Here is a 56699-nt window from a genome sequence, read left to right on the forward strand (position 1 = left end):
GTTGTTGGCATATACAAGCTGTTCCCTCAATTTTCAACTGATATTAAAATTCATGAGATATATACTATTTCCAAATTAGTAGCAAGATTTACTGGTGTTTATATTCAGCCTAATAAAGCAATTGTTGGTGAAAATGCTTTTGCTCATGAATCTGGAATTCATTCTGACGGCATTATTAAAAATGCTGCTACTTATGAATCTATAACTCCTGAACTTGTTGGCCGTAAACGTAAGTTTGTTATAGGTAAACATATGGGTACTCATGGTTTGGATGTCAGATTAAAAGAGTTGGGGGTCAATGTTAACAAAAATCAACTTAAGAAGATTTGCGATAATATTAAAATTCTTGCTGATAAAGGCAAAACTGTTACTGATGTTGATTTGCAGGCAATAGCTGATAATGTTTTGGAAATTAATCATAAAGACAGAATCAAATTAAATGAGGTTACTATTGTATCAGGTAATAAGGTCATGCCTACAGCATCTGTGAAATTAACTGTTGACGGTGAAGAAATTTTAAATGCTGGAGTGGGTATTGGTCCTGTGGATGCTGCAATTAATGCTGTTAACTCTTTGGATATATTTAATGATATTGATTTTATTGAATACCATGTAGATGCAATTACTGGTGGTACCGATGCACTTATTGATGTAATCATTAAACTTCAGAAAGGAGATAAAATTATATCTGCAAGAGGAACTGAACCTGATATTATCAATGCTAGTGTAAAAGCATATATTTCCGGTGTTAACAGGTTGCTTTCTAATTAAGGTGTTTTTATGGATATTAAAATTTTAGGATTTAGGGGAAATATTGATTCTGTTGGTAAAACACTGGATAAAATTAATAATCTTAAGAATAATGATGAAGAGATTATTCAGCTTTTGGATGCTGATGCAGTAGCTGGTTTAAGGCATGTGGAACATGGTGTAAATCAGGCTTTTTTAGCTTTCAGCAGGCATGAAAACCTGGCTAATGATTTAAGTGTTGAGATTTGTTTAAGATGTTCTGCTCAAAGGCAAATTTCTAAAGCTTTTGAAATTCTTGGTCTTAAAGAAGGAAAAATGAATTTATGCGCTATCCTAATAAATTGTTCTAATGAATCTGTTGATAAATTATCTTCAATGTTTGACAGAAATGATGATGTTTTAATAGCTGATGAATCAAAATTAATGAAGATTTATGATATTGATGAAAGTGAGTTAGCAAATATACATATTGATGATATAATAATTGATAAAATAACCAAGCTTATAGTTGATTACTGAAAACTTCTATTATTTTATCAAGATTTTCTTTTTTTAAACTGCTGTAATCTAAATTTTTAACTTCAATTACAATTCCTTTTTCTTTCAGGCGATTATAGTTTGGACATTTTGTAATGAAAGCATGGTGATTTATTGGCAATTCTTTTTTTACTTTCCAGATTACATCCTTAGGTTTATCATGTTGAATAATTACATTAACTCCTCTTTTACTTGTGTGGAATGTATTGTTTATATGTTTTTTTAATATGTTTGTTGCATTTATTGTTTGTTCCAAATTACTTTTTACAAAATCAAGTTCTTTATCTATACCACTACATATTATTTCATTAGTTTTACTTAATTTTTGAGGTAATTTGGTATTTTCAAAAATTTCATTGTTGTTTGTGCTGATAAAGCCGCCGCTTCCAACATTTATTATTTTTGGAGAACCTGTTGAAGCAATTATAATGTCTGATAAATTTCCATTTCCCAATTCCTGTTTTTTATCTCCAATTCCGGCAGAAGCATCTTCAATTGTTGTGATTCCATTATTTTTACAGTATTTTGAAATGCTTTTTGTATCCTGATTTGCACTGTATCCTGCAAAACTGGTAAATATTAATGCAGAGTTTTCAGGAATGTCTATTTCATTTAAATAATCAGTATTTATTAATCCTAAATCTGTTTTGAGGGTTATTATGTCTTTATTTAAATACCCGGCAATCTGCTTAAAACCATTCCATCCTCCCTGATCAGGTATGATAATTGAACCTTCAATAGCTGACAGAGCTATGAAAATACTGTTGTTTCCGCTGCTGGTTATTTTACAGTATTCATGGCCAGTAAGTTCCTTTACCTTTTTTTGGCAGTTTTTTTCAAAACTGCCGTCTTTATCATTTAAATAAGGATTTTCTCCCTGGGCTACTTTAGCCATAATTTCTTTAGTTTCTTTATGAGGTTCTTTAAATTTAAATTTCATATTATCACTATTTAAAATATTGATCCAGAGTAGTTTGTTTGGTGTGAAGCATTTCATTTAATAGAGTTCCCTGTTTTACGTATTTTTTAATTGGTATTTTTAATTTAGTTCCGCAATACAATAATGCCTCTTTTAAGGTTTCAAATTCTTTATAGGGTTTTTTCATAGCTTCCTTTATATTTTCTCTAACATTGAATACACCTAATGGAACATATCCTTCATAAGCTTCTCTTAAAATTATTAATCCTGATTGTTTTTTCTCTTTAAGTAAACTGTCAAGTACTGCCATTTTAGCAGTGTAATAACATCCTCCAACGCGAGAATATTCCTTTTTGCCGCCGTTTGTTTCATAATCTGAGAAAATAAGTTCTTCCTTACCAATTAATTTAATAAATGCTTCATACCATTCATATTGCCATTCTGTTGGAGTTAATATGATTGCATAATAATTGTTCAAGCTTCCGAATTCATAAACTCGGTAGGTGTCAATTTTTTCAAAGTTCCTAACTTCTTTTAAGAATTGGTCTGCTAAGCTAGTATCGCATGCTGTAATTGACCATCTGGTTGGAACTAATTTTCTTTTATATTTTGTTCCGAAAGCACCTACGGAAAATGCTTTCTGCATAGCTGTAAATGGAACATTTTTGTTATGTAAATTTAAAACAGCTTCACTAGCTTTTAAATCAGTATCATAATAGCTTTTTTCCAATTGTTTATCCCAGCGAACTGCATCTATATCAAATTTTTCAATAACCGCACTTGGACCATGAGGCATACTGTCTTCAGTTAATAAAGCTCCTGTCGGACGTTTACCAAATGTAGCTTCGCTATCAATAGCTTTAGAAGCCAGAGATATGTCTTGCAGTTTTTCAACAAATGGATTGTCCAGATCATCAATTTTAATTAGTTGTTTTCCTCTTACAAGACTCATTCTGTAATTAATTATATCTTCCTGGTTTTTATGCTGTCCGATCCATGATTCTGGAGAATCCATAATTGCAGTATCTCCTACCTGATTTGCCATCATAGGTCCGGCATAAACTTTAGGATAAGACCATCTTCCAATAAAAACAGATGGTGGTGTGCTGCCTTCCAAATTTTTTCCAACTTTAACTGATTTCATCTGTATTTGTCTGGTTAATTTTTCAAGGTATGCATTTTTGGTTGTTTTCATATTTGCCATTTTAAATCTAGTAAAAATAAGTATTTGAATTAAAAAAAAAGATTTGAAAGTACATAAATGTTGTTTCATTTAAGTACTGTTTATTTGTTTTTAAGCGAATTCGATTGTGCTAGGTGGTTTATCACTTATGGATAATGCAACATGTGTTACTTCAGAAATTTCAGAAGTTATTCTTTGTGACATTGTTTGAATAACATTCCATGGTAATTCCGGAACATATGCAGTCATAGCATCAATGGAATCAACAATTCTTAAAACAACTAAGTAACCAAAGTCTCTTTGGTCTCCTTTAACTCCAGTAACTTTACTGTCAGTTAATACTGCAAAGTATTGCCATACGTCTTTGTCAATACCTGCTTTTTCTATTTCATCAGTTACTATTTTATTTGCTTTTCTGCAGATATCAAGTTTTTCGTGTGTAAGTTCACCGATAACTCTAACAGCAAGACCAGGGCCTGGGAACGGTTGTCTGTGAACTACTTTTTCAGGTAAATCTAATAATAAACCAATTTCTCTTACTTCATCCTTGTATAAGTCACGGATTGGTTCAACTAAATCAAGAACCATACCGCTAGGGAGTGCTAAGTTATGGTGGGATTTGATTTTACCTTTACTTTCAATCCAATCAGGAGCTATAGTACCTTGTACTAAGTATTTTGCATCTGTTTTTGCAGCTTCTCTTTCAAAAACATCAATAAATACTTTACCTATGATTTTTCTTTTTTCTTCAGGATCTTCCACTCCTTCAAGAGCACTTAAGAATTCTTCAGAAGCATCAACATAATTAAAGTTTAATCTGTCTTTAAATGTATTGGTTACTTCTTCTACTTCCCCTTCTCTTAAAAGACCATGATCTACAAATATTGCTATTAAATTATCTCCAATAGCTTCCTGAACAAGAACAGAACACACTGAACTGTCAACCCCTCCAGATAATGCAATAATAGCTTTTTCATCTCCTATTTGCTCTTTTATCTTTTGGATAGCATCTTTAATAAATTCTTCTGGACCTAACATTGTTTCAACCACAAATGTTTATTCTTCTTCGCTTTCTTCTTCGTAATCTTCAATGATTTGTTTGACTATTGCTTCTAAACCATTTTCGTTTCCAGCTTCAAGTGCTTCAAATATTTCATCATATTTGACATATTTTTCTAATTTTATAGCTTTAGCACCAATTCCTGAGATTCTGAATCCATATTCTTCATCTCCTACTGGAATATTGACATATTGTCTTCTTAAACCTGGTTTGTTTGCAAGTGCTTTTTCTTTTAAGTCTTCTGGATTATCAATCATTATTACACCTTTTTTTTACAAATTTCATAGAAATTTTCGAATATAGTTGATCCTTTAGGAGTATGATATACTTCAGGATGGAATTGTATTCCATAAACATCTTTTTTTGTATGTTTAAAGGATTCAACATCGCATAAGTTTGAATTAGCCAAAATTTCAAAATCATCAGGGATAGTTTTTACTTCGTCTTTGTGGGAGGACCAAACTTCCATTTTTGGAGCTAATCCTGCAAATAAGTTTTCATCATTAACAATATTGATTTCAACTTTAGCATAGCTTTCAGTATTGGATGTGTCTATTTGTCCACCGTAAGTTTTGGCTATTAGTTGGTGTCCTAAACAGATTCCTAAAATAGGTATATCAAAATGTTTAATATATTCTTCACTGTTTCCAGCACCTTCAATTGAAGGTCCACCACCTAAAATCAATCCAATTGGATTTTTAGCTTCAATTTCTTCAATACTTAATGTATTTGGAACTAATTCTGTTGGAATTTTAAGATATTGTAAGCTACGTTGAATTCTATGATTATATTGGCCTTTATTATTAATAACTAATATTGTCATTTTTTACTCCCTAATTTAATGGTATTATTTTAGTTTTTTTTATTTATTATATGTTTGTACTAAATTTTGGGAATAATATTTTAAAAAAAGAAAAATAGGTTTTTACACCTTAATTTTAATACTTTGAGTCATGTTTTTTACAAGGTCTAAATCAGGGCATTCTACAATTATCATTTGGTTGTCATCACTGTAAATACCTGCATAACCTTGCTGAACATTACCATTGGTGGATATCATTTTATCATTATAAAACTCAATATTGCTGCTGTTAGAACTTTCGTCAAGTTTAGTTAAGTTCATTTGTTCTAAATATTTTGTACAAATTTCTTTAAAGTCTATTGTGTATCCAGTTGAATTTTGCACATTTTCTTCAATATATGAACTATTTAAAAAAGATACCATGATACTGTTTTCATTATCAATATATGTTTCAGCAAATTCAGAGCTTGAATTTATTTGTTCAAATTGAGCATTTGATGGAACAGTCATTGTAAATGCTCCAAAATCAGCACTCTGATTGTTATTTTCCTCAGAACTTATTGTTATAGCCACAAGAGATGCAGCTGCAATTACAAAAATAATAATACATATCAGAACTTTATTTTTATTTTCCATATTTCTCACCTCATTTTTATTTTAATTTAAAAAGTATAAATATTTTTTTTAAAAAAAAGAGATGAGGGCTTTTTTTTAACCCTATTTATTTTTTATTGTAGGTATCATCTGTTTCAATAAATCTAAATCATAGCTGCCGATTATGATGATATTATTTGGGTTACTGTTATTTATTGCAATGTATGTATCATTTTCAAATCCAATAATATTATTTTCATCTGTTATCTGGTAGTATGTAATATTGTTGGAAGTTTCTACAATTCTTGAAGAGTTAGTTAAATTTTCAATAGTTGTTTGTTCCAATATATGATTTAATTCATCTTGATTTTCATAAAATGTTTTGTTAACATTTATAACTTGAATATTATCTCCAGCATATACACTTAATGATAGATCAGAACCTATTAATTCAACATCACTGTCTTCAGGTATTTCCATTGTAAATTGCCCAAAGTCATATCTTTCCATTTCTGGAGGAGCTGTAACTTCACTATTCATATAACAATATCCTCCTGCAGATAATAGAATCATAGCTATGAAAAATATGATTAGTTGCCATTTTCTTTCCATTTTTCCCACCATTTGCTTAAACTTTATATATAATATTAAATAAATCACATTGTCATGGAACTTAGAGATTTAATTTATATTATTATTTCAATTTTAATTGCAGTAGTGCTATTAAAAATATTCATGTGGTTATTACCATTGTTTATAGTATTAATTATAGCATTTTTTATATATGTCTTTTTAGCTGAACGTTTTTAATTTATTTTGATTGGTGTATATCTTCATATGCAGAAGTTGCAGCTATTGCACCTTCTCCACATGCTACAACCCATTGTCTTAAACCGCCGCATATATCTCCTGCTGAATAAATATGGTCAATATTTGTTCTTTGGTGTTTATCTGTGAGTATTTCCCCATTTTCATTTAATTTAACATTTAATTTTTTAGCTAACTTATTATGGGGTTCATATCCTATACTAATAAAAACTCCCTGGGTTTTAAATTCATGATATTCATCAGTTTTAACATTCTTTAAAATTACGGAATTTATGAATGTGTTTCCTTTTATTTCCTCAGCTGTTGTATCGTAAATAACATTAATGTTTCTTTCTTTAATTTCTTTTTGTAGATATTGCTGTGCTCTTAGTTTGTCTCTTCTGTGAATGATGGTAACATTACATCCGACATTGTCTAAGAAAATAGCTTCTTGCAGTGCACTATTTCCACCGCCAATCATTATAACATCTTTATCTTTAAAGAATAATCCGTCACAGGTAGCACAATAACTGACTCCTTTACCTAAATATTCTTCTTCTCCAGGAATTTCCAAGTGTTTGTGTGAGCTTCCAGTAGCTAAAATTATTGTTTTTCCGCAGTATTCATCTTTATGGGTTGTAACAAGAAATTTGTCTTCATTTTTTTCTATGTTTTTTACAATTTCATTTTCATGCAATTCAACAAATTTCATACATTGCAGTTTCATTTTTTCAACTAATTCAAAACCGGAAATAGTGTCAAATCCAGGATAATTTTCCATTAGTGGAACTTCACGGCCAATTCCTCCAGCTAATCCTTTATCTAAAATTAATGTTTTGGTTCCCTGTCTGCCTGCATAGATTCCGGCAGTCAGTCCTCCAGGACCTGCTCCAACTATGATTATATCGTAAGTTTTCATGTTAATAACCTCAATATTTTAGTTAATTTAATTATGTTATTTGAGATTATTTAAAATTAATGAAATTATTATTTTATTTAGATAAGTTAAAAAAAAGAAAAAGGAGATTAATTATTCGTTTTTCTTATATCTGTAATAACCGAAGATTAAAACAGCAAAAACAATAATTAATACAATTATAAAAGGTATTGGATTAATTTGTGTTTGTTTTGAAACATCTTTATCAAGAAGTTCATGAACACTTTTTTCAGAGTCACTGGACTTTGTTGCTTCTTGTGAGGAATCTGTTCCTACATTCACATTACTTTCAGTAGAATTACTGACAATTTTATTTGCATTGGAAACAATTTCATTAAATTCATTGGTTATATTTGAAACAATATTGTTAAGAATGTTATCTGTTTGATTAGTATTTGGAATATCTGTTGTTTGAGTGTTGTTGTTATTTGTAGTAGGTTTAGTTGTATTAGTTTCAGGATTGTTTGGAGTTACTGGTGTATCAGGAGTTACTGGATTACTTGGTTCACTTGGCTTTGGAGTTACAGGATCCATATTAATAAATTTATTTGGTATTGGGAATTTACCGGTTTCATCATCAACTATTATAGTTGTATTGGTAGTTCCAAAATAATTGTTATTAATGTTGGAGTCTTTTGCTGTTGATTTTTCAATTACAAAAATTTTATTATTCTCAGGGTAATTATTCACTATATAATTATTATCAAATATTACTCTAGATGGTATAGCTGGTGTTTCTTCATCAATATATATGACTCCAGTTTCACCATAATTATTGGTAATAATAGAATTAGTTACCTCCAAAGGTCCAGAAGTAATCATAGCTGCCCCTTTTGTACCTGCAGTATTATTAGCTATAGTACAATTGTTAACAGTTAACTCACCAGGCCAGTTGTATAATGCTCCTCCCCACTCTCTTGCAGTATTATTTTCAAATATACAATCTTCAACAGTGGTTGTTGAATAGATACCTGTACGTGTAGCGCCTCCATCACGGTAAGCGTAGTTAAATCTAAATAATGAGGTGTAAAGATAAGTATCTCCCCAGTATGTACAAACCGCACCACCATCATGGCCAGCATAATTGTTTATAAATTGACAATTATTTACTTTAAGGTATCCTTTGTTAGTAATTTTCTTTCCGAGTTTGTAAAATTCTTCTCCTGCCACGGAAATAGCTCCACCATTTTGAATAGCTTTATTGTCTTTAAAGATGCAAGTATCTACATATACTTTACCACCGTGTTCACTATTGATTGCTCCACCGTAATCCTGACCATTACCATGTATAAAGGTTATATTAATAAATTTCACAGTTGAAACAGAATTAATTAAAACAATGCTGTTTTTATACTGTCCATCTATTATAATGTCTTCAGCATTTCCTTTTCCTTGGAATGTTAAGTTTTTATCAACTTTTATTCCGTTTTGGTAATAAGTTCCTGGTGTTAAGTAAATAGTAGATGAACTATTTGCATTATTTACTGCTGTTTGTATTGAATCACCTGGGCCAATAGTTATTGAATTATCAGCATCAATGCTATTGGATGTTCCATTCTCTTCAGCAGAAACTGCAGGAATAACAATTACTAAAAGTAAGAATATAAGAAGAACTGATAGCTTCTTTATATTTTCACCCCCATTTATAATATTTAAAAGGGTTTAAATATAAAGTTTTTGTCTTGTTTTGAAATTAAATAATATCGTAAAAATGAGGTAAAATGCATGAATTAGCCGTTTGAAGTAGAAAATTGGGCTTCTTAATTTATAGATGTTAATTAAGATTATTGTTGAATTTTAAATAAAAATAAGTAAAAGAGTTATTAACTCTTTTATAACATTTTCTGAATAGATTGTCTGACTATTTTATTAACAATACTTCCGTCAGCTTTACCTTTAAGTTTTTTCATACTCATTCCCATTAAAGGACCCATAGCTCCCATTTGACGTTCTTTAACCATGGATTCATTTTTATTAACAATGTCTTCAATGATTTTGGTAACATCTTCCTGGCTAAGTAAAGTTAAATTATTGTTTTCAGCTGTTGTTTTGATTTCTTCGTTAGGTGACTGTATTACACAAGTTGTTAATTTGGTAATGCTGTCTTTAGCTATTTTGGAATCAGCTAAAAGTTGGAAAATATCTTTTAAGTGTTGGGTAGTTAAAATATCAATGTCAAGACCTTCTCTTTTAATTTCCCTTAAATCATAAGCAAGAAGGGAAGCTACTGGTGTTGGATCTACTTCAACATCAGTCAATATCTCTTCAAAGACATCAGCTTCTAATCTTTTAACTAGCTGGCTGGCTAAATCTTCACTTAAATTATACTCTTTAATAATTCTTTCTTTTTTAACATCAGGAAGTTCAGGTAAGTTGTTTTTAATTGGTTCGACCAGTTCATCAGTTATTTTAAATAATGGAATATCTGTTTCCAGATACATCCTGTTAGCTGTAGGAAGAGGTCTCATATATTCGGTATTTCCATCGTCTAATGATTTACGTGTTTCTTCAACAACTCCTTCAAATCCGAGATTAGCTCTTCTTTTAACTTCTTCCAGTGCTGAAATAGCTACATCTTCATCATGTGCAACAATGATGAATGCATCCTGAGAACCAACATTCAAATAGTCTTTTACTGAATTTACTTCGTCCTGTGTAATACCGTATGCAGGTAGTTCGTCACTGTGGAATATTCCTGAAACTCCACGTTTTTTAGCATAACTTGCTATTTCAGTACCAAATCTTCTTCCAGGCTGAACTTCTTTTCCGATAAGTCCGTTGAAACCTTTTAATACAACTGCTTTTATGGATTCTGCTGAAGATAATATTTTGGACTTGGTATTTTCAAATAAGCTATCTAAATCATGAATTTCTTCAAGCACTTCAGCATTTCTTTTGTTCAATTCTTCTTTTATTTCAATTAATGCAAGCTGTCTTTGAACTTCATTTTCTACAATTTCGCTCATTAAATCAAGGTTTTGAACACCTTTAATTTCAACACGGGCTCCTTTTTCAATTGAAATATTCAAATCCTGTCTGATGGTTCCGAGACCTCTTTTTACATTGGTACTTCTTAAAACCTGACCGATCATATATGCAACTTCACGGACTTGATCAGGATGGTGCATAGACGGATCTGTTGTAATTTCTGCAAGAGGAATACCTAACCTGTCTAATCTAAATTCAGTGTAATCTTCAGTAGTTTCAATTCTTCTGGCTGCATCTTCTTCAAGACCTAAACTTTCAATAGCTACTCTGCCGTAAGGAGTGTCAAGATAACCGTCAGTTGCAGCAAGTCCTGTTCTTTGGAATCCTCCGGTGTTACTTCCATCAATAACCTGTTTTCTCATTGTATGGAATTCATCTACAATATGCATATTCATCAATGCAGCTATTGTAATACAGATTTCAAGAGCTTCTTTATTTAAGCTGTGAGGCGGTTCATCATCACTTTCAACAAGACAGGTGTGGTGGTCATAAGATTCATATTTGAAGTTTAAACCACGTAAAGACTCCTGAAGAGCAGCCCTGTCAATTTCACCAAGTTCACTTTGTGTTGGCCTTAAGTTTCTCTCAACAATTTCATTGTAATCTTCATCAACTAACTCTGTTTTACAAGGACAAAAGAGTTTATGTTTGGTATTTAATTGCTGATGAATTTCAAGTCCCATTTTAAGTCCTAATTTTTCCCAATCCATTTTCACACGACCTTAATTTAAGAAATATTTAATTGAAGACTTTTCATTAAATTCTCCAGCTATATTTTCATTCATTAGTTTTGCAACTTCTCCAATATCATTAGTTTGACCTAAAACCCAGCTTAATTTAACATAAGCGGTTTCAGGAGTCATGTCTCTTCCAGATATAACCCCTGCATTTAATATTTCTCTTCCGGTGGAATAAACGTTCATATTTACTCTGCCGTATAAACACTGGGAAGTCATGACAACAGGAATATTTTCATCATGTGCTCTAGCTAAAGGAGTTATTAATTTGTCTGGGACATGTCCAAGACCGGTTCCTTCAATAACAAGACCTTTATATCCTTTATCAATATGATATTCAATAAGCTCTTCACAGATTCCAGGAAAACTTTTGATAAGCCCTACTTTTTCTTCAACAGCACTGTTGACTTCCAATTCATTTTCATTTCTTTTAGTGTATCTGTAATTAGGGTTAATGTCAACAGAATGATTTTCAATTTTAGCTATTGGTTCATAGTTAATGCTTCTAAATGTATCTCTGCGGCTGGTGTGCATTTTACGGACTTTAGTACCTTTATGAAGATAAGTGTAGGAATCATTTAAACTTCCATGCATGCAGACACTGACTTCAGCAATATCTGATTTTGCAGCTACTACAGAATCAATGAGGTTCATATTAGCATCACTGGATGGCCTGTCTGAACTTCTCTGAGCTCCTGTTATTACAATTGGAACCGGTGTTTTTAACATGAAACTTAATGCAGCAGCAGTGTAGTGTAATGTGTCAGTACCGTGAGCTATTACAATACCGTCAGAACCGTCAGATATGTCATTAGCTATTGATTCGGCAGCTTCAACCCAATATTTAGGTTGCATATTTTCACTTAAAATATTGTACAGCGCTTTAACATTATAATTGGCATAATCTAATAATTCAGGGTTTGCTTTAATTAAATCAGCTGCTGTAAATTTAGGGTGAACTGCTCCAGTTCTATAATCAATAATTGAAGAAACTGTTCCTCCTGTAGATATTATTGAAATATTTTGTTTTGAAGGGTCGTGAGCTATATTTTCAGCCCCATAACCAATTTTCGGTTTGTCACCTTTTTGAATCAGTTCAGCTTGTGTATTTTCAATAGCTACGCCGACATTGTATCCGCTGTCTAGTTTTAAAACTAAATATCCGTCTTCACTATCTTCAGATCTATCTAATAAGATACCTTCATAGGAGATATCCTCTTTATTTATTTTAATGGTATCTCCTATGGTAATTCCATTACTTTCCAAGTATTTTTTAGCTATTTCTTTATATGTCATGAAACCACATTTAATTTAAGAGTTGTCTTTTACCCATTGCGCTCCAGCTTTTAAAACATCAATATTTACATCAATGACTTTAGGTTTGGATGCAAACATATGTTTAATAGCATTTTCATAGGATTCTGGTGCTAAAGTTTTCTTCAATTCCATTAAAACACCAATTAAAGCAGTATTTGCAGTTCTTGTGTTTCCGAATTTTTCAGCTATTTCAATTGAAGGAACTTTGATTATATTGACGTTTTTATCAACTTCAACATCACCTATACGAGAATCATAGATAATAGTTCCGTTTTCTTTAACATCTTTGGCAAATTTCTCTAAAGACGGTTTGTTTAGAGCAATGAGAATGTCAATATCTTCTACAACTGGAGTTCCTATGGTTTCATCAGAAATTACAATGGAACAGTTTGAGCTTCCTCCCCTTTGTTCTGGTCCGTAACTTGGATACCATGAAACATGTTTGCCTTCACTGCAGGCAGCCTGAGCTATTGTAAGACCTGCACTTAAAACACCTTGCCCTCCAAATCCGGTTACTTTTATGGTTACAGGTTCCATACCAGTACTTTCACAGTAAGCGGAGTCTCCGCTTCTGTCTACATTGAATATTTTATCTAGGGAATCGATTGTGTAATCATTTTCAGGTCTTATAATTGGTTTTCTGTCTTTCAATTCATTTCTGAAGTTTTTGACCGGAAACTCTTTTTCCATCTGATTTTCAAGGAAGTCTTGAACACCTTTTGCATCTTGTTTTAAGTTGGTAGGACATGGGGATAAGATTTCTACAAATGAATATCCTTTTCCTTCTTTTTGAATGGTTAATGCCTGTTTGATAGCATATTTTGCAAGTCTGATTTTTAAAGGAGTAGCTAGTGAAACTCTTTCAATAAATACTGGTGCCTTTAAGCTGTCAATTAATTCACACATATGGGTTGGATATCCCGCATAATCAGGATCTCTTCCGGTTTGACAGGTAACAGTTTTTTCTCCAACTAAAGTTGTTGGTGCCATTTGTCCACCGGTCATTCCATAAACGGTATTGTTTACAAAGAACACTGCTATTTTTTCTCCTCTGTTTGCTGCTTGCAATGTTTCATTTAAACCGATAGATGCTAAATCTCCATCTCCCTGATAACTCATTACAATTGCATTATCTTCTGCTCTTGAGATACCTGTAGCTACTGCAGGTGCTCTTCCATGAGCTGTTTGTACATTTCCACAGTTGAAATAGTAATAAGCAAATACTGAACAGCCTACTGGGGAAATCATAACACATCTTTCTTGTATTCCAAGTTCATCCATACATTCTGCAATTAATTTATGAATAATTCCATGTCCACATCCTGCACAGTAATGTGTGGTAGTCTGGTTTGTTTCACCTTTTCTTGGAAAAGACGGATAAATTGACTCAGGACGTTTACGTATTGATAATTCATAATCTTCTAAGTTTTTTGGTGCTAAACTTTTTTCATCCATTTTTTCACATCCTTAATCAATAATATATTTTCCTGTTTTTCCTTTTTCAGAAGTACCTTTTGGTAAGTCTTCATCGATTCCAGCTATTTCGTAAATCTTTTTAAGAACTTGTTTAAGTTCAATTAAATTTCCACCCATTCTGTTAACAAGGTAAGTGTTTTCTTTTCTTAAAGCAGCTAATTGTATATCTTCTAATAGTTGACCATTACTCATTTCTACAGAAATAAAGTTTACTCCCTTGTCACCAAGTTCTTTAATTTTTTCTTCTGGGAATGGTGATAATGTAATAGGTCTTAAAAGTCCAACTTTCAATCCTTTTTCACGGGAAACATCAACTGCACTTCTAGCTACTCTGCTGCTGATTCCATAAGATACTAAAACAATTTCAGCATCATCAAGTTTGTAATCTTCGTATTCAACTTCATTTTCAGCTATTTTAGCGTATTTTTCTTGAATTTCGAAGTTGAAGTCTTCTAATTGATCAAAATCAAGGAAAATAGAAGTAACTAAATTTTCCATTGTGTCTTTGTTTCCACGTACTGCCCAGGATTCATCTATGGTAGGTTCAATAGCTTCTTTTGGAAATTCTAAAGGTTCAGCCATTTGTCCAAGAGTACCATCAGCAAGTACAACAACAGGATTTCTGTATTTATGGGCTAATTCAAATGCTTTTATAGTTAAATCACACATTTCCTGTACACTATTTGGAGCTAGAACTATGTTTTTATAATTTCCATGACCTCCACCTTTAACTACTTGATTATAATCTCCCTGTTCAGGTCCGATATTACCTAATCCAGGTCCCGCTCTCATAATGTCAACGATTACTGCTGGCAGTTCTGCACCAGCTAAATAGGTAAATCCTTCTTGCATTAAGCTTATTCCAGGTCCTGAGGATGCAGTCATAACTCTGTGTCCAGTTGAAGCTCCTCCATAAATCATATTAATTGAAGCTTCTTCACTTTCTGCCTGAACAAAGTTTCTATTTACCATTGGGAAGTATTTTGATGCTTCGTGAAGAATTTCACTTGCAGGAGTAATAGGATATCCGAAAAAACAATCGCATCCAGCATACATTGCTCCAATGATAACTGCAGTGTTTCCTTTTACCATCTGATTAGTCATTGTCTTCCTCCTTTTTAGTATATACATAAACTTCAATAGCTAATGGTTCTGGACATGTAAGGAAACAATCCCTGCATCCACTGCAACCTTCGCCACTGTAATATGCATAGCGATATCCTGCTTTATTGAGCTCACTACCTATTTTAATAACATTTTGGGAGCATCCTAAAACACATCTCCCACAGCCTTTACACTCTTCTTTGTGTATTATTGGATATGATACATCAGCCATTTTACCATCTATTCCTTTTTGTTATCGTTATTTCTTATTTCTACTCTTCTTATTTTTCCGCTTATTGTTTCCGGAATTTTATCTACAAATTCAATTAATCTTGGATATTTATAGGGAGCTGTAACTCTTTTTACATGATTTTGAATTTCTTTTTTAAGCTCTTCAGAACCTTCGTATCCTGGTTGTAATATAATTGTAGCTTTTACAATTTGACCTCTTATTTCATCAGGATATGCAGTAATTGCACAGTTACTTACTGATTCGTGAGATAATACTGCACTTTCTACTTCATAAGGTCCAATACGATATCCTGAACTTTTAATAATATCGTCATTTCTTCCTATGAAATGGAAGTATCCGTCTTCATCTCTCCAAGCAGTATCTCCACAATGGTAGAAACCGTCATGCCATTGTGCAGCTTGTTTTTCAGGATTTTTGTAATATTCTTTAAATAATCCTGGACTTATATCATGAGATACATCAATACAGATTTCACCTTCCTGACCTATATCAACTTCTTCATCATTTTCATTTAATAATTTAACATCAAATAATGGGCTTGGTTTTCCAATAGAACCTAATTTTGCATCTAACCAGTCAAAAGTTCCAATAATCAATACTGTTTCAGTTTGACCAAATCCTTCTTTAATTCTTAAACCGGATATTTCTTTAAATCTTTTTGATACTTCGGGAGGTAAAGGTTCTCCAGCTGTTGTTACATGATGCATGTTTGAAAAGTCGTATCCTTTGATATTTTCTTTAATTAAAAATCTGTATATTGTTGGAGGTGCACAGAAAGTGTTTACCTTATTTTCAATAACTTTTTCAAGTAGTTTAATACCATTGAATCTGTCATAATCATATATGAAAATTCCAGTTCCTGCAATCCATTGTCCATAGAAGTTTCCCCAGACCGCTTTTCCCCATCCTGTATCTGCTGCTGTGTGGTGTAGGCCATCTTCTTCAACTTTTTGCCAATATTTAGCTGTTGGGATGTGTCCTAATCCATAAGTTTGTTTGTGAGCTACCATTTTAGGAAGTCCACTTGTACCTGATGTGAAATAAATTAGTGAGATGTCATCTGCAAGTACTTCATTGTCTCCAGTTGGCCTTTCAAATTCATCGCTTTCTTGTTCAATAGCTTTATTAAAATTAATCCATCCGTCAATGTCTCTTTCAATTACACATTTTACTAAATCAATTCCTAGTTCTTTTTGTGCTTCTTCATAATCTGGAATTAATTTGTCTTCTTCAACTGTTACAATAAGTTTGACATTAGCATTTTTTATCCTAAAGTCAATATCGTGAAGTTTTAACATGTGGGTTGCAGGAATAGCTACTGCTCCGATTTTATGTAATGCAACCATAGTAAACCAGAATTCGTATCTGTTTTTTAAGGTAAGCATTACTTTATCGCCTTTTTTAATGCCTTTTTTAGTAAAAAAGTTTGCAATTTTATTACTGTATTTTTTAACATCTGAAAAGGTGAAAGTATGTTTTTCCTCTTCATCGTTTGTCCAGATTAAAGCTATCTTTTCAGGGTCTATTTCAGCGTATTTGTCGATTACATCAAACCCGAAATTATAATTGTCAGGATATGTTATTTTGAAATTTTTGTTAAAATCTTCATATGAGTCAAAATCAACTTTATTTACATAATCTTCAATTAATGATGTCATTTTATAACCTCTGTGGTTTTACATTATTATAGCTAAAAATTTAGCTTTTTCATTATTAAGTGCAACCATAGCATGTCTATGGCTTGAATCAAAGAATATTGAATCTCCTTTGTTTAATGTAATTTCATTATTGTGGATATAAAGTTTCAAAGAACCTTCAAGGACATAGTTAAATTCCTGTCCAGGGTGGCTATTTAATGAAGGAACTGTATCTTCTTTTGGATCAACAGTTACAATAAAAATTTCAGCTTTTTTATCAATGAATTTTGTACATAAGTTTTCGTATTTGTACTCTTTTCTTCTTTCTACTGAAATACCTTTATTTGCACGAGTAACATCGAAAATATTCATTCTAGTTTCTTCACCAGTTAAAAGTAAACCTAAATCAACTTGAAACTTATTTGCAATTTCACATAAGAAACTTGCTGGTATGTCTACTTCACCATTTTCATATTGTTTGTACATTGTTTCATCAATATCTAATTCTTCTGCAAAGTCTTGAATTGTAATATCGGAGAGTTCTCTCAATTCTTTTACTCTGTTACCAATATCTTTATTATATTCATTCAAAGTAAACACCTTAGTTGTATGTTAATTATTTTATTAAGATTATTCATATTATTATAATATAATAATTATTATAATGATGTAAGTATGATTTTTAATTTATATAAAGCTTATTAAAAATCGTGATAATTCGTTATGAATTTTGAAAAATTAATTTTTTATGAAAGAATAGTTTATATACTAAAAAAAATTATAAGTAATTTTTAGTTAGAAAAAATAATTTGGGGGAAATTCAAATGGCATCTTCAGATATATCTGATATTGTAATTTTTAAAAAAAAATTAGGATTGAATTATGAAATAAAACAAAAATATGTTGGACTTAAAATGAAAGAAAATAACATACTTTCATTTAATTTCAGAGTACCTTCATCTTTAAGGGATGAAATTCTTGATTATTTCAACAGATTTCAAATGGGCGAACCAACTGCTGTTGATATTGGTGGAACTGGTGATATTAAATGTATTTTTAAAGGTATTTCTCCAGTTTTAAGAGAAGAAAATGCATCTGAAGATTATTATGCATTATCTGTTTTATTACAAGAAACTGGAAAAACTGTTCCTTCAGAAGAAGAATTATGTGAAACCTGTTCTCATTGCGGATTCCACTAAATTTCTATTTTTTAATTTTCTTTAAACCATTGTATGGTTTTATTAATTTGTTTTTCAAAGTTAGAATAATCAGATTTGAAATTAATTTTACTCATTTTATCAATGTTGGCTATTGAATGAGTAATATCTCCTTTTCTTTTATCAACATATGTTGGTTTTAAATCACTGTCCAGAGAATTGGCAATTATTTCATATAATCTATTTATTGTTAACTTTTTACCTGTAGCAATATTCACTGGCTGGGTATAATTTGATTTTGCTGCAGATATATTTGCTTTTGCAACATCTTTTACATATATGAAATCTCTTGTTTGCTGACCGTCTCCGTAAATTATTGGATTTTTATTATTAAGTATTGCATCAATAAAATTAGGGATTACTGCAGCATATTGGGAGTTTTTATCTTGTTTTGGTCCAAATACATTAAAATATCTTAAAGCTATTGATTTTAAACCATAACTTTCTTTAAATGCCTGCAAATATAATTCACAAGTTGCTTTAGATGCTGCATAAGGTGAAGTTGGTGTCATTAATTCACTTTCTTTTAAAGGAGTATTTGTATTGTTTCCATAAACTGCTGAAGATGATGAAAATATTACTTTTTTCACATTTTGGTTTTTTGCAGCAGTTAGTAATTTAATGGTTGAATTTACATTATTATCATTACACTTAATTGGATCATTTACACTTAATGGAACACTAGCCATAGCTGCAAGGTGAAATATGTAATCTGTGTCGATGAGTATTTCATCTAAATTTACATCATTTAAGTTATTTTTTATTATGGTTAAATTTTCATGAGAGGGGTTTTTTAAGTTTTCTACTTTTCCTGAAGAAAGATTATCTATTATGGTAACTTTATTATTCTCAATTAGTTCATCTGCAATGTGTGAACCTATAAAACCAAGTCCTCCAGTTATTATTATATTTTTATTTTTCATTTAGACCACTTAACATTCTATTATTGCTGTATAAGCTATTTTTAAGTAACAACATTTATATATTTTCATTTGTAATAATTAATAATTATAGAGAGGAATATTATATGTTTAATCTTAATATGATGCATTCATGTGTTTATAATGGTGCTTATGGCCTTGCAAATATTGGTATTTCTAATTTTGATGTTGCATTATGTTATATTGTAGCAATTGTAGTATCAATTATAGTTGCTTTGATTTTACGGGTTCCATTATTGCCAAGTAAACCATATATGTATTCTTTTGATGTAAGTGCGTTATATCCCACTCCAATAATGGCTATGGGTATTCTTTCACTTTTCTTTGTTTTAGGTTATACATTTATCTACAATGGATTAGTGTTGTCTGTAGTTATTGGTGTGTTAACTGCATTATTTGTGAAATATTTATTTTATGAAGTATTTCCAAAACCTTTACAAGATAATGAAGAGGAGGCCAGCTAATGAATGAGATAATTGGTATTATAATAGCAGCGGTTATCTGTTGGTTGAACTTTGTTATTATTGATACTTATTTTGGACTTCCACAGCAGCCTGGAGTTAAAGGTGTTCAAACTGTTGGAGATTCAATTGAAAAAAGAAATGGCGATATTGCTGGCGGATTTTTCCAAGGGAATATATTATGTTCTCCTGATGCTTCTGCCGGTACATTAATAGCAGCTATTGGATATATGATTTTAGGAATTCCTGGAGGTATATTGGCCGCTTTCTTTGTATTTATTGGAAATAGATTGTGTGCAGATCCAGGTTATGCCGGAACTACGGGTTCTTTAACTATGACTGTTATATTGTTTGTTTGTTCATTTGCAGGTTTAACTCCTGAAATGTTTATAGCCGGTATTTGTGTAGCTATTTTAACAATTCAAGGAATTGATCAGGTTAAGGCTTCTATTTTACTTGGTAAAATAGCTAAAAAGTTCAATAGGCATGCTAAAGAGTGATTATATGTATGTTGAAATGATAATTGGGGTAATATTAATATATGTGGCATTAAGGGCTCTAATAACTGAAGATAGAGTTTCAAAATTACTTTATTTAAATGTTATTGGGTTTGGAGTCCCTGCATTAATAGCTTTGGTAATTAAAACACCATTCGCATTTATAGTTGCTGCTGCATTTTTCATATGTTCTACAATTAGTGCTAATGCTATTGCAACAAGTTTGGATAAGCTGGATGATGAAATAATTCTTGATTGAGGCGTTAAAATGGAATTTGTTGTATCACTTATTGCAATAGCTTTAATGTTAATAGGAGCATTTGGAGTAATATTCTTAAAAAAACCATTGGACAAAGTAATAATGTTTTCTATAATGGATGCAGGTTTTTTACTTGTTGTGGTATTATTTAAATATTTGGATGTTGCAATGTTTGTTGCATTATCTGATCCTTTGTGTACTTTAATTTTTATTATGGCGATTGTTAAAATTAAAGAAATTAGACAAAGAAAAGTTAGAAGTGGTGAGTTACATGATTGATGTTAATCTGTTCTTTTATGTTGGTATTTTTCTAGCTATCGCAGGTAGTTTAGCTACTGCCTGGGGTCCTGGTGTAAAAGATCCTATTATAAGGACATTTAATACAGAAGTGGCTTCTATAGGAGTTTGTTTGGTGTTGTTAACTTATAATCATGTTTTGGCTTTATTGACATTACTTGCAACAACTGTTGTTATTACTTTTGTTTTGTTTAGAGCAATTATTCGTTTAGAAGAGATGGGGGCAGATGTATGAGGATAGGAACTCTATGGAATAAATTAGCTAACCCAAAAAATGTTCCAAGGATTTTTGCTTTTTCATTAGGTGTAATTCTTTTAATAGGTTTTATTGTTCCAATGGGTCTAAATCCCGACCAAATTTATCCTAGGCCCGAACCTCAAGAACAGATAGATGCAGGATTAGCTGTAGCTCCTTATGACAGGGGTGGAGAAATTTTAAAAACTCCGGGAATAGTTATGGCTCAGTTTCCTCAAAATGCTGAAGAAATTGGTATGATTACATCATATATGTCACCAGTAGCTTTGTGGGTTTCTCAAACGTCTCCATATTTCGGAACATCTATTTATTCATCTCCTGGTGGATTAATTGATGAAATATTGTATTACACTCGTGGTTTTGATACTATATTGGAATCTTCTATTCTGATGATGTCTTTCATAATAGCTTCATGGTTATCTATAAACTATACAATGAATAGAAAAAATGATGAAAAAGAAATAAAAGACGGTGTTAAAAAAGCTATTGGAGATTCAGTAAAAGTAGCTAATGAAGTTAAAATAAATGATGCTAAATCTAGAGCTAGACAATTAAGGAGGGATAATTAATGGTCCTCGTTCCGGAATTTGTTCCTCAAGCATTTATCTCAATGTATTTACCTGCAATTTATGCAGGTTTGATTGTTGGTTTTATAGGATCAATAGCTATTGCCATGAAAAAAGAAGAGATTCATATTCTTATTCTTACGGATTTGATTGGTCTTGCAATGATTTTTGTTGTTTCTGCTGTAGGAACTGATTTAGCCGAATCCTTAATTTTACCGGGGTTGGTAGTTGAATTAGCTGAAACATTAGCTATTTCTGAGATTTTACTTTCAAGAGAAATGCATATTATAGAACAAAATCCTAAAAGAAGCCTGCCTGAAGGCACTTCTTTATTCCCGATTCCATTTAATTTAGATTTGGAAATCATGACTACAGCACCTAATTTCATTGCGTTAGTTTTAATAGCTTATGGTATTTTCTTAACAGGATTTACCGGTGGTGCAGTAGCTGGTGGGGGAATTTTATTATATGCAATTTCTAAAAAAGCAAAAGGTTTACCTGTTTTCACTTTAGAAGGACTTGGTGGAGTTTCAGGTATTGCTTGGTGTTTATGGATTATTGGATTTGCATTATTCTTTATAATGCCTAAATTATGGTTATTAAGTTTATTCTTAGCAGCTTGTGGATTGTTATTAAAAGTAGCTTCAAAAGTTGGTTTAATTGGAGTGCTTATGAGAGAAGATATGAATAAGGAGTAAGTAAATATGGATTTTAGTACACTTGGTGGAAATTTATTAGGTACAATTCCTTTTGGTGATATTGTACTGTACTTCACACCTCTTAATTTGTTTTTATTTGCTGTAATGTTAGGGTTTACATTATTGATAGCTGTAAGTAAAACAGAAACACAAGTTGAAGCTACTTTTATGAAACTTGGAAATACTGATGTAAAAGTAGGATCAAAAGAGTTTAAACAAAGGAGATTTTTATCTGTAATCTGTGGTATAGCTTCTGCAGGGGCAATGATTACTGGAGATTTGTTTAACTTTACTTTATTTATGGCATTAATTGGTATTGTGAATATTGGAATTGTTTCAGCTGTAAGACAAGTCAGTGTTTTAAACTCCGCTTTTAATTATGGTTTAATAGCTATGATGTGTAGTTTACCGTTATTTGGTGGAGCAGCTATTGTTCTTGCTTCTTCCGGAACATTAAGTTTGTTAGTATTAAATCAAATGCATGCAACTCCAATGATGATTTTTGGTGCTTTATTGATGTTACTTGGAATTTTAGGGGAGTGTGGTGTTGCACCGTTCTTTGCAAGTAAAGCTGAAATGTTTAGAACTCCCGGTTCTCCATTTTTAGTTATTATTCATTTAAGTTCATTATTTGTTATTATTAGAGCAGTGGAAATTTTATTATTAGTTTTATGGTAGTGAGAGTATGGATATTCAAAAAATTGTAAGTATTATATTATTGCTAATCTCTACATTAGCTATATTGGCTGCTTTAATATTTGATATGGCTAGTTGGATTGTGTATGTAATAGCTATTTTCGGAATTCCATTATGGATTTTAGGTTTAGGTTTATTAACAATGGCTAAACCAAGAAAAGATGATAAGGAAGAAAGGATAAAAGAACCATTTACAGGATATTAGTGGTATTATGAATTTGATGGCAGATATTTTAATTAATGTAATAATAGCATTCCTTGCAGGTAGTTTGCTTTTAGGTTTGCACAGAAAAATCATGGCTCGTATTCAGCTTAGGCCGGGCCCTCCAATAGTTCAGCATTTATTACATTCTTTAAAGTTCTTTTTTAAAGAATCTTCATTTCCAAAAACTGCTGCAATGCCATTTTATATTGGTATTGTTGTTATTTTAGCTATAATTTGGGTTGTTGGCGTTATTGTAGGTCCTGTAACTCATAATTCATTACTTATCCTGTTTGGTGTTTATGCTGTCTATAAAATCGTGGAGCATAATTCAGGTTCAAGTTCAGGTTCTCCTTATGGTAAATTGAGTTGTGTAAGGGCAGTTTTATCTGCAGCTACTGAACTTCCATTATTTGCAGCTATTGTTCTTGTTTATTTAAAAACAGATTCTATGAATATTGGAAAAATCATAGCATATCAGGGTGTTCATGGTCCTTTGGCATTTTCTATTCCTTTAGCGGCATTAATGTTATTTATGCTGATCATATCTAAATCTCCTTATTCTCCATTTGGAATTACAAAAGGTAAAGATTTAGTTTCCGGATTCGAAACAGAACATTTTGGATTTTTAAAAGGATTCATAATGTTTTCAGAGTCCGTTTCATGGTATGTAATGCTTTGGGTATTTTTAACAATATTCTTTGGACCGTTATCTCCAGTTTATTATGCTTTAGGAATGATAATTATAACATTTATCACTGGATTTATTAATGCTGTAACTCCAATGTTGAATCCAAACCATTCTGTCATGACTCAAATAACGATTGGAGCAATTTGTTTTGTTGGAACACTTTTAATGATATTTGTATGAGGTTGAGATGATGAATGATAAATCTACAATATATTTAACTTCTTTAGTTGGATTTGGTGCAGTAGTTCTTACTTTAATAACTACTTTCCTTCATACAACTTTAATCGGGTATATGATTATTTTAATGGTAATGTGTACTGCATTGATTATTTTAACTCTTAAAGGACATTTTTCTCACCATATTGAGAATTTGGAAAAGTTATTTTTTGTTATAACTTTTATAATTATCATATGTTTATTTATAATAAGATTTAGACCAATTTAGAGAGGATATTATGTTTGAATTTTTAATTTATTTACTTACATTTATTATAGGGTCAATACTGGGATTACTATACAGTTATAAACAGCATGGAGAACCTTTTGTTGTTAAAGGTTTGAATGTAGTTATGTGTGTAGTTTCAGTTATTGGTTGGGTGTTGGCAATTAATTGTCAATTTTCTCAAAGTTTAATAGCTATTGGTCTTCTTTTAGCCGGTTTTGTAATGGGTGAAAGGCCGGGATATGGTAGAATGGAGACATTGGTGGGAATTGTTGCTGCTGTTATTGTTTATTTGATAATGCATTTAATCTAGTTGTGATTGTATGGATAATAAAGCTAAACTTAATTTAATGAAAAAAAGAGTGATTAGAAGTTTTAAATGGCAAGAAGATATCATAATTCCTTTTTCAAGAGAATTTGGCTGTACAACTGAAGAGTTAGAAGATTTATTTATGGATTTGTTGGATATGTCTTCTTTAGAAGCATTACATGGAACATTGGAAATTGCTAATCAGAAATGTTTGCTTGAACGATTGGATGCTGATTTAAGATTGCCATGGTATGTAGATACATTGGAGTTGTTATCTGTAGAACAGGGTGATGAGATTAAAAATAAAGTAGCTGATGAGATTATTAGTGGGAAATCTTATGATATTGCTTTAGATGATGGCAGAAAGGAGTTATTTAATTTATTAAAGAATATAAATATTAATTAATAATGAATAGTATAAATATAATAATTAATAATTTGAGAGGCTTATAGATGTTAAATGCTATTAAGGATGTTGTGAGAAAAAGCTCAATTCATGTTTGTATTGTGAATTGTGGGGGATGTAATGGGTGTGATGTTGAACTGGTTGCATTAACTTCTCCAAGATATGATTTAGAGCAATATGGTATTTATGTTCATAACAATCCTCGTGAAGCTGATGTTTTATTATTGACTGGTGCTGTTACTGAGCAATGGGTTGATAATTTAAAGAGAGTTTATGATAAAGCTCCTGAACCAAAAATAGTAGTGGCTGTTGGGAACTGTCCACAATCAGGAGATGTATTTAATCAGGAAGGTGGAAAAGTTTATGCTCCTGCTTCTGATTTTATACCTGTTGATGCAGAGATACCTGGTTGTCCACCAAGACCTAATGAAATTTTAGAAGCAATTTTAGCTGTAGGTCCACAGGCTATTGCTAATCGTGGGAGGGAAAAGAAATGATATTACCTATTGGTCCGATTCATCCATATTTAAAAGAACCGATAAGGCTAAAACTTCAAACTGAGGGTGAAAAAGTAGTTAAAGCTGAAATTGAATATGGTTATGTTCATAGGGGAATTGAAAAGATAATAGAAGGTAAAACCTGGCAAAAAGGTATTTATTTAGCTGAGAGGGTTTGCGGAATATGTTCTTATGAGCATACTCAATCATTTGCAGAAACTATTGAACGGATATCTGGAGTTTATGCTCCTTTAAGAGCTCAGTTTTTAAGAGTTATTACAAATGAATTAGACAGAATTCAAAGTCATTTACTTGGTAATTCCACATTTTTCAAATCTATTGATCATGAAACATTATATATGCAATCTTTAGATATAAGGGAATATGCAATGGATGCTATTGAACTATTAACTGGAAACAGAGTTAATATGGGCTGGAATGTAGTTGGTGGTGTTAAAATGGATGCTGACGAACGTCATTTCAAACCGATTCTTGATAATCTAAAAATTATTGAAGAGAGAATTCCAAGATTAAGAGAGATTTATGCAGAAGGTCCGGCTATTGGAATGCGTTCCCGCAATGTTGGAGTAATGACTAAAAAAGAAGCTATTAAAGGAAAAGCTGTAGGTCCTATTGGAAGAGGATCCGGCTTAAAATATGATTTAAGGCAAGACCATTACACTTATAAAGATCACTTTGATTTTAAAACCATCTGGAGAAAAGAAGGGGACAATTATGCAAGAACTTTAAACCGGATTGATGAAATACCTGAGTGTATCAGTTTAATTAGACAAGCTATTGAAAACATACCTGAAGGAGATATTCGTATTCCTGTTGATATTAAATCAGGATATGCAGAATGGAGAAATGAAGCTCCCCGTGGTGAAGTAAGTTATATGATTGAAACCAACGGTAATTTAATTAAACATATTTCAATCAGGACTCCAAGTATTTCAAATATGGATTCCTGTGCAAAATATATGATTAAGGATGTTGCTACTGTTGCAGATGCAGTATCTACTTATGCATCAAGTGATCCTTGTGTTGCATGTGCAGAAAGAGTTGCTATTACTGATAAACAGGGCAATACAACTACTAAAAATATTTTTGAGGTAAGGTAAAATGTCTTCTTTGATGTGGTATATTTATGATTTTGCCAGAAAAGCATGGGCTGAGGGATTTGCCAATGCCAAAACCAGTCCGGAAATTGTAGAAAAACCATCTAGATTTAGAGATTTTCCAAATGTAATTAAAGAATATTGTATTGGTTGTGGTGCTTGTATTTCTTCATGTCCTTCTCCAAATGCAATTAAATTAGTTCGTGATGAGGATGATGAAACAAATGAAGGTGTTACTTATCCAATAATAAATAAATCCGCATGTATTCGATGTGGTTTTTGTGCAGAAGTTTGTCCGACTGAACCTAAAACTTTGGAATGTGGGGAAAATCATTTGTTAAAACCGGAGTTTAATCTTATTCCTTCCAAAAGACAATTTATCATTGATGATTATCTTTGTATCAGATGTAAAAAATGTATGAAGCAGTGTCCTGTTAATGCAATTTATGTTGAAGATGACGGTAAGGTTGTTGTAAATCAGTTTAAATGTATTTCATGTGGGGAATGTCTTGGTGTTTGTCCGGTAAATGGTGCCATGAAAGGTGTTTTCGTTGATAATATTCAAGATCAAAAAGAGCTGATAGCTCAAGTTGTTAATTTCCTTGAAAAATTTATTAACAGTAAAGAAGAAGATTTAAGATCATTAAAAAAAGACAGACTTTTACAATATACATTCCCGCTTTCTGATATTTTTGATAAAGCATTAGAAATAATATCTGATGAAGAAATAGCTTTAGAAATATTAACTAATGCTATTAACAGACTTAAAATCAGAATTATTGACTGGGATAGTGAAACCTGCAAGAAATGTCAAATGTGTATTCCGGATTGCCCTACTAAAGCAATATCTTTTGATGAAAAGAATGACACTATTGTAAGAAATGAAAATAAATGTTTACGCTGCAGTATTTGTTATCAGTCCTGTCCGTTTTCAACAATTAAATATTTCATTTCCAAATTCTCTTTAGAAGAGGATGAAAATGGTGAAAAGATAGTAAATGTTACAGTCAAAGCTTCAAATTTAAATGAAGAGATAGTTATGGGTTGAGTGTTATGATTGATAGTTATACTAAAACTCCAAGACCTTTAAGGGATGTAGATGTTGAATCTTCAATTGATCAGAGCAAATGTGCAAATTGTACAGACAAGCCATGTCTTGAATCCTGTCCGATTGAAGCAATATATGTTGATCCTAATGACGGTTTTACTAAAATAAAAAGTACCTGTTTTGGTTGTGTATTGTGTCGTAATGCTTGTCCTTATGATGCAATACAGATGGATGTGGATATTGCAGAACCAATTAAAGAAAATGTTCCCAATATTAACACGAAATTATGTAAATCCTGCGGAGCATGTGTTCAAGCATGTAAAACAGGTTCAATTAAAATTCATGCAGTTGATACCGGAGAAGCTTACAGTGTAATAAATCCTGATACCTGTGTCAGATGCGGCTATTGTTTTAGAGTCTGTCCGACTGATGCAATTAAATATGGTCAGCTTCTTCCAAAAACAGTTAAAGGCGGAAAAGTTATCATTGTTAATCAGGATGTTTGTATAGGTTGTATGACATGTACCAGAGTTTGTCCGGCTGCAGGTGCAATCAATGTTTCCAAAACTAATAAATTGCCTTATATTAATCCGGGATATTGTGCTAGATGTGAAGAGTGTATGCATTCTTGTCCGTCAACAGCTATTAAATATTCTTCACGTAAAAAAGCATTTAAATTATATAGTGAGATTAAATCTTATGACATGGTTTCTGAAATTGTAGATAAGGACATGAAAAGATTATCTATTGATTTAATTGGATTAAATGGATCTCTTAAGAAAATATCAAAAATATTATCTTTGGAATTTGATGATGCTGATTATGAAGGGTATATTCAATATAATGTCAATGACATGATGAGCAGAGAGTTAAATTTAAGTTTAGGGGAAAATATTGAAATTAAAAAATTCGACAAGTTATTTGACTCTTATTTAATAAATAGAGGTATTGAAGTATTTGATAATATGTGTATTGCATGTGGAGAATGTTTAAACGGTTGTCCTACTGGTGCAATATCACTTGATGCTCCAAAACCAATTGTCATAGATGAAAATAAATGTGTTTATTGTGGTAAATGTGTTGGAAGTTGTCAGTTTGGAGCAGTTAGGGCTTATGATGATTATTTCCATAGTAAAGGATTTGATTTGTTCTTCAGCAGGTCTGATTTGAAAGGTCAAAGGGAAGCCGACTTTTTATTAGCTGATGATAAATGTCAAAGCTGTGGAATTTGTGTTAAAAATTGTCCAACTGATGCATTAATACTTGAAGGAGATAAAATTACTTTTAATGAGGAAAAATGTATTTATTGCAGACAGTGTGAGGCAATTTGTCCTGTAACTGCAATAAAGTTAGTTAATTTCAGGTGATTGTGTGTTTGAAAAATCATTTATTACTGACTGTGAAGGACCATTAACTTTAAATGATAATGCTTTTGAGTTATGTGCACATTTCATTGAGGGTGGTGATGAATTATTTAAAATTCTAAGTTTATATGATGATTATCTTGTAGATGAAGTTAAAAAAGATAATTATAAAGCAGGTAACACATTAAAATTAATCTTACCATTTTTTGTTGTTGAAAATCTTAAAAATGAAGATTTGATTAATTTTTCACAGGAACATATTTATGTAGTCAATGATTCAAAATTCCTATTAAAATACCTTCAAAATGCTATGAATACTTACATAGTTAGCACTAGCTATGGTCAATATATTGAAGCAGTATCTAATTTTATGGAATTCCCATTTAAAAATACATATTATACTAATGTTGATATGGATGAATTAAATCTTAATGATGGGGAAATACTTAAAATTACTGAATTTAAAAAGCAGATACTGGAAAATCCTAAAAATTATGGGTTATTTGATGATATTTTCTTTAATGAAATTCCTAAAATGGGGATTTATAAAAATATTAAAAATATTGATGTTATTGGTGGTGAAGGTAAAAAATTAGCTATTGATGATATAATAGCTAATGATAATATTGATATTAATGAAATTTTGTACATTGGAGACAGTATTACTGATGTTGAACCATTGAGATTTGCCCGTGAGCATAATGGAGTTAGTATAGCTTTCAACGGTAATGATTATCCTTTAAAAGAAGCTCAGATAGCTATTGTATCTCCAAGTGCAATTGCAACAGCAGTAATAGCTAATATTTATGCTAATAATGATAAAAAAACAGTTTTAAGTTTTATTGATGATTATAATAATTCAGATAATCTTAAGAAGTTATTTGAAGATTATAAAATTGATTTACAAATTAATAAAGAATTTTTCAGAATATTTAAAAATATTAAATATCCACTTATTAAAATAGTTGATTCGGATAATTTTGATGATATATTAAAAGAAAGTATTGAAATGAGAAATCGTATCCGTGGAGAAGACGTTGGTGGATTAGGTTAATAATTATTAAGAAGGTAATATAATGAGTTATGAAAAAGTAGAAAATACATTTTTTGAAGCTTTTGAAGGCCAATATGTAAGAGCTTTAATAACCGGCCCTACTAAAGAATTAGTTGAAAGAGCAGCTTATGATTCAACATCCACTCCAAGTGCTGTTATTGGAAGAGTTGAAGGCGGAGTTGAAGGATTCCTGCCAAAAAGTGAAACTCCTGACGGCAGATATGGTGCAGTAGTACAGTACTGGCTTGGTGGAGACAATGTAAAAAAATTTGCATTTGAATTATCTTACAGAATTAGGCAGGATATTTTAGTTAAACCGTTTATGAGGGTTTTTGATTATCCTGATGAAAAAAGCGAAGAATATATAGAAATGATGGACATTGTTGGACATTGTGGTGACGGATATGAATGGACTATAGAAGAATATGGCCGTAAACTAATTAATGTTCCAATTGCAGTACCTGATTTTCAGATTGAAGAAAAATTATCTTTAAACAAAGGTACTATGGGGGGTAACTTCTGGTATTTATGCGAAACTCAGGAGGCTGTTTTAGAAGGTGGAAAAAGAGCTCTTGATGCAATTCAATCAGTTACTGGAGCTATTGCACCATTTGACATATGTTCTGCAGCTTCAAAACCAGAAACCAATTATCCTGAAATAGGCCCTACTACAAATCATTTTTACTGTCCTTCTTTAAAAGAGCGTTTAGGCAGCGAATCCAAAGTTCCTGGTGAAGTTAATTATATTCCTGAAATTGTAATTAATGCAGTAAGTGAAGATGCAATGAATGAAGCTATAAAAGCAGGAATTGATGCTGCTTTGGAAGTTGAAGGAGTAATTAGCATATCTGCAGGTAATTATGATGGAAAACTTGGAGATAAAAATATTAATTTATTAGATATTCTAAAATAAGGTTTTAAAATGGAATTTTTAGACAGTGACATTAATGTTGATGTAATAGGTTTTGGAGCTTTGAATGTTGATAAATTGCATACAGTAGAAAATATCGCATGTAAAGACGAAGAAAGTTTCATTAAATCTCAAAAAGATACTCCTGGAGGATCTGCAGCTAATACTGTAATTGGATTGGCAAGATTAGGTTGTCCAACATCTATAATCGGTAAAATAGCTGAAGATGATGATGGGGACTTGATTGAATTAAACTTGGCTATGAATGAAGTTTATACTAATAATCTGATTTATGCAGATAAAGGTAATACTGGTAAAGTATTAGGTTTTGTTGATGAAAATGGTGAACGTTGTCTTTATGTTGACCCTGGAGTTAATGATGAAATTGTATTAAATGAAATTAATTTATTGAATCTTTCAAAATGTAAAATAATGCATTATACTTCATTTGTTGGTGATTCATTTAAAACTCAAATTGAATTATTGGATAAACTTAATGATAATACTTTATTGAGTTTTGATCCTGGAATGTTATATGTTCAAAAAGGATTAAAAGAGTTAAAACCGATTTTAGATAAAACAGATATTCTGTTGATTAATGAAAATGAATTAAGATTATTGTATGAAGATTATTACAAAGCTATTGATTGTGTTGATGAATTATCTGTAAAAGAAATAGCTGTTCATATTTTAGATGAAGGTATTCAAACTGTTGTTGTTAAAAAAGGTTCAAAAGGTGTTTTTGCAATTACAGTTAATGAAGAATGTGATGTTGGCACATATGAATGCAGTGTTGTTGATACAACTGGTGCAGGAGACAGCTTCAATAGCGGATTTTTATATGGTAAGTTAAATGATTATTCTCTTGAAGAATCTTGTAAAATTGGAAATTGGGTAGCTAGTAAGGCTATTGAGGGTTTTGGAATGGAAAAATTCCCTAATTTAAAAGATTTGCAGGAGTTTATAAATTAAATAATCTTTATTAATTATTAAAAACAAAAATTAAATTTAAATAAAAAATTATTCAGTTGGTAATAGTATGAATATATCTTTTGATAAGCAGATAGGTAGTTTGGAGCGTGAAATTCTCTTAAAATCTGTGGAAATACATGATAGTGGGGATGATTTTCAATTTGAATTAAATAAATTCTTTTCCCAAGAAGAAATCATTGCTATAGCACCGCGCTGTATAAGATGCAATATGTGTGTTGATCAATGTCCAGTTGATGCTATTGAACCAGCTAATATTTTTAAAATAGCTAAAATCACTCAAAATTGTGTTAAATGTGAAATTTGTGTTCAGACATGTCCAGTTTCAGCTATTAAATTAATTGACAATAAAGTTTCATATAATCATGATGATGGTGATGAAGCTATTGAATATAATTTAGCTAGTATCAGTCGTCCTCATAGAGTAGTTAGAATGAATGATATTTCTATTGATTATTCTAATCTCACTGATTACGATAACTGTGCTAAATTTTGTCCAACTAATGCTTTCACATTGGAATTTAAATCTTATTTTGAAGAGTTAGGCATTGATGTTGATATTGAATTGGGAGATGATTTGCTCTATCCTGTTATTAATAAAAAATTATGTATTGGATGCGGGGCATGTATTCAATTTTGTGAAAATGACTCTATTAAATTAGACAGAACTATCGGACCTATTGTTCACACTAAAAATCTTGAAATTAATCAGGATGAATGTGTTAACTGTTATTTGTGTGAAGAGAACTGTCCTGTGGAAGCTATTTACTTAGATGAAGAGAAAGTAGTATTGGATAATGATAAATGCATAAGATGTATTAATTGTACAAGTCACTGTCCTGTTGGGGCGTTGAACTTTGTTGAAATTGGTTAGGGGTTGTTTTACATGAAAGCTAAAGAGTTAATGGATAAAAAATTTGTATATATAAGTCCTGAGGACAGTGTTAAAGACGTTTCTATAACTATGGAAAAAATACGTAGATTTACATGTCCTGTTGTAGATGAAAACAGACATCTTATTGGATGGGTAACTTCTTTTGAAATTACTAAAGGTTTACGTGAAGGTAATGATAAAATTAAAGAAATCATGAGTTCTTATGAAGAAATAACTACTATTAATGAAAATGCACCTTCAAGACTTGCAGTTATAGAAACAGCAAATAATAAGTTTGTTACTGTACCTGTCTTAAATGATGATAATCAGGTTGTAGGAATGATTCGTTCTTGTGATATTGTAGAGCTTTTGTCTGCACTTTATGATATCAAAGTTTACAAGTTATATGTTGCAATGTGTAAGCAGTTAAAAGGTGTGACCTGGGATGAATTAATGGCTGCTGCAGCTATTGTCTCTAAAAGGGCAACTGGTAAAAAAGTAAAACCTGAAGATTATGAAGCAACAATAAGGGAAGCTACTTTTGGTGAAGCTATTTGGGCAACCAAAGGTCTTGAAAATTTCTTTGCAGGATTAATATCTGTTGGGGAATTAGTAATCGCCCGTAAAGTAGGAAAAGCCAGAAAATAAGATATTAATAGTTTAAATATTATTAATATCTTTTAAATAAATTTTATCATCACAAATGGTATCGATTAAATCCAAATCGTGACTTACAATAAGTAGACCCATTTTTCTTTTTTTAATAATTTTAATAACCAAATCCAATATTTGGACCTGTGTTACAGCATCCAGCATTGTTGTCATTTCATCAGCTATTAAAAACTTTGTTTTCGGATTCAGTGATCTTAAAACAGAGTATCTTTGCAGTTCTCCACCTGAAAGCTCACTTGGATATCTGCTCATCCATGACTGTTGGATACCAAATTCATTTATTAAATCATCACTAACATTCCAGGATTCTTCTAAAATGTCCTTCATTTTCCATTTTGGATTCATTACTTTTTCAGGATGTTGAAAAATTAATTGAACTGGACAAAATCCCTTTTTAGGAAGTTTCTGATTGTCCAAATAAACTTCCCCTTTATATTTTGGAATATAATTAGATAATATCTTACACAATGTTGATTTTCCATTTCCGCTTTCTCCGATAAGTCCAGTAATTTTATCACTGTTTAATGTGATGTCCACATCTTTTAAAACATATTTTTTTGAAGAAGGATATTTGTAGGTTATGTTTTTTCCAATTAATTCCATTTTATTCCTCCTGATTGTATTTAAAACATCTGATGTTGTTAATTAAGTTAGGTCTTTTTTCATTGCAGTATTCTAAAGGAGAATCACACCTGTCATAGTATGGACATCCGTTTGGAATTTCTCCGTGTAATGGCTGATGCCCTTTAGTTAGTTTAAATCCATTTTTAGGCAATGCTTCATATAATGCCTGAGTATATGGATGTAATAAGTTTTTACCTTCTTTAAAGTCTTTTGTATCAACTATTTCAATTACAAAACCGGAATAAAATATACAAATTCTGTTGGCAACTTCTAAAGCTGCATAAATGTCGTGAGTAATTAACAGTACTCCTACATTGTCATCAGCCATCTGTTTTAGATAATCTAAGGTTTCTTTAACTGATTTTTGATCTAATCCTGGAGTTGGTTCATCAGCAATTATTAATTTAGGGTTTGAAAGAAGAGCTGTTGAAATTAAAACACGTCTGGCCATTCCTCCAGATAATTGGAATGGATACATATTGTCAACATCTTCACTTAATCCGTATTTTTCAAATATTTTTCTTTGTTTTATTTGCTTTTCACGGCATTCCTCTTCAGTTTCACATTCTCCAATAACCTGATCAGCTATTTTCATTAACGGGTCTAAAAAATTAACGGACTGCGGAATTAATGAAATTTCTTTTCCTCGAATTTCTTCTTTTGATTTTTGATTTAAATCATTTCCGTTATATTTTATTTCCCCCTTTAAATCAGCATTATCTGGCAAAATGCCTAATATTGCATGTGCTAATAAACTTTTTCCAGATCCGCTTGAACCTAATACTGCTAAAATTTCCCCTTCTTCAATATCTAAGGTTAAATCTGTAATTACTTTAAGATTTTGCTGTTTTAATCCTTTTGTGTATTGTATAAATGAGATTGATACATTATTAACGTCTAATAGTTTATTCATCTTGACACTTCCTAATTATTTGCACTTGCCGGATTAAGTAATTTTTTAATATTTTCTCCAACTATATCAAAGAGCAATACAATTATTAATAAAGATAAACCTGGGAATAGTGCTAACCACCAGTTTCCAGTTGCAAGATATTTCATTGATTCAGATAAGATAACTCCAATAGCAGGTTCGTGAGGAGATAATCCGAATCCTAAAAATGTAACACTGGCTTCGTGCATAATTGCATGAGGGAAAATTAATATAGTTCCAACTATTATCTGACTTACAATTAAAGGCAATATCTGTTTTGTAGCTATCCAAAGTTTAGATTTTCCAAGGTTTTTAGATAGTTTTACATATTCTGAAGTTTGTATCTGTTTTATTTCAGCTCTAAGAACTCTTGTTAGGGATGTCCAGTGAGTCAATGCAACACCGACAGTAACTCCAAATGCACCGCCTCCTAATGCAATTGAAATAAGAATTATTGCCAGGAGATGAGGTACAGACAGGAATAAATCTACAATCCATGAAACAAAGCTGTCAAAATATTTGTTGAAACTGGATAATAATCCAAGAATCACTGCTATTATACTACTTAATATTGATGCAACAATTCCAATCTGGATACTTAATCCTAATCCTTTTAATGTACGGGTAAACATATCTCTGCCTATCCAGTCAGTACCGAATAAGTGTTCAAATGATGGGGCCTGATTTATTAGCTGGAAATTTGTTTTAATATCTCCAGGATTTATGGATAAGCTAGTAATTATTACTAAAACTAAAAGTAATACTATTAAAGATATAGTCAATAATGTTTTTGTTCTTAGATTCATAGTTAATTTTGATGTTTTTTTGTTTTTATTGACCATCCTCTTCACCTTCTTTAATTCTAGGGTCTACAAAGTTGTAAATAATATCTGCTATTAAATTACCTACATAAACGAATATTGCACTGAATATGACAATTCCCAATAATAATGGAACGTCACTTCTCAAACCTGCTGAAACTGCAGCCTGTCCAATTCCGGGATATGTAAATACTTGCTCTACAAGAACTGCTCCTCCAAACAGTTCACTGAAACTTAAAAATTGCAGTGTAATTGCTGGCAAAAGAACATTCCTGATTCCGTGTCTTTTAATAAGTGACCATCCGTGTTCTCCTCTTGCTTTTGCAAATAAGAAATAATCACTGTTCATTTCTTCAATTAACTTATCTCTGGTGTACAATGCAATTTGAGCTACACCTAAGATACTTAATGTAAATGCCGGTAAAATTAAACGGTTTAACCATTCCCATATAGTTACATCCTGGCTTAAACTTCCAATTGGAACTCCAAGTCCTGAAGGGAACCATCCAAGCTGAATACTGAATACCATTAATATAATTAATGCAATCCAAAATGTTGGAGCAGACTGTAAAATGTAACAGTAAACTTTGATTGCTTTGTCAATCCAGGTATCTTTTTTATACCCTGCAACAATTCCTAATAAAAATCCAAGAACTCCGGATATTGCCCAGGATGTCATCATTAAAATTAATGATGCGAAAAATTTCTCTTTAATAACATCTATAACAGGTATTCTAAATATTAATGAATTTCCTAAATCACCATGAATAATATTGCCTAACCAATTCATTATTTTGGCAGTTATAGGTTCATTAACACCCCAATAGGATTCCAATGCGGCAACTTGTTCGGGACTGACAATCATATTACTGATATAAGTCTTTACAGGATTGATTGGTGATAAATCGACCATTATAAAGCTGATTATAATAATTGCAATAAGTAGGATGATAAATCTTACCAGCCGATATCCTAAAAATTTGAGTATTTTTTCATAATTTGACATAATATCGTTGTCCAAAAAAAGTAATAAAATGATTTTAAATGATTTGAATCATTTAAATCATTTTTCTATTGATGAAACACGTTTCCAGTCATATATGTTTCCAAATATGTCTCCTCCGTGAGGTTGTAAAAGAGCAGTATCGTTGGATATGTCTAAGCTATCATCTACGAAATATCCGTATTTGATTTCACCGATCCATAACCATGATGCGTCACCTTGTGGTGAAATACCATGGCTGCCGTCCCAAACTGCATTAGACCATTCGGAATATGAACTTTCACGTGATTGTTTAAATGCATTGTCAATATGTTGGTCAATAACACTGTCGTTTACATATGCTGGGTTATTGTAGCCAATACCTGCCTGGGAACTGTGGTATTCTGACCAGATTGTTGATGGGTCAGTACTTCCGAATCCCCAGATAATGGCTTGTGAATTTTTAACTCCATCCATTTCATCCCAATTAGAACCAATAGCTTTTACTTCAATACCCATTTCTTTTGCTTGTTCAGAAACAGAAACTGCAATTGCTTGTCTTTCAGGAGCATCAGATGAGTAATATAGTTCAAAGGATGCTTTAGTTCCGTTTTTCTCACGGATTCCATCACCATCACTGTCAACCCATCCTGCTTTTTCCAAGGTTTCATTTGCTTTTGCAATGTCTCCGTCTTCAATAGCAGTTGCATTGTTTGCCCATGGTAATTGGTGAGCAATTCCGTCGTAATTAGGATATCCGATTCCGTTTAATGCACCTTCACAAAGGCTGGTTCTGTCAATACCATAGTTTAGAGCTTTTCTAATTGCGATATCTCCAGTTACATTGTTACCTACATCGGCACCGTCAGGATTCTTTTCACCTGTATTCATTGTAGTTGGTAGGGAAATTCCCCTTACATCAATGGTATCTAAGAGGTACATATTGTATCCGTCAACATTTTCTTTTGCATAAGCTAAAGGTACAGCAGATACATCTACTTCTTTATTTTTAGCAGCATTAAATGCAGCTTCATTTTGAGCGAAAAGAATAGTTAATTTTTTGAATTCCGGTTGGTCTCCGTAATAATTGTCATTTTTTTCTAAAATTACTTGCTGGCCTTTATCCCATTGAGCAAATTTATATGGTCCTGATCCAACAGGATTGCTTCCATAAGTTTCATTGTTGTAGGAATCAGATGGTACTATACCAATATATGCTAATTTATCTAGGAAAGTGGAATCTGAGTTGTTTAAATCAAATTGCACAGTAGTTGGATTTATTGCAGTTGCATTATTCATATTACTTAAGTCTAAGCTAGCTCCAGTTTTTTTAGCTTCATTATATGTAAATGCAACATCTTCAGCATCTAATGTTGTGTTGTCGCTAAATTTAACGTCATCTCTTATTTGAACAGTGTATGTTTTATAATCGTCACTTATAGTATAATTGGTGGCTAAATCATTTCTATAAGTCATGTTTCTGTTCATTTTTAACAAAGTACTTTGTATTAAAGGTTCTGAATAATAGTTCCAACCTAAAATTGGATCAAAACCAGATTCTGGTTCTCCTCCGTGACTGTAAGCTGCAACTACAAGTTCGTCATCAGCACGTTCTACATGTGACTGTCCGAGATAAACAGCACATCCTATAATTATAACAATAATTACAAGTATTGCACCTATAAGATATTTTCTATCCATTTTTTTCACATTTTGTTTCAATTATTAAAAAAGTAGCTTGTTAGTAATATCAATCCAATATTTAGTATGATATAATAACAACCTAATAATTTGTATTATCATAATAATTAATAAGGTTTACTAAAAAAAGTATTATTAAAATGCTTTATTTTGCCTAAAAGTATTAAGTATTACTTTTTTTTATTTTATTTATATATTAAGTATTATTTTTTAAAAAATAAGGAAGTATTACTTTTATCAGCTTATTTTAGCTATAAGTATTACTTTTAAAAAAAGAGTTATAATGAATAGTCACATTCACTGCATTTTTTAGTTTGAAATTTAAGTACTCCTCCGCATTTGGGACAGGTCCATTTTTCACGGTCTGAATCTGTTATTTTACCAATGCCTATATTTTTTATTCTTTTGGCACTTTCTAAAGTATTTAAATCATATCTTTTAATATACTTTTTACTGTGTTTTTTCATTTGGGGGCAGGGAAATTCACTGCATCTTCCGCAATAGCTAAAATTCTTTGTATCAAAGCAGGATTTTATTTTACATTTTAAACTAGCTTTAGTTTTTCCGTCATCACCTATTAAACATCCTACACATGGATTTTGATACCTTTCACAGCTAATACAGTTTATTCCACAAGGGGCCAGAAGTTTTGAATCTAATTTATCAGGCATTTTCATACTTTTCATCCTCATTAATATTTATATGGAATTAATTATAAATAATTCGTTAACACTAATTTTTCTTTATAAATTTGACCAAAACTTTATAAATAAATAAAACAAATATTTTATTATCGTTAATTTATTGACGATTACATAACTTTTTTCGAGACAATGTCTCATGGATGTGGCTTTTTAAAAAAGCTGAACAAAAGGTGTTATTATGTATAAATATATTAGAGATGCATGGAAAAACCCAGATGAATCCTATGTAAGGGAATTAATGTGGGAAAGAGCTCCTAAATGGAGAAGGCAATCAGCAGTTCAAAGAATTGAAAGACCAACCAGGCTTGATAGAGCTAGAAGTTTAGGTTACAGAGCTAAAAAAGGTTTCGTTTTAGTAAGAACCAGAGTAAGACGTGGTGGAAGAAGGAAATCTCGTTTTATCGGAGGACGTAAACCTAAAAGAATGGGTGTAAACAAAATTACTCAAGCTAAATCTATTCAAAGGATTGCTGAAGAACGTGTAGCTAAAAAATACCCTAATTTAGAAGTATTAAACTCTTACTGGGTATGGGCTGACGGTAAATATAAATATTATGAAGTTATTTTAGTAGATCCACAAAGTCCTTCTATTGTTAATGATGAAAAAATCAATTGGATTTGCTCCAAAAAACACACTAACAGAGCTCTCAGAGGCTTAACTAGTGCTGGAACTAAAGGACGTGGATTAACTTCCAAAGGAAAAGGTAGTGAACAAGCAAGGAGAAGAAAATAAATCTCCTTTCTTAATACCTTTTTTTGATAAAATGATTCATAATATAAGATTTAGAGAGTTTGTTTATGAGAGTGAAAATCTCGATGAATTAACTCAGGCTATCTACAACATACTTCCAGATGCTGAAATTGAAAGTGAAGATGCAGAAGGATTAATGGAAGATAAAATTATTATACTCTCAGGTGTTGTAGATAAGAAAAGACAAACAAAAGCTTTTTTTAATTTACTTTTAGAATTAGACCAAAATCAACTTGATAAATTAAATAATGATTTGGAACGCAAAGTTGATGATAAAGGAAATTTATTTTTACGATTATCTAAGGAAGATGCAATTAATGAAAAAATTAAAATTGTAGATTCCGGAGATTCAATTCATCTTAAAGTCAAAATAGCAGCATATCCTGCTAAAAAGGAAATAGCTATTAAAAAAGTTCGTGAAGCTATTGAAAATAACTGATTACATTTATATATAACTTATTTTTTATATAATAACCAATCAATTAAGGTGAGTGGTTATATGAAAGATGAAGTTTTTTATGGAAAAGGAATTCATGAACTTGAAGGAGAATATCCTGACCTTTATGACCTTGTTAAAAATATAAGTGAAGTAGTTTATGACGGACATGCTCTTGATTATAAAACCCAAAAATTAATAGCTATTGGAATTACAGCTTCAAGAGCAGATCCAAGAGCTACTAAAAAACAAATAAAAAGTGGAATGCAGGAATTAGATATTACTAAAGAAGAAATAATGGATGTTTTGAAAATTGTCCTTTTAACTTCTGGAATGCCCGCTTTCAGTAAGGCTGTTCAAATTTTAAATAGCGTTATAGAAACACAATAGAAAAAAATACCTCTTTTATTTTTCAAATGCTTTCATATAAGAGTTTAATAAAAAAAATAAAAAGGTAATAGGAAATATGGGCAATGATGGAAAACTGTTAAAAGAATTTTCGTTAGAAAGAAACCTCTCTTCAGCCCCTATAAACGGATAAAAGTAATAATAAAACAATACACTAAATTTTACAATAAAACATTTTGCGAACTAATATTGGGGGCTGAAGAAGAGGAAGAACTGGTCCTCAAATACAATTACGCCCCCAACAGAGACTACCACCCATAATCACACAAAGCTTGAAAATCACGCTACCAATAAATTATAAAGATTTGCCCGATCATGAAGTAATAAAAGTCGCATTAGATGTTGCAGACAACTTAATGAAAGCAGCAATATTATTTATGAGTACAAATGGTTGTGCTAGAATGGAAACTTTAAACTTAAATGTAACTGATTTTTACTGAATCTACACAAGAATATCATATGAAACAGACCTTAAAAAGGTGGTTGACATGTTTTTAAAGATTTATTAATTTAGTGAAAATATTTTATAATATAAAATGAATGGTTTGGATGAAGTGATAATATTTTTTGTAAAATGAACAATAACTTAACATTTCACAAAACTAATTAAACACTAAAATTTAGAACTCAATGTGTTTTATTTTTTTTATACTGAATAATGTTTTGCATTTTATTATTTTTATTGAATATATTGTATTTTAAGGTTAATTTTTTGAATAGAAACATTTATATTAACTTATAATATAAATATAAAAACAAGAAACACATAATTAATTTTTTTTTGGAGAGTAAAGTGTAGAGGTTATATAAATTATGGTGGAATTTAAATTAGTTGAAAAATTATTATATCAAAGTGAAGAGGGATCTGTTGAAGGTGAATTTATTATTGGTGATGATACATTATGGGCTAGTCAAAAAGTTATTGCAGAAATTTTTGGAACAAGTACTTAAAATATATCCAAGCATTTCAGTAATATAGTTCAGGATGGAGAGTTAAATAAAAATGAAGTTAGTTTAAGTTCCAAAAAATTATTTGAGGAGGAATCCGAGTTTATCAACTCAGAGTTGATAAACTCTAAAAAAGGAGGAATGCCTCAAATATGGTATAATCTTGATGCAATTATATCGATAGGGTATAGAATAAACAGTAAAGAAGCCACTCAGTTTCGTAAATGGTCTAATGCTATTTTAAAGCAATATATGGTTAAAGGTTTTGTATTAGATAAGGAACTTCTGAAGAAAGGGGGAAGATTTACTAAAGATTATTTTGAGGAGTTACTCGATGAAATTCGTGAAATTAGATCCCCTCTGAAAGAAGATTTAATCAGAAAATAACTGATATTTATGCAACAAGTTATGATTATAATTTTGAATCTGAAATAACAAAAGAATTTTTTGCTACAGTACAAAATAAATTAATATATGCAGTAAGTGAAAAAACTGCTGCAGAAATAATTTCAGAACGTAGTGACAGTGATAAACCACATATGGGATTAACTTCTTGGAGCAAATCACCTAATGGGAAAATAATTCAAAGTGATGTTGTAATAGCAAAAAATTATCTAAAAGAAAAAGAAATTAAATTATTAAATACTTTAGTGGATGGTTTTTTAACATTAGCTGAAAATAGAGCTATGAGAAAAATTCCTACAAGTATGGCAGATTGGAAAAATGTGTTAGACAGTTATATTACTTTAAATGAATTACCAAGATTATTGGATAAAGGAAAAATATCCTCAAAAGAAGCTAAAGAAATTGCAAAAAGTGAATATGAGAAATTTAGGGTTAAACAAGATAAAACCTTTGAATCTGATTTTGATAAAATGATTAAAGAAATAAAAAGGATTGAAGGAAAATAAGTAAAAAAATTGCGAGTTGAGTTAAGGAGTAATGAAGTTAGTTAATAAAAAGTAAAAAACAGTACTTTTTAAAAGCTTGGGGGAATAAAAGTTAAATTGTAAAAAATTAGAAACACAATAGAAAAAAATACCTCTTTTATTTTTCAAGATTTATTCTCTGCGGAGCACTGTAGAGATTAAATCTGTTATTTCTAACAAAACCAACCATGGTTATATCGCCTTTTTCAGCTATTTCATATCCTGAAGCTGCAGGTGCTGCATTAGATATGTTAATTGGAATTCCCACTCTTATTACTTTTATAAGCATATCTGCAGGCATTCTTCCACTGTATGTAAGGTATGATTGTGTTAAATCGTATCCTAGTTTAAAAGCAGCTCCAATAACTTTATCTACAGCTACATGTCTGCTAACATCTTCTCTTATAATGCTTTTATCTTTATAAATTAATTGAGCTGCATGAACACTGCCTGTTTCTTGCCAAATTTTAGCATTTTCTTTTAAATTTTCCATGTCTTTTATAATTTGTGTTGCATCAATTTTTAAAGTGGAATTATTTGGAGTTATTGTTTTTAATTGGGATCTGATTCCTCCGGCATTATCGGAATTTACTCCATGATATTCAAGTAATCTGCAAACACAGGCATGCTCACAATCTCCTTTTCTTTTTTGGACTATTCCTTCCTGCTCAAAGTCCTCTTCAGGAGTATGGTTAAGACGAGTTTTAACTAATACATTTGTTTCACTTACTTTTATATCTTTTATATCATTATTTGTTTTTATTAAACCTTCTCCAAGACAATATCCCATTGCAAAGTCATCTAAGTTTTTTGGATAAACTGAAAACTTTCTTGGAGGTAGACAGTCAATAAATAAATAAGCATATTCATCTTTAGCAGTTTTTTCTTCTGTTTTTTCATAATTTTCATATTTCCATTTAATTGCATTCATTGTTTTGATAAATTCCATATGAACTGCCTCTTAGCAGATATTATTAACAATTGTTATATTTAAATTATCTCTTTTATGAAAATCATCCTTAATTATTAAGTATAATAAATTACAAATAAATTATATGATAGCTAAACAAATAGCTATAAAAAATATTAAAAAAGATTCATATGGATATTTATATTTGGATAACTTTGATGGTTGTCTTTTTTATAATGGAATTAGTTACTGCTAGCTTTTTTTTAGTATGGTTTGGTGTAGGATCAATTGTAGCTATAATATTGAATTATTTAGGCTTTAATCCATATATTCAGTTTATTGGATTTGCAGTTTCTTCATTTATTTTAATATTATCCACTAGAAAGTTTGCTAAAAAAGTAACAAAAAAAGCAGGTAAAAATGCAACGGCTGAAAGACTTATTGGGCAGAAAGGTGTTGTTTTAAAGAAATTAAATAAAACTAATGTTGTTATTAAAGTAGCTGGTGAAGAATGGTCCGGATATAGTGAAGATGACTTAAACATTAATGATAAAGTGGAAGTTATTGGAATTGATAGCATTAAGTTAATTGTTAAAAAAATAGATTAGGGAGGATAATATGATTGAAATAGCAATTTTAATTGTTATATTGTTGGCCATTATTGGAATTAAATGTATTAAAATTTTAAGACCTTATGAAAAAGGGTTATTGAAAGATTAGGTAAGTATCAGAGAACTGTAGGTAGTGGAATTGTTGTTTTAATTCCATTTATTGAAACATTGCAAAAAGTAGATTTAAGAGAGCAGGTTGTAGATGTACCTCCTCAGGAAGTTATTACTAAAGACAATACTGTTGTTGTTGTAGACTGTGTTATATTTTATGAAGTGGTAGATGCTTTTAATGCAACTTATCACGTTGTTGACTTTTATCAGGCTATTACCAAACTTGCACAAACCAATTTAAGAAATATTATTGGTGATTTGGAATTGGATCAAACATTAACTTCCCGTGAAATGATTAATGCAGAATTACGTGAAGTATTGGATGAGGCTACTGATAAGTGGGGTAGTAGAGTTGTTCGTGTTGAAATTCAAAAAATTGAACCTCCTCAGGATATTGTTGATGCAATGAGTAAACAAATGAAAGCTGAAAGGATGAAAAGAGCATCTATTCTTGAAGCTGAAGGTTATAAACAATCTGAAATTAAAAAGTCTGAAGGAGATAAACAAGCAACTATTCTTGAAGCTGAAGGTAATGCAGAATCTATTAAGAAAATGGCTGAAGCAGATAAACAGGCTGCAATTCTTAGAGCGGAAGGGGAAGCAGCAGCTATTGAAAAAGTATATGCTGCGATCCATGAAGGAAATCCTGATGATGGTTTAATAGCTATTAAGTATTTGGAATCTCTTGAGAAAATAGCTGATGGAAAAGCAAGTAAAGTCTTTTTACCTCTTGAATCTAGTGGTGTTTTAGGTTCAGTTGCAGGTATTGCCGAATTATTTAAAGATGATAAAAAAGAATAAATTTATTCTTCTTTTATCTGTTTTTTCTTATTTTTTCTTATTTTTAAATTTATTTAATTTCCACATTATTTTTTTTAGGAATACCTAATATATTTATATAATATGACAGATATAAATTTTAGGTAGACCTAATAAATTAGGTTTTATAATAATTATATTTGGAGGAAATAATATGGAAGAATACATTGATAAAGTAATGGAACATAAACATGCATTAATTTTTGTTGGAGGAATAGCTGCAGCTATTGCAGGTAAAAAAATCCTCGAATCTAAAGCAGTAAAAGAAGGCTGTACTAAAGGTATGGCTGCTGTTTTAGCTGCAAAAAAAGACGCTGAAGAATGTTACCAGGACATGGTTCAAAATGCAGAAGACATTGTTGTTGATGCTAATAAAGATGATAAAAAAGCAATTTATGTTGAAGATGACGAATAAGGTTTAAAACATGAAATACCAAGTAATGTATAATAACGGAACTCGTATTAGAGTTCGTTCAGGTCAAGCAGCCTTCACTGAAAAAGAAGGTTATGGTATTTCTGCATTGCTTTTAGAAAATAATTTTATTAAAAAAGTTTTTACATCTCATAGAAACGGAAGTATTTTAATCTATTATGATGATGTTAAAAACAGAGATAAAGTCTTTGAAGCACTTGATAAAATAACTGCTGATGATCTGGTTGAAATTGAACCGGATATGTATATGAGTTCAAATGAGCTAACTAATAATTTTTGGGTTAATTTATCAGGTATGCTTGTGAGAAGGGTATTAAGTAAAATTGTATTGCCTATTCCAATTAGAAATTTATTGACTGTTTATAGAGCTGCTAAATATATATGGCATGCTTTAGACAGTTTAACTAGTTTCAGAGTGGATGTTGCTTTACTTGACGGAGCAGCAGTTACCGGATCACTTCTTAAAAGAGATTTCGATCCGGCAAGTTCCATGATGTTCTTATTGTCAATTTCTGATTTGCTTGAAGACTACACACTACAAAAAACAAAAAATACTTTAAAAGAAAGTTTAACTTTAAATATTGATACTGTATGGGTAGTAAATGAAGACGGTGAGGAAATACAACAGCCTATATCTGAAATCAACAAAGATGATAAAATTAAAGTTCATATGGGTGATGTAATACCTGTGGACGGTAAAGTTGTTGATGGTGAAGGAATGGTTAATGAAGCAGCCATGACTGGAGAACCATTGGCTGTCCATAAAATGCCTGGAAAAACAGTTCACGCAGGTACCGTTGTCGAAGAGGGCAATTTAATTGTTCAAGTCTATTCTTTTGATAAAGAAACCAGATTAAATAAAATTATCAACCTTATTGAGAATTCAGAAGAATTGAAAGCAGATGCTCAAAGTAAAGCTGAGGAATTGGCAGACTCTATTGTGCCTTACAGTTTCCTTACAACATTCCTTACTTATTTAATAACTAGGGATACTACAAAAGCACTGTCTGTTTTAATGGTTGATTTTTCATGTGCACTTAAATTAACAACTCCATTATCTGTTATTTCAGCAATGAAAGAAGCTTCAGATAATAGGATGATGGTTAAAGGTGGAAAATTCCTTGAAAAATACGCAACTGCAGATACAATAATCTTTGATAAAACTGGAACTCTTACTAATGCAACTCCAAAAGTTGTTGATGTAATTTCTCTTGGAGATTATTCCAGAGATGAAATTTTAAGAATGTCTGCATGTATTGAAGAGCATTTTGCACATAGTATTGCTACTGCTATTGTAAAACAAGCTGAAGAGGAAGGCCTAAAACATGAGGAAGACCATAGTGAAGTTGAATACATTGTAGCTCATGGTATTGCAACAAGTTATAATGGCAAACGTGCTGTTATAGGAAGCAGACACTTCCTGTTTGATGATGAAGGCATAAAAATATCTAAAAAAGATGAAAAACTCATCGATGAAAAGATTTGTGAATATTCAGTAGTTTATTTAGCTATTGACAATAAACTTGAAGGCATTATATGTATTAACGACCCTGTAAGGGAAGAAGCTAAGGATGTTATTGAAGAGCTTAAAAGATTAGGCATTGAAAATGTCATCATGTTAACTGGAGACAGTGAAAGTGGTGCAAAAAGTGGTGCTGAAGCATTAGGCATAACTGAATATCGCTCTCAGGTGCTTCCTGAAGATAAAGCAAGTATTGTTGAAAGTTTAAAAGAAGAAGGCAGAACTATTATTATGGTTGGAGATGGAATTAATGATTCTCCTGCATTGGCTGCTGCTGATGTATCTGTTTCAATGAAAAACTCTTCAGATATTGCCAGAGAAGTTGCAGATGTTTCTTTACTGTCTGATGATTTATATGATTTAGTAACACTTAGAAGATTAAGTGTTGGTATGTTAAATAAAATAGATACTAATTATCATAGTATAATTGCTATTAACGGTTCTTTAATTGCATTAGGTATGTTTGGAATTATAACTCCTTCTACATCTTCACTGATACATAATTTATCAACTATGCTTTTGGGAGCTTTAAGTACACGTTCTGTATTAAAAGAACCAAGAGAAATAGAAGTTAATGTAGTAGAAACTGCATAAACTTCTTAATTTATTTTTTTTAAGCTATTGATGTAAATATGGTATAGGACATCAGTAATATAAAACAAATTATTCCCGGATTTAAAAGGATTGTACTGGCCGGATTTTTTAGAATTATTTCTTTTTCACTTCCGTCAAATCTGATTTTATCAAAATACTTGATGGAGTAGATTAAACCCATAACTGTTAATCCTAAAGTTATTAATATGTATAAAATAACGCCAAATGCACTTGTTGGTGAAATTACACTTCCATTAGCTAAATCTAATAATGGTTGTGAGACAAATAAGCTGACAACTGATCCTATGAAATTTATAATCATGTGTAATCCAATTGTATATTTGATTTGTCCTGTTTTTATGTAGATTATTGCAAAGAATCCTCCAAGAAGGAATGCATAGAAAAATTGACTTAAATTTCCATGGAAAAATGCAAATAATAATCCTGAAAGCAGTACTGAAATTGTACCTCCGTATTTTATAGTTCTGTCAATTAATAACTTTCTAAATATGAGTTCTTCAAATATTGGAGCTATTATAGTTATTATAATTAGGTTTGCAATTAAACCGGAATTGTTTATTACATCATTAATTGGATTAGCTACTTCATGCTGTATCAATGAGCCGATTCCTGCAGTTGTAATAACTCCCATCATATTTCCGATCCACATTAAAAACATTGTAATGGATATACATATTATAAATGTTTTAATGGTCATTTTATGTTTTTCAAGAGTTTTTGCTTCTGTTTTTCTCATTATATAAATAAATATTGGTAAAGGTAAGAGATAAGTCCAAATAGCTGAGAAAAATGTCATCATTGTTTGATTAGATAAAAGATTTGGATTAATTATGCTTATGAGTAATCCGATGAATATATTCAGCACAAATATGATTATTCCAAGTGCAAAATAATTAAATCCAATCTTTGAAAAAAATCTTCTATTTGCTTCCAAAGCTACACCTCACTTTTATTGTATGTAACATTTATTTTACTTTTTGCAGTATATATACCTTTGGATACAATTTTGATTTGTGATTATCTACTTAAAATCATGTGAAATATTTATATAAATATACATTCAATATTAATAATTGTAAAAAAAATTTTATGTAAGTGATTTAATGAATAAAGATAAGTTCACACCGATAATTTTACCAATTTTTATTATAATTATCTGGTATATCATAACTTCTGTTTTAGAGTTAGTTAATCCTTATTTCTTACCAAGTCCGGGCAGTGTTTGTCATTCTGCTTGGAATATAATACAATCTGGAGAACTTTTTGTTGACACTATGGATACTTTATTTAAAGTATTTGGTGGTATGGCACTTGCATCTGTTGTAGCTATTCCTTTAGGAATATTGCTTGGATGGTATAGTAAGTTGGAAACTTTATGCAGTTTTGTAATTAGTATATTAAGGCCAATACCTCCGATAGCATGGATTCCATTTTCAATATTGTGGTTTGGAATTGGAACTGCTCCGGCTATATTTATTATTTTTATAGGATGTGTTTTTCCAATTCTTATTTACACAATTGACGGAGTTAAAAGAACTGATAAAGTTTTAATTGAATCTGCACAAACATTAGGTGCAGATGATAAAACAGTGCTTACAAAGGTTATTTTACCTTCTGCAGTGCCTCCTATAGTTTCCGGACTTAAAGTTGGTGTGGGAATAGCATTGATGTGTACTATTTCTGCAGAGATGATTGGTTCAAGTAGCGGTTTAGGATATTTAATTTTAACAGCTACAAATTTATTTGATACTGGTACTACTGTTGTAGGTATGTTGGTTATTGGTTTAATTGGTTTAGTCCTTGATTATGTCTTCGGACTTATAGAAAAAAGAGTATTCTGGTAGGTAGTTTAAAATGGCAATTGAAATTAAAAATATAAATAAATCTTTTCATGGTCGCGGTTTGGATCATGATATAAAAGTTTTAGATGATGTTAATTTAAATATTGAAGATGGTGAATTCGTTTGTCTTTTAGGCCCTTCCGGTTGCGGTAAAACAACTCTGCTTCGTTTGATAGCTGGGCTTGACCAACCAACTTCTGGGGAAGTTATAGCAGATGGTGAAACTGTTAAAAAACCATCTGGTGACAGAGCAGTTATTTTTCAGCAATATTCCTTATTTCCATGGTTGACAGTTTTGGAAAATGTGATGTTCGGCCTTAATCTCAAAAAAGACAGAACTAAAGAGGAAAATCTTAAGGCTGCAGAAAGATATCTTGAAAGTGTAGGTTTAATTGACTTTAAAGATAGTTATCCACATGAACTTTCAGGTGGTATGAAACAAAGAGTTGCAATTATTAGATCTTTGCTTAATCATTCACCTATTTTACTAATGGATGAACCATTTTCTGCATTGGATATGCAAAATAGACACATGCTTCAGGAACAGCTGATTGGAGTTTGGAAAAGATTTAAAAATACAATTGTTTTTGTAACTCATGATGTTGATGAAGCAATTTATCTTGCAGATAAAATTGTTATAATGGACAAAAATCCGGGTAAAATTAAAGAAATCTTTGATGTAGATATGCCAAGACTTAGAAAAAGAGAATCCAAAGAATTTATTGAAATTCAAGAAGAAGTACTTGATAAATTAAATGTGGAAGATTTCTAATAGCTATAATTTTGCTATTAGGGTTCCATATTTTCCATTTTTTATACTTTCGTAAGTATAATCTGAAGCTTTTAAAATACTTGTTTTCAAGTCGTTTTTCTGACTTAAATAACTTACAATAGCTGCTGAGAAGTTACAGCCGCTCCCGTGTAAATTATCTGTTTTTAATAGTTTTTGTTTAAAAATACTTATAGCTCCATCAATGTATGTAGTATTTATCCCATTAAGATGTCCACCGGTTATAATGTTGTTGCAGGTTTTTCCTAATTTTTCACAAGCTTTTTTAGCTTCTTCTTCATTAGTAATTTTAATATTTGTTAATTTTTCAGCTTCAGAAACATTTGGAGTTGTAAGAATAGCTTTTGGAAGTAAATATTTAAGTAAATTCTGACTTAAATCATTTTTAGCTAATTCTCCTCCGGATGTTGATACCATAACCGGATCAACAACAGCTTTCAGATTATATTCTCTGATTTTTTTAGAAACGGACTTGATGATATCAGTTGAATATAACATTCCTGTTTTAATATATTCAACATTGTAGGTGTCTAAAACAGCATCAATCTGCTCTTCAACATAGCTGGTTTCAATAGCTTTTAGAGAGTACATCTTTTGAGGATTTTGGGCAGTAAGTGCAGTTACAATTCCAGTTCCATAAACACCAAGTGCCTGAAATGTTTTGATATCTGCAAAAATACCTGCTCCTCCAGATGGATCAACGCCAGCTATTGACATTACAATCATTTAACTGCCTCTTGTGACTCTCAAACGTTCGCTGCCATGTACTGACTCAACATTTATTTTTAACTCTTTTAAATAACGTCTGGTTTCAGTATTTTCACCATGAACCATTATTTCTCCTAAATCTTCAGTTGTATTAACATCCAGAGCCATAAATAATGAGTCGTGAACTTGAGGATTTAAGTTTTTCCTGTCTGCAGCATTTACATGTTCCTTATAACTGAAATCTCCAAATTTAGTTCTGATAGCCAGTGGTTTCATAATTATAGTGTTTGTTCCCCCTCCTTTTGAAGGAATAATGATGAAATCAAGCTGTTTACTTGAATCGATTACCATTTTAAGGTTGGTTTTACCGATGAGGGGAATGTCAGATGGCATTATGATTACTTTTTTAGTTTTGCCTTTACAGTATTCCATAGCCTGTTTTAATGCTTTATTTAAATTTGAGTTTTCATTTTCTTTTAAAACACTTAAGTTTAAGCTTTTAGCATATTCTAAAACATCTTCATCAGCACTGATTATAATTATTTTATCAGTATATTTCCTTAAAGTATCAGTAACATCTTTAAGCATAACTTTCAGGAGTTTTTCCCTTTCATCTTCACTTAAAAATGGAGATAATCTGGTTTTGCATTCTTTAAATTTGCTGACAGGTATTATTCCATAAATGTCATCCATATTTTCATCTCTAGTAAGTTTTAGCTATTAATGCAACATATTTAGCATCTTCATCACTGATTATGCATTTTTTACTTTTTCCTTCAAGTTCTTCATAGATACCTAAAACAGAATAACCAGTGATTTCTTCTATTTTTTGTCCGCAGGCAGTATCTCCACACCAGTTAACTGCTACAACATTTCCTGCTTCAATTAACTCTTTAACTTCATCAATGTCAGATGCAAATTTAATGTGGTCTTTATGGAATTCTTTTGCACTTTCAGCAAGGTTTTCATTTAATTCATCAATTAAACTAATTACATTGCCAACAAGATTTTCATTTAAATCAAGTTCAATTTTTTCCAGTTTATCTCTACGCATAGCTATTGTTTTGTTGTTTTCTAAATCTCTAGGACCTAATTCAAGTTTTATTGGAGTTCCTTTTAATTCCCAGTCATAGAATTTTTTACCTGGTCTGATGTCTCTGTCATCAATATTTACACGTAATCCTGCAGATTCAAACTCTTTTTTAAGTTCTTCACATTTAGCTAAAACTTCTTCTTTTCCTTTTTTAAATAAAATAGGAATGATTGTTATTTGTTTTGGTGAAATTTCCGGTGGAAGACGTAATCCTTTTTCATCTCCATGAATTCCGATTGCAGAAGCTATTACTCTGTCAGATAAACCTGCACAAGTTTGATAAACCAGTTTATGTTCTCCGTCTTTATCTTCAAAGGTTATATCGAAGGTTTTTGCAAATGTTTGACCTAGATTATGGATAGTACCGATTTGCAGGGTTTTTCCGTCTGGCATTATTGCATCAAAAGCCATAGTATAATCTGCACCTGGGAATTTGTCCCATTCAGGTCTTTTAGTTAAAGTATACGGGATACCTAATGTATCAAAGATTTCTTTATAGTTTTCAATATGTTCCTGAACCTGAATATCTGCCTCTTCTTTGCTTGCATGAGCAGTATGTGCTTCCTTAAAGGTAGTAATCTCACGAACACGAATAAGTGGTCTTGTATGTTTTGTTTCATATCTGAATGTATTTACAATTTGATAATATTTCAATGGCAAATCAATATGGGACCTGATCCATAGTGAGTACATTGGATAGATTGATGTTTCACTAGTTGGTCTTAAGGCTAATTTCTCATTTAATTGAGTTTTACCTCCATGAGTAACCCAGTAAACTTCATCTTCAAATCCTTTTACATGCAATCCTTCTTTAGCTAGTTCTGTTTCTGGAACAAGAAGTGGAAATAAAACTTCTTCATGATCACGATCATATACTTCTTTTATTAGATTTGTTGTATATTTTCTTATTTGGAAACCGTAAGGCATCCATACAGCCATTCCTTTAATAGGATATCTTGAATCAGTTATGTTAGCTTCTTCTAATATGTCATGAAACCATTCACTAAAATTTTCCACCATATCACCTTAATTAAATTTTTATAATAATTATATATCAGTTGTTAATGCCTATTAAATCTATTTAAAGAAAATTTTGTCATACCTAAATGATAAGCTATTTATAACTACTAATTAAAAATATACAAATGTATAATATGTTTGGGAGATATTATGAATACTAGAAAAATACAAATGCCTCGTGAAGTATACATCGGACCGGATGTTATATATGAAACTGGTGAAATTTGTAAGGATTTACATTTAGACAATAAAGTTTTAGTTCTAACAGGTCCGAATACATATGATATTGCAGCAAAACATGTTATTGAAAGTCTTGAAGATAAGGACATTGAAGTAGATGTTAAAATTGTTGAGAAAGTATCTTATGATTCAGTAGATGAAGTCAGTGAAATGATTGCTCCGAATACTACTGTTTTAGGTGTTGGTGGTGGAAAAGTTATTGATGTAGCTAAATTAGCTTCATTTGATAAAAATGTATTTTTTGTTTCAATGCCAACTACTGCTTCACATGATGGTATTGTATCTCCTTTAGCTTCAATAAAAAATCCTAAAACTGCAACATCTGCTAAAGCCCATGCACCAATAGCTGTTATTGCTGACAGTAAAATTATTGCAAATTCGCCTTTTAGATTATTATCTGCAGGTTGTGCAGATTTGATTTCAAATTTTACAGCTATTAAGGATTGGCAGTTAGCTCATCGTTTAAAAAATGAGCCATATAGTGAATCTGCAGCATCATTATCTATAATGTCTGCAAAAATGATTACTGATAATGTTGATAGTATTAAACCAGGTTTGGAAGAAAGTGCACGTCTTGTTGTTAAAACTTTGTTTAGTAGTGGAATGGCTATTAGTATTGCAGGTTCCAGTCGTCCGGCTAGTGGATCAGAACACACATTTTCCCATGCTTTAGATAAGATTTTAGATAAGCCTTGTTTACATGGTGAACAATGTGGTGTTGGAACTATTTTGATGATGTATTTATACGGTGGGGACTGGAAATTTATTAGAAATAGTTTAAAAGCTGTTGGGGCTCCAACATCTGCTAAGGAATTGGGAATTAGTGATGAAAATGTTATTGATGCATTAACAATGGCACATACTATTAGGCCGGAGAGATATACTATTTTAGGAGATAATGGCATATCTGAAGATGCAGCTTATGAATTAGCTCTAAAAACTGGAGTGATAAAATGATTACATTAATTGGTAAAGATTTGGCAAAAAAGGGTAATGAGTTTATTTTTTATGGTTCTGTAGATGAATGTGAAAGTTGTAGATTTAAAGCATCTTGTGTTGACTCTTTAGAAAAAAATAGGAAATATAAAATCATTGATGTTCGTGATAATGAACAAAAGTGCCCAGTTCATGCTGAAAATATAGTTATTCCGGTAGAAGTTGACAGGTCTAATATAACATTACTTTCTTCCTCAAAAAGTGTTTTTGAAGGGTCTACATTTTCTTATGAATCTGTTGATTGTGACGAAGAATGTGAATATCATGATTATTGCTTCCCTGAAGGATTAGTTGATGGGGACAAATGTATTGTTTTAAAAAATCATGGAAAACATAAAGGTGAATGTAAAAAAGGATATAAACTTAATAAACTTACATTAGGTTTTGTTATTTAAAAATAAGGATATGTTAATATGAATCTTAAAAAAGAAGCAGGTTATAAAGCAGCAGAATATGTTACAGATGGAGATGTCTTAGGACTTGGAACAGGATCTACAACTCATTATTTCATTGAAGCAGTAGGTAAAAGAATAGCTGATGAAGGAATAAATGTTATGGGAATTCCTACATCTTTTCAATCATTACTGCTTGCTAAACAATGGAACATACCAATTACCAGCTTGGAAGAATATGACATTGATTTGGCTGTTGACGGTGCAGATGAAGTAGATAAAAACCTTAATCTTATTAAAGGCGGAGGAGCAGCTCACACTAAAGAAAAAATTGTAGATTATGCTGCAAAGAAATTTATTGTAATTGTAGATGAATCTAAATATGTTGAAGAAATTGGAAACTTCCCAGTACCTGTAGAAGTAATTCCTGATGCATCACGTGTTGTTATACAAACTTTGGAAGATATGGGTGCAAAATGTGAAATAAGAATGGGTGAGCGTAAAGACGGACCGGTCATAACAGATAATGGAAATTTTGTCATTGATGCCAAATTTGAAAAAATAGAAAGCCCGATGCATATGGAAATAGATTTGAATTCTATTCCAGGTGTTGTTGAAAATGGTATTTTTACTCAGATGGTTGATAAAGTTATAATTGGTACTTCTGATGGTATAAAAGAATTGTAAAGGTGTTATAATGCCAATACCGGGTGGAATTCCATATGATTTTAAGGAAATAGCTAATAAAATAGCTATGCTTATGGGAATTTTAATTATAATTTATGCTCTTTTATGGATTTTAGCAGAATTAAAATTGATTCCAGTTGTTTTATTTGCAATATTTCCACAAATTGTTCTTCTTTTAATAGGAATATTCATTGTCTATATAGCTTATTCCAGAAGAAACAGTTACTGATTTTAAAATTATTTTTTTGAAAAAAAGAAAAAATTAGAGGTTTTTAACCTCTTTTTAAGCTATTTTTATTGTGTTTCCAGTTTGGAAATCATTCCAGTAGGAAGTTATAATGTATTCACCACTCATTAATCTGATTCCTAAGCTTGCAATACCATCTTTATTAGTGACTTTGTGATAGAAGACACCATTTACATTAAATGATACATTCTGGTTAGCTAATGGCTTACCTTGACCATCTAAAGTTTGTGCAGTGAAGTTACTGCCGTCTAAGTATTTCATATCTAAATCTTTAGTTACTAAAGTCGGTAATACAGTGACTTTGTTTCCAATATCCAAACCGTCAACCATAGTTGTAATAGTATAGTTTTCAGGTCTTAAAGCTATTCCTAAGCTTGCAGCACCGTTTTTATCAGTGGTTTTTGTGTAGAAAACACCGTTTATGTTAAAGGTTACATTTTTATCTACTGCTAAAGAACCGTCTTTGTTATAAATTGTTGCTTGGAATTTAGATGCATTTAAGTAATATTTAGTTAAATCACTAGCTTCAACTAAAGATTTAACATCTATACTGAATCCTTGTTCATCACCATTAACAGGATTATATGCAGTTAAAATATAATGACCAGGTCTTAACATAATATTCATCTTAGCTGTTCCGTTAGCATCAGTTTGTTTAGTGTAGAATACACCATGGATATTAAATGTAACATTTGTATTAGCTAATATTTTTCCTTGGCCATTTACAAATGTAGCAAAGAATTGAGTTCCATTTTGATACATTTTAGTTATGTTATTTCCAGTTATAGTTGATAAAACAGTAATTTTGGCATCTACAGAGTTTGCTCCAAGTGTTTTATTTCCAGCATAAGCAACTGTTGCA

At 31.1% G+C, this 56699-nt stretch carries 70 protein-coding genes and 1 pseudogene (2 of these 71 running past the window's edge); 42 read left to right on the forward strand and 29 right to left on the reverse strand.

The window, feature by feature from the left end:
- Together ACMC9J_RS07515 and cgi121 are read left to right on the forward strand one after the other, a co-directional pair.
- Positions 1-771: the 3' portion of a (R)-citramalate synthase gene (locus ACMC9J_RS07515; protein WP_019264239.1), read on the forward strand. 702 nt of this gene lie to the left of the window's left edge; only the last 771 of its 1473 coding nucleotides appear in the window; the start codon falls outside the window, past its left edge; its stop codon occupies positions 769-771.
- Between the two features lie 9 nt (positions 772-780).
- Entirely contained in the window at positions 781-1269 is a 489-nt protein-coding gene (gene cgi121 / locus ACMC9J_RS07520; RefSeq protein WP_019266287.1) for a KEOPS complex subunit Cgi121, read from the forward strand.
- Here the strand turns inward: cgi121 and ACMC9J_RS07525 are convergent.
- The 16 genes from ACMC9J_RS07525 to ACMC9J_RS07600 form a co-directional block, all read right to left on the reverse strand.
- On the reverse strand, positions 1253-2227 hold the full coding sequence (locus ACMC9J_RS07525; protein WP_427003158.1) for a DegT/DnrJ/EryC1/StrS family aminotransferase: 975 nt from the start codon (positions 2225-2227) through the stop codon (positions 1253-1255). The genes cgi121 and ACMC9J_RS07525 overlap by 17 nt on opposite strands.
- A gap of 7 nt (positions 2228-2234) precedes the next feature.
- Positions 2235-3410: an Nre family DNA repair protein gene (locus ACMC9J_RS07530; RefSeq protein ID WP_427003159.1), complete on the reverse strand. Its 1176-nt coding sequence runs from the start codon at positions 3408-3410 to the stop codon at positions 2235-2237.
- Positions 3411-3500: 90 nt separating this feature from the next.
- Positions 3501-4427: a glutamine-hydrolyzing GMP synthase gene (guaA, locus tag ACMC9J_RS07535; RefSeq protein ID WP_019264235.1), complete on the reverse strand. Its 927-nt coding sequence runs from the start codon at positions 4425-4427 to the stop codon at positions 3501-3503.
- A gap of 18 nt (positions 4428-4445) precedes the next feature.
- Positions 4446-4706 carry a hypothetical protein gene (locus ACMC9J_RS07540; protein WP_019264234.1) on the reverse strand — a complete coding sequence of 87 codons (261 nt, stop codon included), beginning with the start codon at positions 4704-4706 and terminating at the stop codon, positions 4446-4448.
- A 2-nt stretch (positions 4707-4708) separates the two neighbouring features.
- Positions 4709-5272 (reverse strand): GMP synthase subunit A, encoded by a 564-nt coding sequence (locus ACMC9J_RS07545; RefSeq protein WP_427003160.1) that lies wholly within the window; start codon positions 5270-5272, stop codon positions 4709-4711.
- A 102-nt stretch (positions 5273-5374) separates the two neighbouring features.
- Entirely contained in the window at positions 5375-5887 is a 513-nt protein-coding gene (locus tag ACMC9J_RS07550; protein ID WP_019264233.1) for a hypothetical protein, read from the reverse strand.
- Between the two features lie 81 nt (positions 5888-5968).
- Positions 5969-6457 carry a hypothetical protein gene (locus tag ACMC9J_RS07555; RefSeq protein ID WP_019264232.1) on the reverse strand — a complete coding sequence of 163 codons (489 nt, stop codon included), beginning with the start codon at positions 6455-6457 and terminating at the stop codon, positions 5969-5971.
- Positions 6458-6656: 199 nt separating this feature from the next.
- On the reverse strand, positions 6657-7571 hold the full coding sequence (gene trxB, locus ACMC9J_RS07560) for a thioredoxin-disulfide reductase (protein WP_019266284.1): 915 nt from the start codon (positions 7569-7571) through the stop codon (positions 6657-6659).
- A gap of 111 nt (positions 7572-7682) precedes the next feature.
- Entirely contained in the window at positions 7683-8903 is a 1221-nt protein-coding gene (locus tag ACMC9J_RS07565) for a hypothetical protein (protein WP_427003161.1), read from the reverse strand.
- Between the two features lie 518 nt (positions 8904-9421).
- Positions 9422-11287: a Glu-tRNA(Gln) amidotransferase subunit GatE gene (gene gatE, locus ACMC9J_RS07570; protein WP_427003162.1), complete on the reverse strand. Its 1866-nt coding sequence runs from the start codon at positions 11285-11287 to the stop codon at positions 9422-9424.
- A 12-nt stretch (positions 11288-11299) separates the two neighbouring features.
- Entirely contained in the window at positions 11300-12610 is a 1311-nt protein-coding gene (gene gatD / locus ACMC9J_RS07575; RefSeq protein ID WP_427003163.1) for a Glu-tRNA(Gln) amidotransferase subunit GatD, read from the reverse strand.
- Between the two features lie 15 nt (positions 12611-12625).
- Positions 12626-14086, reverse strand: a complete 1461-nt coding sequence (locus ACMC9J_RS07580) for a 2-oxoacid:acceptor oxidoreductase family protein (RefSeq protein ID WP_019267605.1) — start codon at positions 14084-14086, stop codon at positions 12626-12628.
- 12 nt (positions 14087-14098) lie between these two features.
- Positions 14099-15211 (reverse strand): 3-methyl-2-oxobutanoate dehydrogenase subunit VorB, encoded by a 1113-nt coding sequence (locus tag ACMC9J_RS07585; RefSeq protein WP_250416433.1) that lies wholly within the window; start codon positions 15209-15211, stop codon positions 14099-14101.
- Positions 15204-15443, reverse strand: a complete 240-nt coding sequence (locus ACMC9J_RS07590; protein WP_250416431.1) for a 4Fe-4S dicluster domain-containing protein — start codon at positions 15441-15443, stop codon at positions 15204-15206. The genes ACMC9J_RS07585 and ACMC9J_RS07590 overlap by 8 nt, the downstream gene beginning before the upstream one ends.
- A gap of 8 nt (positions 15444-15451) precedes the next feature.
- A complete protein-coding gene (locus ACMC9J_RS07595) occupies positions 15452-17122 on the reverse strand; it encodes an AMP-binding protein (protein ID WP_250416428.1) in 1671 nt (556 codons plus the stop codon).
- An 18-nt stretch (positions 17123-17140) separates the two neighbouring features.
- On the reverse strand, positions 17141-17701 hold the full coding sequence (locus ACMC9J_RS07600) for a helix-turn-helix domain-containing protein (RefSeq protein WP_250416425.1): 561 nt from the start codon (positions 17699-17701) through the stop codon (positions 17141-17143).
- Between the two features lie 224 nt (positions 17702-17925).
- Between ACMC9J_RS07600 and ACMC9J_RS07605 the strand changes: the two genes are divergently transcribed.
- A complete protein-coding gene (locus ACMC9J_RS07605; RefSeq protein WP_019266279.1) occupies positions 17926-18300 on the forward strand; it encodes a hypothetical protein in 375 nt (124 codons plus the stop codon).
- Positions 18301-18311: 11 nt separating this feature from the next.
- On the opposite strand, the gene ACMC9J_RS07610 is transcribed toward ACMC9J_RS07605, so the two are convergent.
- Positions 18312-19241, reverse strand: a complete 930-nt coding sequence (locus ACMC9J_RS07610; protein WP_019266278.1) for an NAD-dependent epimerase/dehydratase family protein — start codon at positions 19239-19241, stop codon at positions 18312-18314.
- 104 nt (positions 19242-19345) lie between these two features.
- Here ACMC9J_RS07610 and ehaA point away from each other — a divergent pair, with 104 nt between their 5' ends.
- The 22 genes from ehaA (at position 19346) to ACMC9J_RS07720 (ending at position 33543) form a co-directional block, all read left to right on the forward strand.
- Positions 19346-19723, forward strand: coding sequence for an energy-converting NiFe hydrogenase A subunit EhaA (gene ehaA / locus ACMC9J_RS07615; RefSeq protein WP_019267601.1), 378 nt, complete (start codon positions 19346-19348; stop codon positions 19721-19723).
- The gene (locus ACMC9J_RS07620; RefSeq protein WP_019266276.1) at positions 19723-20220 is read left to right on the forward strand and encodes a hypothetical protein; all 498 of its coding nucleotides are present in this window, start codon (positions 19723-19725) and stop codon (positions 20218-20220) included. The genes ehaA and ACMC9J_RS07620 overlap by 1 nt, the downstream gene beginning before the upstream one ends.
- Before the next feature lie 4 nt (positions 20221-20224).
- Positions 20225-20476 (forward strand): DUF2109 family protein, encoded by a 252-nt coding sequence (locus ACMC9J_RS07625; RefSeq protein ID WP_427003164.1) that lies wholly within the window; start codon positions 20225-20227, stop codon positions 20474-20476.
- A 9-nt stretch (positions 20477-20485) separates the two neighbouring features.
- Positions 20486-20755 (forward strand): EhaD family protein, encoded by a 270-nt coding sequence (locus ACMC9J_RS07630; RefSeq protein ID WP_019266274.1) that lies wholly within the window; start codon positions 20486-20488, stop codon positions 20753-20755.
- Positions 20748-21008 carry a DUF2107 family protein gene (locus ACMC9J_RS07635; RefSeq protein WP_427003165.1) on the forward strand — a complete coding sequence of 87 codons (261 nt, stop codon included), beginning with the start codon at positions 20748-20750 and terminating at the stop codon, positions 21006-21008. The genes ACMC9J_RS07630 and ACMC9J_RS07635 overlap by 8 nt, the downstream gene beginning before the upstream one ends.
- On the forward strand, positions 21005-21598 hold the full coding sequence (locus ACMC9J_RS07640; protein WP_019267598.1) for an EhaF family protein: 594 nt from the start codon (positions 21005-21007) through the stop codon (positions 21596-21598). The genes ACMC9J_RS07635 and ACMC9J_RS07640 overlap by 4 nt, the downstream gene beginning before the upstream one ends.
- A complete protein-coding gene (locus ACMC9J_RS07645) occupies positions 21598-22293 on the forward strand; it encodes an EhaG family protein (RefSeq protein ID WP_019266272.1) in 696 nt (231 codons plus the stop codon). Before ACMC9J_RS07640 ends, ACMC9J_RS07645 begins: the two co-directional genes overlap by 1 nt.
- 6 nt (positions 22294-22299) lie before the next feature.
- Positions 22300-22971 (forward strand): membrane protein, encoded by a 672-nt coding sequence (locus ACMC9J_RS07650; RefSeq protein WP_019266271.1) that lies wholly within the window; start codon positions 22300-22302, stop codon positions 22969-22971.
- 7 nt (positions 22972-22978) lie between these two features.
- The gene (locus tag ACMC9J_RS07655; protein WP_019266270.1) at positions 22979-23194 is read left to right on the forward strand and encodes an energy-converting hydrogenase A subunit I EhaI; all 216 of its coding nucleotides are present in this window, start codon (positions 22979-22981) and stop codon (positions 23192-23194) included.
- A 7-nt stretch (positions 23195-23201) separates the two neighbouring features.
- On the forward strand, positions 23202-24062 hold the full coding sequence (locus ACMC9J_RS07660) for a respiratory chain complex I subunit 1 family protein (RefSeq protein WP_427003166.1): 861 nt from the start codon (positions 23202-23204) through the stop codon (positions 24060-24062).
- A 7-nt stretch (positions 24063-24069) separates the two neighbouring features.
- Entirely contained in the window at positions 24070-24327 is a 258-nt protein-coding gene (locus ACMC9J_RS07665) for a hypothetical protein (RefSeq protein ID WP_019266268.1), read from the forward strand.
- A 10-nt stretch (positions 24328-24337) separates the two neighbouring features.
- Entirely contained in the window at positions 24338-24637 is a 300-nt protein-coding gene (locus ACMC9J_RS07670; protein WP_019266267.1) for an energy-converting hydrogenase subunit EhaL family protein, read from the forward strand.
- Positions 24638-24647: 10 nt separating this feature from the next.
- Positions 24648-25040, forward strand: a complete 393-nt coding sequence (locus ACMC9J_RS07675) for a DUF1959 family protein (protein ID WP_019267596.1) — start codon at positions 24648-24650, stop codon at positions 25038-25040.
- A 47-nt stretch (positions 25041-25087) separates the two neighbouring features.
- Complete coding sequence (locus ACMC9J_RS07680) at positions 25088-25537, forward strand: NADH-quinone oxidoreductase subunit B family protein (protein ID WP_019266265.1); 450 nt, start codon at positions 25088-25090, stop codon at positions 25535-25537.
- Positions 25534-26658 carry a nickel-dependent hydrogenase large subunit gene (locus tag ACMC9J_RS07685; protein WP_427003167.1) on the forward strand — a complete coding sequence of 375 codons (1125 nt, stop codon included), beginning with the start codon at positions 25534-25536 and terminating at the stop codon, positions 26656-26658. The genes ACMC9J_RS07680 and ACMC9J_RS07685 overlap by 4 nt, the downstream gene beginning before the upstream one ends.
- A gap of 1 nt (position 26659) precedes the next feature.
- Entirely contained in the window at positions 26660-27703 is a 1044-nt protein-coding gene (locus ACMC9J_RS07690; protein WP_427003168.1) for a 4Fe-4S binding protein, read from the forward strand.
- On the forward strand, positions 27700-29070 hold the full coding sequence (locus ACMC9J_RS07695) for a 4Fe-4S binding protein (RefSeq protein ID WP_427003169.1): 1371 nt from the start codon (positions 27700-27702) through the stop codon (positions 29068-29070). Before ACMC9J_RS07690 ends, ACMC9J_RS07695 begins: the two co-directional genes overlap by 4 nt.
- A gap of 4 nt (positions 29071-29074) precedes the next feature.
- Complete coding sequence (locus tag ACMC9J_RS07700; protein ID WP_427003170.1) at positions 29075-30121, forward strand: hypothetical protein; 1047 nt, start codon at positions 29075-29077, stop codon at positions 30119-30121.
- A 22-nt stretch (positions 30122-30143) separates the two neighbouring features.
- Positions 30144-31034, forward strand: coding sequence for a formylmethanofuran--tetrahydromethanopterin N-formyltransferase (locus tag ACMC9J_RS07705; RefSeq protein ID WP_019266260.1), 891 nt, complete (start codon positions 30144-30146; stop codon positions 31032-31034).
- A 9-nt stretch (positions 31035-31043) separates the two neighbouring features.
- Complete coding sequence (locus ACMC9J_RS07710) at positions 31044-32003, forward strand: carbohydrate kinase family protein (protein WP_427003171.1); 960 nt, start codon at positions 31044-31046, stop codon at positions 32001-32003.
- Between the two features lie 67 nt (positions 32004-32070).
- Positions 32071-32895 carry a 4Fe-4S binding protein gene (locus ACMC9J_RS07715; RefSeq protein ID WP_427003172.1) on the forward strand — a complete coding sequence of 275 codons (825 nt, stop codon included), beginning with the start codon at positions 32071-32073 and terminating at the stop codon, positions 32893-32895.
- Between the two features lie 12 nt (positions 32896-32907).
- A complete protein-coding gene (locus ACMC9J_RS07720) occupies positions 32908-33543 on the forward strand; it encodes a CBS domain-containing protein (RefSeq protein WP_019266257.1) in 636 nt (211 codons plus the stop codon).
- A 12-nt stretch (positions 33544-33555) separates the two neighbouring features.
- On the opposite strand, the gene ACMC9J_RS07725 is transcribed toward ACMC9J_RS07720, so the two are convergent.
- The 6 genes from ACMC9J_RS07725 to ACMC9J_RS07750 form a co-directional block, all read right to left on the reverse strand.
- Positions 33556-34170 (reverse strand): ABC transporter ATP-binding protein, encoded by a 615-nt coding sequence (locus ACMC9J_RS07725; protein ID WP_427003173.1) that lies wholly within the window; start codon positions 34168-34170, stop codon positions 33556-33558.
- Between the two features lies 1 nt (position 34171).
- The gene (locus ACMC9J_RS07730) at positions 34172-35104 is read right to left on the reverse strand and encodes an oligopeptide/dipeptide ABC transporter ATP-binding protein (RefSeq protein WP_427003174.1); all 933 of its coding nucleotides are present in this window, start codon (positions 35102-35104) and stop codon (positions 34172-34174) included.
- Between the two features lie 11 nt (positions 35105-35115).
- The gene (locus ACMC9J_RS07735; RefSeq protein WP_019266255.1) at positions 35116-35964 is read right to left on the reverse strand and encodes an ABC transporter permease; all 849 of its coding nucleotides are present in this window, start codon (positions 35962-35964) and stop codon (positions 35116-35118) included.
- Positions 35954-36949, reverse strand: coding sequence for an ABC transporter permease (locus ACMC9J_RS07740; RefSeq protein WP_019267589.1), 996 nt, complete (start codon positions 36947-36949; stop codon positions 35954-35956). Before ACMC9J_RS07740 ends, ACMC9J_RS07735 begins: the two co-directional genes overlap by 11 nt.
- Positions 36950-37006: 57 nt before the next feature.
- Complete coding sequence (locus tag ACMC9J_RS07745; protein WP_427003175.1) at positions 37007-38626, reverse strand: ABC transporter substrate-binding protein; 1620 nt, start codon at positions 38624-38626, stop codon at positions 37007-37009.
- A 278-nt stretch (positions 38627-38904) separates the two neighbouring features.
- Positions 38905-39303, reverse strand: a complete 399-nt coding sequence (locus ACMC9J_RS07750) for a DUF3795 domain-containing protein (protein ID WP_427003176.1) — start codon at positions 39301-39303, stop codon at positions 38905-38907.
- 205 nt (positions 39304-39508) lie between these two features.
- On the opposite strand from ACMC9J_RS07750, the gene ACMC9J_RS07755 reads away from it, so the two are divergent.
- The 7 genes from ACMC9J_RS07755 (at position 39509) to rhuM (ACMC9J_RS07785) (ending at position 42784) form a co-directional block, all read left to right on the forward strand.
- Positions 39509-40063: a 50S ribosomal protein L15e gene (locus tag ACMC9J_RS07755; RefSeq protein ID WP_295871743.1), complete on the forward strand. Its 555-nt coding sequence runs from the start codon at positions 39509-39511 to the stop codon at positions 40061-40063.
- A gap of 31 nt (positions 40064-40094) precedes the next feature.
- A complete protein-coding gene (locus ACMC9J_RS07760) occupies positions 40095-40520 on the forward strand; it encodes an RNA-binding protein (protein ID WP_427003642.1) in 426 nt (141 codons plus the stop codon).
- 60 nt (positions 40521-40580) lie between these two features.
- On the forward strand, positions 40581-40907 hold the full coding sequence (locus ACMC9J_RS07765) for a carboxymuconolactone decarboxylase family protein (RefSeq protein WP_427003177.1): 327 nt from the start codon (positions 40581-40583) through the stop codon (positions 40905-40907).
- Between the two features lie 290 nt (positions 40908-41197).
- Complete coding sequence (locus tag ACMC9J_RS07770) at positions 41198-41365, forward strand: hypothetical protein (RefSeq protein WP_172439995.1); 168 nt, start codon at positions 41198-41200, stop codon at positions 41363-41365.
- Between the two features lie 373 nt (positions 41366-41738).
- Complete coding sequence (locus tag ACMC9J_RS07775; RefSeq protein ID WP_427003178.1) at positions 41739-41876, forward strand: hypothetical protein; 138 nt, start codon at positions 41739-41741, stop codon at positions 41874-41876.
- Between the two features lie 138 nt (positions 41877-42014).
- Positions 42015-42260: a RhuM family protein gene (gene rhuM / locus ACMC9J_RS07780; protein WP_427003179.1), complete on the forward strand. Its 246-nt coding sequence runs from the start codon at positions 42015-42017 to the stop codon at positions 42258-42260.
- Between the two features lie 5 nt (positions 42261-42265).
- Positions 42266-42784 carry a RhuM family protein gene (rhuM, locus tag ACMC9J_RS07785; protein ID WP_427003643.1) on the forward strand — a complete coding sequence of 173 codons (519 nt, stop codon included), beginning with the start codon at positions 42266-42268 and terminating at the stop codon, positions 42782-42784.
- Between the two features lie 136 nt (positions 42785-42920).
- Here rhuM (ACMC9J_RS07785) and fdhD read toward each other — a convergent pair whose 3' ends face one another.
- A complete protein-coding gene (gene fdhD, locus ACMC9J_RS07790) occupies positions 42921-43751 on the reverse strand; it encodes a formate dehydrogenase accessory sulfurtransferase FdhD (RefSeq protein WP_427003180.1) in 831 nt (276 codons plus the stop codon).
- 152 nt (positions 43752-43903) lie between these two features.
- Here fdhD and ACMC9J_RS07795 point away from each other — a divergent pair, with 152 nt between their 5' ends.
- The 4 genes and pseudogenes from ACMC9J_RS07795 to ACMC9J_RS07810 all read left to right on the forward strand — a co-directional run bounded on the left by ACMC9J_RS07795 (position 43904) and on the right by ACMC9J_RS07810 (position 47802).
- Positions 43904-44320, forward strand: a complete 417-nt coding sequence (locus ACMC9J_RS07795) for an NfeD family protein (RefSeq protein ID WP_250416397.1) — start codon at positions 43904-43906, stop codon at positions 44318-44320.
- Between the two features lie 10 nt (positions 44321-44330).
- Positions 44331-45235: pseudogene (locus tag ACMC9J_RS07800) on the forward strand (SPFH domain-containing protein).
- 172 nt (positions 45236-45407) lie between these two features.
- On the forward strand, positions 45408-45668 hold the full coding sequence (locus ACMC9J_RS07805) for a DUF6110 family protein (RefSeq protein ID WP_004034410.1): 261 nt from the start codon (positions 45408-45410) through the stop codon (positions 45666-45668).
- Positions 45669-45678: 10 nt separating this feature from the next.
- The gene (locus tag ACMC9J_RS07810; RefSeq protein ID WP_400246916.1) at positions 45679-47802 is read left to right on the forward strand and encodes a heavy metal translocating P-type ATPase; all 2124 of its coding nucleotides are present in this window, start codon (positions 45679-45681) and stop codon (positions 47800-47802) included.
- A gap of 19 nt (positions 47803-47821) precedes the next feature.
- Here ACMC9J_RS07810 and ACMC9J_RS07815 read toward each other — a convergent pair whose 3' ends face one another.
- The gene (locus ACMC9J_RS07815; protein WP_019264207.1) at positions 47822-48757 is read right to left on the reverse strand and encodes a CPBP family intramembrane glutamic endopeptidase; all 936 of its coding nucleotides are present in this window, start codon (positions 48755-48757) and stop codon (positions 47822-47824) included.
- 169 nt (positions 48758-48926) lie between these two features.
- Between ACMC9J_RS07815 and ACMC9J_RS07820 the strand changes: the two genes are divergently transcribed.
- Positions 48927-49667 (forward strand): ABC transporter permease, encoded by a 741-nt coding sequence (locus ACMC9J_RS07820; protein ID WP_295871765.1) that lies wholly within the window; start codon positions 48927-48929, stop codon positions 49665-49667.
- A 10-nt stretch (positions 49668-49677) separates the two neighbouring features.
- Positions 49678-50436 carry an ABC transporter ATP-binding protein gene (locus ACMC9J_RS07825; protein WP_019264205.1) on the forward strand — a complete coding sequence of 253 codons (759 nt, stop codon included), beginning with the start codon at positions 49678-49680 and terminating at the stop codon, positions 50434-50436.
- A gap of 3 nt (positions 50437-50439) precedes the next feature.
- Here ACMC9J_RS07825 and thiD read toward each other — a convergent pair whose 3' ends face one another.
- The 3 genes from thiD to proS are packed head-to-tail and all read right to left on the reverse strand — an operon-like array spanning position 50440 to position 53275.
- Positions 50440-51180, reverse strand: a complete 741-nt coding sequence (thiD, locus tag ACMC9J_RS07830) for a bifunctional hydroxymethylpyrimidine kinase/phosphomethylpyrimidine kinase (RefSeq protein ID WP_427003181.1) — start codon at positions 51178-51180, stop codon at positions 50440-50442.
- Entirely contained in the window at positions 51181-51855 is a 675-nt protein-coding gene (gene cofC, locus ACMC9J_RS07835; protein WP_019264203.1) for a 2-phospho-L-lactate guanylyltransferase, read from the reverse strand.
- A 10-nt stretch (positions 51856-51865) separates the two neighbouring features.
- The gene (gene proS / locus ACMC9J_RS07840) at positions 51866-53275 is read right to left on the reverse strand and encodes a proline--tRNA ligase (protein ID WP_427003182.1); all 1410 of its coding nucleotides are present in this window, start codon (positions 53273-53275) and stop codon (positions 51866-51868) included.
- A 150-nt stretch (positions 53276-53425) separates the two neighbouring features.
- On the opposite strand from proS, the gene ACMC9J_RS07845 reads away from it, so the two are divergent.
- The 4 genes from ACMC9J_RS07845 to ACMC9J_RS07860 are packed head-to-tail and all read left to right on the forward strand — an operon-like array spanning position 53426 to position 55819.
- Positions 53426-54472, forward strand: a complete 1047-nt coding sequence (locus ACMC9J_RS07845) for an NAD(P)-dependent glycerol-1-phosphate dehydrogenase (RefSeq protein ID WP_019264201.1) — start codon at positions 53426-53428, stop codon at positions 54470-54472.
- On the forward strand, positions 54469-54906 hold the full coding sequence (locus tag ACMC9J_RS07850; RefSeq protein WP_019264200.1) for a UPF0179 family protein: 438 nt from the start codon (positions 54469-54471) through the stop codon (positions 54904-54906). Before ACMC9J_RS07845 ends, ACMC9J_RS07850 begins: the two co-directional genes overlap by 4 nt.
- 18 nt (positions 54907-54924) lie before the next feature.
- Positions 54925-55590 carry a ribose-5-phosphate isomerase RpiA gene (gene rpiA, locus ACMC9J_RS07855; RefSeq protein WP_304170547.1) on the forward strand — a complete coding sequence of 222 codons (666 nt, stop codon included), beginning with the start codon at positions 54925-54927 and terminating at the stop codon, positions 55588-55590.
- A gap of 10 nt (positions 55591-55600) precedes the next feature.
- The gene (locus ACMC9J_RS07860) at positions 55601-55819 is read left to right on the forward strand and encodes a hypothetical protein (protein ID WP_019264198.1); all 219 of its coding nucleotides are present in this window, start codon (positions 55601-55603) and stop codon (positions 55817-55819) included.
- A gap of 54 nt (positions 55820-55873) precedes the next feature.
- Here ACMC9J_RS07860 and ACMC9J_RS07865 read toward each other — a convergent pair whose 3' ends face one another.
- Positions 55874-56699 carry the end of a right-handed parallel beta-helix repeat-containing protein gene (locus ACMC9J_RS07865; RefSeq protein WP_427003183.1) on the reverse strand. Its footprint extends 2324 nt past the window's final position, so the window shows 826 of its 3150 coding nt (coding positions 2325-3150); its start codon lies beyond the right edge, outside the window; the stop codon is at positions 55874-55876.

Origin of the sequence: Methanobrevibacter intestini (assembly GCF_047402955.1) — an archaeon.
GTDB classification, from domain to species: Archaea; Methanobacteriota; Methanobacteria; order Methanobacteriales; family Methanobacteriaceae; genus Methanocatella; species Methanocatella intestini.

Coding starts and splice junctions, on each gene's coding strand:
- cgi121 (WP_019266287.1), top strand. CDS start 781: ATGGATATTAAAATTTTAGGATTTAGGGGAAATATTGATTCTGTTGGT.
- ACMC9J_RS07525 (WP_427003158.1), bottom strand. CDS start 2,227: ATGAAATTTAAATTTAAAGAACCTCATAAAGAAACTAAAGAAATTATG.
- ACMC9J_RS07530 (WP_427003159.1), bottom strand. CDS start 3,410: ATGGCAAATATGAAAACAACCAAAAATGCATACCTTGAAAAATTAACC.
- guaA (WP_019264235.1), bottom strand. CDS start 4,427: ATGTTAGGTCCAGAAGAATTTATTAAAGATGCTATCCAAAAGATAAAA.
- ACMC9J_RS07540 (WP_019264234.1), bottom strand. CDS start 4,706: ATGATTGATAATCCAGAAGACTTAAAAGAAAAAGCACTTGCAAACAAA.
- ACMC9J_RS07545 (WP_427003160.1), bottom strand. CDS start 5,272: ATGACAATATTAGTTATTAATAATAAAGGCCAATATAATCATAGAATT.
- ACMC9J_RS07550 (WP_019264233.1), bottom strand. CDS start 5,887: ATGGAAAATAAAAATAAAGTTCTGATATGTATTATTATTTTTGTAATT.
- ACMC9J_RS07555 (WP_019264232.1), bottom strand. CDS start 6,457: ATGGAAAGAAAATGGCAACTAATCATATTTTTCATAGCTATGATTCTA.
- trxB (WP_019266284.1), bottom strand. CDS start 7,571: ATGAAAACTTACGATATAATCATAGTTGGAGCAGGTCCTGGAGGACTG.
- gatE (WP_427003162.1), bottom strand. CDS start 11,287: ATGGATTGGGAAAAATTAGGACTTAAAATGGGACTTGAAATTCATCAG.
- gatD (WP_427003163.1), bottom strand. CDS start 12,610: ATGACATATAAAGAAATAGCTAAAAAATACTTGGAAAGTAATGGAATT.
- ACMC9J_RS07580 (WP_019267605.1), bottom strand. CDS start 14,086: ATGGATGAAAAAAGTTTAGCACCAAAAAACTTAGAAGATTATGAATTA.
- ACMC9J_RS07585 (WP_250416433.1), bottom strand. CDS start 15,211: ATGACTAATCAGATGGTAAAAGGAAACACTGCAGTTATCATTGGAGCA.
- ACMC9J_RS07590 (WP_250416431.1), bottom strand. CDS start 15,443: ATGGCTGATGTATCATATCCAATAATACACAAAGAAGAGTGTAAAGGC.
- ACMC9J_RS07595 (WP_250416428.1), bottom strand. CDS start 17,122: ATGACATCATTAATTGAAGATTATGTAAATAAAGTTGATTTTGACTCA.
- ACMC9J_RS07605 (WP_019266279.1), top strand. CDS start 17,926: ATGGCATCTTCAGATATATCTGATATTGTAATTTTTAAAAAAAAATTA.
- ACMC9J_RS07610 (WP_019266278.1), bottom strand. CDS start 19,241: ATGAAAAATAAAAATATAATAATAACTGGAGGACTTGGTTTTATAGGT.
- ehaA (WP_019267601.1), top strand. CDS start 19,346: ATGTTTAATCTTAATATGATGCATTCATGTGTTTATAATGGTGCTTAT.
- ACMC9J_RS07620 (WP_019266276.1), top strand. CDS start 19,723: ATGAATGAGATAATTGGTATTATAATAGCAGCGGTTATCTGTTGGTTG.
- ACMC9J_RS07625 (WP_427003164.1), top strand. CDS start 20,225: ATGTATGTTGAAATGATAATTGGGGTAATATTAATATATGTGGCATTA.
- ACMC9J_RS07630 (WP_019266274.1), top strand. CDS start 20,486: ATGGAATTTGTTGTATCACTTATTGCAATAGCTTTAATGTTAATAGGA.
- ACMC9J_RS07635 (WP_427003165.1), top strand. CDS start 20,748: ATGATTGATGTTAATCTGTTCTTTTATGTTGGTATTTTTCTAGCTATC.
- ACMC9J_RS07640 (WP_019267598.1), top strand. CDS start 21,005: ATGAGGATAGGAACTCTATGGAATAAATTAGCTAACCCAAAAAATGTT.
- ACMC9J_RS07645 (WP_019266272.1), top strand. CDS start 21,598: ATGGTCCTCGTTCCGGAATTTGTTCCTCAAGCATTTATCTCAATGTAT.
- ACMC9J_RS07650 (WP_019266271.1), top strand. CDS start 22,300: ATGGATTTTAGTACACTTGGTGGAAATTTATTAGGTACAATTCCTTTT.
- ACMC9J_RS07655 (WP_019266270.1), top strand. CDS start 22,979: ATGGATATTCAAAAAATTGTAAGTATTATATTATTGCTAATCTCTACA.
- ACMC9J_RS07660 (WP_427003166.1), top strand. CDS start 23,202: ATGAATTTGATGGCAGATATTTTAATTAATGTAATAATAGCATTCCTT.
- ACMC9J_RS07665 (WP_019266268.1), top strand. CDS start 24,070: ATGATGAATGATAAATCTACAATATATTTAACTTCTTTAGTTGGATTT.
- ACMC9J_RS07670 (WP_019266267.1), top strand. CDS start 24,338: ATGTTTGAATTTTTAATTTATTTACTTACATTTATTATAGGGTCAATA.
- ACMC9J_RS07675 (WP_019267596.1), top strand. CDS start 24,648: ATGGATAATAAAGCTAAACTTAATTTAATGAAAAAAAGAGTGATTAGA.
- ACMC9J_RS07680 (WP_019266265.1), top strand. CDS start 25,088: ATGTTAAATGCTATTAAGGATGTTGTGAGAAAAAGCTCAATTCATGTT.
- ACMC9J_RS07685 (WP_427003167.1), top strand. CDS start 25,534: ATGATATTACCTATTGGTCCGATTCATCCATATTTAAAAGAACCGATA.
- ACMC9J_RS07690 (WP_427003168.1), top strand. CDS start 26,660: ATGTCTTCTTTGATGTGGTATATTTATGATTTTGCCAGAAAAGCATGG.
- ACMC9J_RS07705 (WP_019266260.1), top strand. CDS start 30,144: ATGAGTTATGAAAAAGTAGAAAATACATTTTTTGAAGCTTTTGAAGGC.
- ACMC9J_RS07710 (WP_427003171.1), top strand. CDS start 31,044: ATGGAATTTTTAGACAGTGACATTAATGTTGATGTAATAGGTTTTGGA.
- ACMC9J_RS07715 (WP_427003172.1), top strand. CDS start 32,071: ATGAATATATCTTTTGATAAGCAGATAGGTAGTTTGGAGCGTGAAATT.
- ACMC9J_RS07720 (WP_019266257.1), top strand. CDS start 32,908: ATGAAAGCTAAAGAGTTAATGGATAAAAAATTTGTATATATAAGTCCT.
- ACMC9J_RS07725 (WP_427003173.1), bottom strand. CDS start 34,170: ATGGAATTAATTGGAAAAAACATAACCTACAAATATCCTTCTTCAAAA.
- ACMC9J_RS07730 (WP_427003174.1), bottom strand. CDS start 35,104: ATGAATAAACTATTAGACGTTAATAATGTATCAATCTCATTTATACAA.
- ACMC9J_RS07735 (WP_019266255.1), bottom strand. CDS start 35,964: ATGGTCAATAAAAACAAAAAAACATCAAAATTAACTATGAATCTAAGA.
- ACMC9J_RS07740 (WP_019267589.1), bottom strand. CDS start 36,949: ATGTCAAATTATGAAAAAATACTCAAATTTTTAGGATATCGGCTGGTA.
- ACMC9J_RS07745 (WP_427003175.1), bottom strand. CDS start 38,626: ATGGATAGAAAATATCTTATAGGTGCAATACTTGTAATTATTGTTATA.
- ACMC9J_RS07750 (WP_427003176.1), bottom strand. CDS start 39,303: ATGAAAATGCCTGATAAATTAGATTCAAAACTTCTGGCCCCTTGTGGA.
- ACMC9J_RS07755 (WP_295871743.1), top strand. CDS start 39,509: ATGTATAAATATATTAGAGATGCATGGAAAAACCCAGATGAATCCTAT.
- ACMC9J_RS07760 (WP_427003642.1), top strand. CDS start 40,095: ATGATTCATAATATAAGATTTAGAGAGTTTGTTTATGAGAGTGAAAAT.
- ACMC9J_RS07765 (WP_427003177.1), top strand. CDS start 40,581: ATGAAAGATGAAGTTTTTTATGGAAAAGGAATTCATGAACTTGAAGGA.
- ACMC9J_RS07775 (WP_427003178.1), top strand. CDS start 41,739: ATGGTGGAATTTAAATTAGTTGAAAAATTATTATATCAAAGTGAAGAG.
- rhuM (WP_427003179.1), top strand. CDS start 42,015: ATGCCTCAAATATGGTATAATCTTGATGCAATTATATCGATAGGGTAT.
- fdhD (WP_427003180.1), bottom strand. CDS start 43,751: ATGGAATTTATCAAAACAATGAATGCAATTAAATGGAAATATGAAAAT.
- ACMC9J_RS07795 (WP_250416397.1), top strand. CDS start 43,904: ATGGATATTTATATTTGGATAACTTTGATGGTTGTCTTTTTTATAATG.
- ACMC9J_RS07805 (WP_004034410.1), top strand. CDS start 45,408: ATGGAAGAATACATTGATAAAGTAATGGAACATAAACATGCATTAATT.
- ACMC9J_RS07810 (WP_400246916.1), top strand. CDS start 45,679: ATGAAATACCAAGTAATGTATAATAACGGAACTCGTATTAGAGTTCGT.
- ACMC9J_RS07820 (WP_295871765.1), top strand. CDS start 48,927: ATGAATAAAGATAAGTTCACACCGATAATTTTACCAATTTTTATTATA.
- ACMC9J_RS07825 (WP_019264205.1), top strand. CDS start 49,678: ATGGCAATTGAAATTAAAAATATAAATAAATCTTTTCATGGTCGCGGT.
- thiD (WP_427003181.1), bottom strand. CDS start 51,180: ATGATTGTAATGTCAATAGCTGGCGTTGATCCATCTGGAGGAGCAGGT.
- cofC (WP_019264203.1), bottom strand. CDS start 51,855: ATGGATGACATTTATGGAATAATACCTGTCAGCAAATTTAAAGAATGC.
- proS (WP_427003182.1), bottom strand. CDS start 53,275: ATGGTGGAAAATTTTAGTGAATGGTTTCATGACATATTAGAAGAAGCT.
- ACMC9J_RS07845 (WP_019264201.1), top strand. CDS start 53,426: ATGAATACTAGAAAAATACAAATGCCTCGTGAAGTATACATCGGACCG.
- ACMC9J_RS07850 (WP_019264200.1), top strand. CDS start 54,469: ATGATTACATTAATTGGTAAAGATTTGGCAAAAAAGGGTAATGAGTTT.
- rpiA (WP_304170547.1), top strand. CDS start 54,925: ATGAATCTTAAAAAAGAAGCAGGTTATAAAGCAGCAGAATATGTTACA.
- ACMC9J_RS07860 (WP_019264198.1), top strand. CDS start 55,601: ATGCCAATACCGGGTGGAATTCCATATGATTTTAAGGAAATAGCTAAT.